A 57,671-nucleotide genomic window follows, 5' to 3' on the forward strand; every position below is an offset into this window, starting at 1 on the left:
AAGGCTTATATGCAGCGTTATTGATTTTGACAAGGGAATGACCATTCTCTTCAATCAATGCCTTGCCTCTAAGCCTTTTAATTCTCGCTGAGTGGGAAAGAACTTAATCAACTTGGTATTACTCAAATAACCAAAAGTAGCTATAAGCAACGATTAATGCAGGAATTGATGAATAAACAGTAGCAAACAATGCTACTTTTGGTGATAAGGCAATAGCAGGAAACAAAGCATCGCCATCGTTACTAATGGCATTTCCTATTTGGGTAGATAGTGGTATTGCACCAGATAAATACAATGAAGTTGTAATTATTTGAGGGCCGCAGCCAGGAATCATTCCAATTAGTACACCGATGAGTGGTGATATTGTACTAAAGTTTTTAAAAAGGTCTCTTACTTGTAAATCACCATATAGCAAAACTAATTCGAAAATTAAAAACGCCACCACTACCCAACTAACAACAAAATTAGTATCTATAGCAACTTTTTGAAAAACTTTGTTATGTCTTGATTTTTTATCTTCCGCTACTATTGACTCAAAGTTTGTTACCTCAAGCGTTACAGCCCATAATACAATTAATCCAAAACTTAACAGCGCACCTATTATTTGCAATGCTATATCGCTCATGCCAAGCAATGAAGTAACATCAACTTGAGCGGCCAATAAAAAACTAATAATCACACAAGGTATTAGCAACCATTTCCAAAGCATACCTTGTACTTTTAAAGGTTTAGGAAGTTCTATTAAAGTGGGAACAATTATTTTTTTATCATCTGCCTTTTTCACTGAAGAGCGTAAAAAATTAGGTTCGTGTATCATACTAACGATAATACCTGACATAATACCCACACATAAACATACCGTAGCAACAAAAAAACCAGTCAAAGGTTTAGTTGCAAAAAGTAAAAATGCAGCGTCACCCATTGTTGCCGTTAGCACAGCGACAACAGATCCAAACCCAGCTTGACCGCTTACAAATTGCGTTATAACTATAATGGCGCCGCCACAGCCAGGTAATACTCCCATAACACTTGCAATAACTACTTCATGAAAATGCTTACGTTTACCTTGCTTATTAACATATAAACAACTTAATTTACTCGCAAATAAGTGGTAAATAACAAGAGTAAAAGCAACAAAAACACCTACTTGCCAAAATGCATCAGCCAACACTCTAAGCATAATTTCTTGAGTTTTAGCTTGAAGAAATAAGATACAAATGAATACAGGTAATAACATTCTTTTATAATTAGGCAAAGATACTTTATTGGTAAATAAATACACTTTAGCCATAACAAGGCTTATTGAAGCATTCATACTTTTTCTGTTTTAGTTTTTAACACGGTAATAACTTAAAAATCATTATAAATTTCCTTATTTTTAATGAATAACATTTTTTTGTTGTTCTAACAAAAGCTTAAGTGATGTGAATCTTTCTATACAATCATCACAAATGGGATGTTTTTTATTAAACGCTAATATCGGTTTTAACGTGAAAGAAAGCCCTTTGAAAGCAATTAATTTTACATCTTCATCATCTATCTTTGAGTTAGTTATCTCTAATAAGTACTCATGTGGAACCATTAAAAATCTTAATGCTAAACGTATATTACCCTGATGTTCATAAAGTGTTGATAAATTATGACAAGAACAAACCCACGCCATTAATGTGTCAGCACACATCGGATTATTACGATATGAAAAAGCTAATAAATCGTAGGCTTCACTATAAAAAAACTCAGCTTCATTCCAAGCTTTATCGTGAAAACAATCATTTCCAAGTTTTAACAATACTTGCCATTGTTGGCGCTCCATTTAAGCTACCTCACTTACGAACTATATAAAAATAACAATACTTTTTTAAAACGTGAATGCTCTATTATCAACTTATAGAGCCCTAACAACACAAGCAAATAGTAATCATTCTCATTTGTGTTTGCAAGTTGTATTTAAAAGTTTTTAATAAAACAAATGCTCACTTAAATTCAGGCTCAAATTGAGGTGCTATCTCTGCCCTCTGATGCTAAAGATAAAAACCAAACTTATGTCGTTGAAAAATTATTTTCCATAATTTCAGATAAATCCAAATTAAGCGAAATAATCATATTTATATATTTAACTCACAAATAAATTGATATGTTATATCATATCAATTATTATCCCCGTGTTTATTAAATTTACTCTCTTTGAGCCTATTGGCTCATTTTTTTTAATCCTATGTACTGACATTTGTTAGTCACTAATTATGTAACAATATCACTATGAATAAATTTACCTATACTTTACTCTATTTCGCTTTTGTTCCACTCTCGGCTCTTGCGCTAAGTGATGATCAAGATATTGAGGAAATTGTTGTAACCTCAAGCTCATCTGAGAAATTACTGAGCATTGCACCTGCCAGTATCAGCGTTGTTAATCCAGAAGATTTAAACCGACGTGTGGTAATGAATTTGTCAGATGCTTTACGTGGACAAACTGGCATAAACCTTACTGCCGTAGGTTTTGGCCGCAAAGGCATTGAAATTAGGGGTATGGATTCAGATCAAACTCTTATATTAGTTGACGGGCAACGCGTAGGTGGCTCAACAGATTTAATTGCTCACTCTAATTTTGATCTTAATTCAGTACCTGTGAATGATATAGAGCGAATTGAAGTAGTTCGAGGACCAATTTCAGCACTATATGGGTCTGATGCCTTAGGAGGAGTTATCAATGTTATTACCAAAAAGGTTACTAAAGAGTGGCGAAGTAGTTTAGCGATAAATGGAGGGCAACAATTATCTGATGAAGAATCGAAAAGTTATAGTGCCAATGCTTCAACATCGGGTTCAATTAATGATGACTTATCCATAAGGATATCAGCGGTACGAGAATACCAAACAGATGTTCCTAGCCGTGCAGATGTTAATCAATCAGATATTGAGGGACATAAAACTGATAATCTGCGTTTACAAATGAATTGGGCTACCACAGAAAATCAAACATTAAATGCATCTGTTGCCTTAATAAATGATAATCGTTGGCGAGACACTATTTCAAGATCTACTTACTATGTGTTCAAAGATAAAATTGATCGCTTGCAACTATCATTACAACATCAAGGTTATTGGTCATGGGGTGATTCAACTGTGCGGGTTTACCGCACAGAAGTTGATCGAGAAAACACACGTACAAATGACATATCAGTCACTAGTCCCAGTGAAATAACTGAAGATATAGCAGATATTAAATTAAGCACTACTTGGGATATGCATCATGTACAATTTGGCGGCCAATGGCTACGTCAAAATCTTAAAGATAGTGTCGTTAATGACAAAGGTGAGAATCAATCTATTCAACAATCGGCCTTTATTCAAGATGACTGGGCGATCAATGATGAACTGTCACTATTATTAGGTGGTAGATTTGATCATCACGATATTTATGGTTGGGAATCAAGTCCTCGTGCCTATCTGGTTTGGAGCCAAGGCAATTGGGTTATTAAAGGAGGCTACGGTGAAGGCTTTAAAGCACCTAGTTTAAAGCAGCTTTCAAGCGAATATGAAACCTCTGCAGCAGGTGGTTTATTCTACATTGTAGGTAATCCTGATTTACAGCCTGAAACAAATAAATCTTACGAAATATCAGCAAGGTACGGCAATAAAGACTGGCATTTAACCACAACATTATTTAAAACAAAAGCCGAAGACCTCATTGAAACTTTTTGTATATCTGGTTGTGATGGACGCGGGGCATTACGTAATTATAGAAATATAGAAAGCGCAACTTTATCTGGTACCGAAGTAAATGCATTTTGGCAAGTCTCTGATAAAATAAGCGTTTCAACCAATGCGAACTATCTTGATGCACGTAACGATACTGAAGATAAAGCATTAGAAAACAAACCTAAAATTTCAGGTTATGCTGAAGTAGTTTGGCAACCCGTTGAAAATATAGATACACAATTACGTTTAGAATATGTTGGCGAACAACACCTTGATGATGCGAAATTACCAAGTTATCAACTATTACATCTTAGCGCTAGCTACCATATAAACCCTCAATGGTTATTTCGCGCTAGTATTGAAAACTTAACAGATGTTTATTTACCCGATGAATCAAATGAATTTGAGTTTGTTGAACAAGGTCGTACACTTTATTTAGGCACACAGGTAAGTTTTTAATCATGACTAAATTTTTAACCTTATTGATGTGTTTTCTGACTAGTTCTGTCTTAGCTACTTCACCTAAAAAAGTACTTATTGTTGCATCTGATTTTGTCACCGCAGGTAAATTTCATCAATTAGCACTCATTAGTAAAGAATACGGCATTACAGTTGATTATGTTTATGCTCAAAACGTAGGCCCCTTATCTGAACAAAGAATAAATAATGCTTCATTAGTTATTCTAGACGGTCCTAGACCGTCAGACAGAGCGGCTGCCGAAGCAGCTTTACCAGAAGGCACGGCTGGGCTTAGCGTACCCTGGATTCAGGTAGGAGGTGGTAGACCAAGCTTTGGTCAACTATCTCCTAACGTTGCCCGTAGTTTAATTGGTTATTATGCCAATGGAACAACACAAAACTATCAGTCATTATTTTCAGTTATTAAAGAACTGGCTGATGGTAAAAAAAATATCACTTTACCAACGGTTGTTCAGTTAAAAAAACAAGGGGTTTACACACCAAATACGGTGTATGCTAGTTTATCTGAGTTTTTATCCAGCGATGTTTCACTAAAAGAAGCACCACTCATTGGTTTTGTAATTTCTAATAGTTTAATACGTGATATGCAAACAAAGCTGTTAGATGAGCTATATATACAGACAAAACAAGCAGGATTCACCCCTGTTTTTATGTGGTTTGAAAGTGCTGATGATAATGGACTAACTAAATTTTGGCAGGATACTAAGCCAAGTGTAATGGTTAATATGACTCACATGCAAAATGGAGAAGCACGTAAAGCTGAATTTTTACATTTAAATGTACCAATATTACAAGCATTTACTTATCGTGGTGGTAGTAAAAAAGAGTGGTTATCATCACCAGAAGGGCTTGCTGCAAGTACTGCTGCAACCTTAATGTCTGTGCCAGAAGGTTGGGGCATGACAGATCCATTAGTGATTGCAGCAATCAAAGATGGTGAAGCTCAACTGATTGAAGAACAGGTGCCATTATTACTTGGCAAATTAAACACTTTAGTTCGGTTACAAACATTACCTAACAAAGACAAAAAACTTGCTCTAATGTTTTGGAATACACCATCAGGAGAAGAAAATATATCCGCCTCTAATCTTAATATTCCAACCAGTTTAGCTTTAGTCACCAACAGCTTACTTACGGCAGGTTATCAAGTTGATACGCAAACAAAAGAAAATATAATTAGCCAAGCTAAATTATTACTTGGCGGTTTATATCATCCTGAAAAATTACTCGATCTTTGGCAGCAAGGCTTAGCTATCAGTATTTCTATTGATGACTATTTAGTCTGGTTTAACAAATTACCCAAATTTATTCAGCAGGAAGTAACAAATAAATGGGGAAAACCTGACTCACATTGGGCATTACGAAACATTAATGATCAATCAGCATTTGTTATACCTGCAGCAAATTGGGGAAATTTGTTGGTCATGCCACAGCCACCTCGTTCAGGAAAAGTCGGAGCTGATACTCATGACACCAAAGTACCTCCAGATCATTATTATTTAGCGGCTTACCTTGCATTACAATTACGCCAAACAGATGCATTAATTCACTTTGGTACACATGGCACACAAGAATGGACACCGGGTAAAGCACGAGGACTTAGCGCCTATGACTACCCCTTTTTAACTTTAGGTAATATCCCCGTAATTTACCCTTATGTTCAAGACAATGTGACTGAGGCATTACAAGCAAGACGTCGTGGTCGCGCAACAACAATTAGTCATCAAACCCCCTCATTTGCCCCTTCTGGTTTATACAAAGAACTATTAGATATTCACGGATTAATCCATGAATATGAATTACTGTCTGAAGGACAAGTAAAAAACGAAGTGCAAGCCACTTTAATAACACAAGCTAAAAATATGTCGTTAGATATTGAACTTGGTTTTAATGATAAACAAATAAACGCTGACTTTGGCAGTTTTTATCAAGCATTACACGATCATTTACATGCCCTAGCAGCCACAGTTACCCCATTAGGTTTACATACTTACGGCCAAAGTGCCGAACCAGAGCATTTACTGTTAACGCTTTTACAACAGCTAGGACCTGATTACTTAATTGCAGCAGGTGAAAATGCTGAAGAGTTTTTAGCGACAGGCATTGATAATATAAAACAAAGTCGGGCAATGAACTTGTTAAGAAAAGCTGTGATTGACAGCGAATTACCTAAAGATAATGATTCACTCATAAAACTATTGAAAACAGCACAAGTGAACTACGAACACCTCAAAAACAATCAAGAAATACCCGCATTACTAAATGCGCTTAACGGCAAATTTATTACTGCAGGTTTAGGTGGTGATCCAGTGCGTATGCCTGAAACAACAAACGGCACTAATCTTTATGGGTTTGATCCACTTAAAATACCAACACCGTCAGCATACAAAGCCAGTGAAAAAATGTTTGAGCAGCTTATTAAAGGTTATAAAACAGAGCATAAAGAATACCCCGATAAGCTCGCATTTTCATTATGGTCTGGTGAAGCTCAACGTCATATGGGCGTGGTTGAAGGGCAAGTACTACGTGCATTAGGATTAAAACCTGTATGGGCACGTAATGGTAGAGTTAGCCATTTTGATATTATTCCACAAGAACAACTTGCTCATCCCCGTATTGATGTAGTGATTCAAGTAACCAGTGTTTATCGTGATCAGTTTGATGGCTTTATGGGCTTACTAGCAGATGCTATAGCACGCTTAATTGCACTTGATGATGGCAATATCATTGCTCTTAATAGCCAAACTACTGAAACTGAGTTAATTAGCAAAGGCATTAGCCAAGCAGAAGCTAAAACACTAGCCGAACTCAGAATTTTTAGTAACCAACCTGGAGATTACGGAACAGGCGTTACCAGCTTAGCCATGGATTCAACCTCTTGGGAAGGCGATGGAGCATTAGCCAAGCAATACCTAGCACGATTGCAATATGGCTACGGACGTAGTGGTTGGGGAATTAGTGTTGGTCAAGGCATTAACTTATTTGGACAACAGCTTAAAGGCGTTGATGCCGCAATTATGTCTCGTTCAAGTAACCTTCATGGCATGTTATCAACTGACCACCCGTTTGAATTTTTAGGGGGAATGGCTGCGGCTGTGCGCTCAATTAACGGAGAATCACCCGCGTTATACGTGAGCGATTTACGTCAAACAACAGGACGAATTGTTAGCGCTGCAGACTTTATTAGTGAAGAAATGCGAGCACGATATCTTAACCCTACTTGGATAACGGCGATGCAAGGAGAAGGTTATGCTGGCGCACTAGAGATTTTAGATACAGTCAATAACGTATTTGGATGGCAAGCAACAGCACCAGATGTTATTCGTAATGATCAGTGGGAAGCAATTAGCCAAGTATATATAGAAGACAAATATAAGTTAGGCCTTAATGAGTGGTTTGATGAACAACAACCTGTTGCACAAATGCAAATTATTGAACGTATGGCAGAGGCTATTCGCAAAGATTACTGGCAAGCAAGTGAACAAGCTAAAGCAGCATTAGCAATAAGATACGAACAGTTATTAGAAGAAAATCCACAACATCAAGTTGCCGCTAAAACAGCTAAATTTTTATCTGACTTAGTTGGTGGATATGGCCTTAATGCAGGCCAAGGCAGTGGTAGCAAAGCAGTGAAAGGACAAACACTACAACAAGTGACAGAAGAACCAATGCAAACATCATCAAATATTATTCGTATACTTATAGCCTTAGCCATGCTTGGATTAATTATTACTGGCGCAATAAGACAACAACAAACAAATCACAATAGAATTAAAATGATAGGAACTAAAAAATGAGCGAATTTGAAAGTGTATTATACGATTTAACACGATTTTTCTTATTTCCAGTCATGTCATTAATATTAATTTCTCTAGCCTACTCATTGCTAGCATTAGGAGCATTTATTACTGAATTTTGGCAACGAAAACATAACACTTACGCCTCTGAACTAGCAAACTTTAGTCACACACTTACCGAATTTAAGAGTGATGATTTAGAGTTATGGATATTAAAACGTTTAGAAAGATTACGTATCGTTACTCGTACTTCTCCAATGCTAGGCTTGGTAGCAACTATGATCTCTATTGGCCCTGCTCTGCTGGCACTAGGCGAAGGGGAAGTAAGTGAAGTATCAAGTAATATGGTTGTCGCATTTTCTGCCGTAATATTGTCTTTAGTTGCTGCGAGTATTACCTTTGCCGTGCTAACAGTAAAACGTCGATTTTTGTTAGAAGAACTTCGTGAGCTTGAAAAAGCGTGTGACAAGAAGGAGCAAGAAAATGCGCTTTCTTGATAGTGATGAAGCAGACGACCCCATCTTATCAGTAGTTAATTTAGTTGATTTATTTCTTGTAATTATTGGTATTCTACTTGCTGTTATTGCCGCTAATCCCTTAAATCCTTTTAACAATAAGGATGTTGTTGTTATTGAAAACCCAGGGAAAGCTGATATGAAGATAACAGTTAAAGAAGGAGAAAAACTTACCCGCTATGAGTCAAATGGTGAAATAGGTGAAGGACAAGGTACTAAAGCTGGAGAAACTTACCAAATGGAAGATGGCAGCCTAATTTATGTGCCAAGTAAAGATACAACGAGATAATATTACAGCCGCACCGTAACACCAATAGTTAAATTTTTATTGATGAGTAGTGAAAATCACAACATCGTTAAAAAGAACCTACTTGTAATGACTGATTATTTGTTCTCTGTAAAGCTATAAATACCATCAAAACAAATAATAAACCCGCAGCTAACAAATACGGTAGCTGTGGCTTAATTTCATAAGCCAAAGTACAAACTAAAGGCGTGATAACCATACTAAAACCTTGAACCGCCGCAACAGAGCCTGCTGCAATACCCTGCTCTTCATCACTCACCATATTAGCAGCTAGTGCTTGAACAGAGGGAAATATTAATGCCATACCAAATGCTGATAAAGCATAACAACTAATAAGGCTAAGTTCCCCTGGTAATATAGTAACTAAACCAAAACCTAAACTACCGATTGTCGCGCCGGTAGCAATGCACCATTTAGGGTTAATATCTTTCATTTTAGATAACATAATTTGAACCACAATCAATACAAGACCAACCGTAGTCATGGCTAAGCCAGCAACACGAGCCGCATTTTTAGCTTCTAAATGAATGACATCCATAGCGTAAAAACCAACAATCATTTGTGCTGTAAGCACACTGCTCATCGCTAAAAACATTGCAAATAAAGGCAATCGCAAGCGTTTATCTTTTAATGCTAAAGGAAGTGTCGTAACAGCAACATGATCTTTATCATTAGGCACTTTTTTGACTAACCATATAACGGCTAAGATAGGTAGCAAAATTGCGACATACAATGGCAACGTTAAACTATCTTTAGCTAGTAAACCTCCAATAGCTGGGCCTACAACCATCCCAACGGCATTGGCTGCACCAAGCTTTGCCATAGCAGACGGTCGTCTATCAGGTACAGTAATATCAGCTATTCTAGCTGCACTAACACTGGGTAATGCAGCATAAAAAGCCCCTACTAATCCACGGGATAATAGTAAAAAGGTTAAAGTAATCCATAACGCTGGTGGCTCCTTAAGCATTACCTCTAATACAATGGCCATCATTAAAAAACTTAACGTATACCCTATAGCGGCCCTGAATAATACTTTTCTTCGGCCCAAACGATCACTTAAACGTCCCCAATAGCGTGCCATTAACATCCATAATACGCCTGCTACAGTGAGTACTAAACCACTATGCCACTCTGACATGTGTAGCTCTCGCACTATAGGACCAATGACTGGAATAAAAGTCATCATAGCGGTTAAACATAGCATGTTAAATATCATTAGCGCATTAGTTTCGCTTTGTTTTAAATCACTCATATACCCATCACATAAATACAATAGAGAATCATTATCATCCATTTCATAAGAGAATACTATTGATATTTTCAGGTTTTATACTGCACATCTAAATAGTCTATGCAGAAAAGCTTAAGCGCATAAATGATAATGATTTCTATTTGCAAAAATATAAAGGTGCTGATATATTTGGCTATACAAGATTAGCATTAGCAGAAAAAAAGCGATTCTGTAAAGAAAGAATCATCATTCTCCCTCAAGCTATGCTTTATTTTATTAGTTGCAAAACAAAATGGCATAATAAAATTTGCCATAACTATACATTTTGTGGTGACCTTTATGATGCATGATAATAACTTGAAAACACTACTGAAAATAGCAATAAGATCGGCGTTTTTTATAACGTTGGCTTTAATGACCTTAATGAGCAATCCCGTTTTAGCGCAAGATGGTCATTGGGTAGATAATCTTTTGCCATATATTTTATTTGATATCGCTTTTGCTGTCGCTTTGTGGGTTGTTATTGCATTAGTGAAGATCACTACAAAACTACTTACTATAAGACCTCAATAATCAGATTATAGTTAGCAGCGAAGTTTTAGCTTGAGAGCGAGGGCGCAAAGTGGCTGTATATAATTCCTGATGATTTATTCACAATAAAATGCCAGTCACTGTTAGTGAATGGCATTTTATAAACATTGGGTAAATTGGGATTAAATAATAGACGAAGGTAATTCAGACACAAACCAACCCACAACAGTTAGTGCGCCAGAGTACATTAATATTCCAGCATAGTTAGCCATTATGATAAGCGGAATAATTGGCAATAATAAGCTCCATGCTAGGATTTTTCTAGTAAAAGGTCGCATTGTAAATTTCGTATTACCTTTAATATCTGCTTTATTAACTATCTGCCTGCGTCTAGGGTCTGTATAAGCGAGTAACAAAATTATTATTAAGCTAAAAAGAATAAAAGGTAATGTCATAATCAGATGGTTCATTGAACTACCTCCTGCGATGAAAGCGATGGACTTTCAGTAATATCTGCATTATTTTTTACCTGTAATGTTCTGTACAGGCTATAAAAACACAAAGCAGAACAGGCTAATAATATAAACTCAATGAAAATCATAGCAACCATGTTATATTGTAATGCTTGCAACCAACTTACCCCTGAGCTAGTAAATCGAAGAATGGGTAATAATAAACAAAACAGCCCACTTCCCACCAATAATACCTTTTTAAGCAAACTAATATTTTTTATTGCTAGTGTTAGTATACTTATTATAGCTGCTGCAATAACGAAGGTTAGCGGTGTCCAAAAACTTTGATTAAGTCCCAAACTGCCACTAATAAAGAAACCAAATGCACTACTTAAAGAGCAAAGTGGCAAGCCCCAAAATCCCCAAACACACATTCGACTAAACCAACGACTAGAATTAGCTTTTTCATTCCTGTGCGCATAAAGTTGTAATCCAGTAATGGTGACATAACATGCTGCAATGCCTAAGGCTACCCATATTATTTTAGAAAATAAACCTGCAAAGGTTCCAAAGTGAATAGGATAAATTAACGACAATATAACACTACCAGCAGAAGGTACGGTACCAACTAACGGTTTATGTTCTATAAAATCGCCATTAGTTGCATTATAAACTAACTGCTCAAACCCAACCTTTCCCTCGTTAGGCATAAAAAAAGCAAGTAAACTAGCAGATTCAGTGCCAAAATGAGAAATAGATACAAAAGAAGGTATTGATGATTGACGTTTTACTGCATCTGACAACATAAGGTTTACGTTAGATGAGTCCATCGGTACTTCACTTTTATTTTGTTGCTCACCAACGAGTGTGTACATTAATGCTTCTTGATCACCACCAAAAGCAACAATACCCATTGCAGGTAAGCCAAAAGAAGCAGAAAAACTAAAAAAACTGCCAGTAAATGCAAGTAAAATAGCAAATGGAATACTCCAAGTTCCTGCAACGGTATGTGAATCTCGTTTTAAAGATTTACCATCACGCTGTTTTCGGATAGCGAACATATCAGTAAACAAATGACGATGCATCATAAAGCCTGATACGGAAGCAATTAACATTGCTAGCCCTAAAATTCCTGTAAGTATTAACCCCCAAGGTGAAGGAATATGTAACTCAGTATGAATAGAAACTAAAAAACGACTTAACGCATAAGTGTCTTCTTGTTCAAATAAATCGCTGCCAAAGCCCTCTTGTTGGCTTATTGTTTCCCCGTTAGCATTTATTTTATATTGAATACCAAACTCATCCATATCTCCACTGGGATTTTGTTTATGAGTATGAAAAAAATACACCAGCTGTTGACGATCATTTTCATATACAGAAATTTCATCAAGATATTCTTGAGGAGTATTTTCTGCAAGGCGGTTCACCGTTTCATTCACATCTGTTTTAATTAATAACTTTTGCGGATAATTACTGTTTGACCATTCACCAATCTCGTCTGCAACAACGGCAACAGTACCTGTGAATATTACCGCATAAAGTAACATGCCTAATACAATGCCAGACCAAGAATGTAGACTAAGTAAAGCTTTAGCTTTAGAGCGAATAGTAGACGTTTGTTCATTCATAAAGATTAATCCCAAAATTGATAGGCAAGAATAATACTATTAATTATAAAAAGTATTACAAGTAACCATTGGGCTTTACGCATGTCAGCCGTTAGGTAAGTATAAAAAAATAAAAAAGCCCAAATTAATGGCAGCATAACAAGAGGCATCATTATATTATTAACCTTGCCCACACCAGGTGGAAACCACACGGCCATAGCAAACATAATAAATAAAGACACTAACAGTGTTGCTGGCCCGCTAAGCCAAAAACGTCTGTTTTTCAAAAACTGCATATATGATGCATTCATAAACTGGTCCAGTGATAATAAAACTTATCAAGTCGATTAAAAATATGGAAAAGCACAAACCTAACCATTACTGTGATACCGCTACTTAAAATTAAAGACTCCAACGTAAAGTTAAACGGTAATCTGTTGGCGCGCCATAAAAAGCTTGGTCTGTTCTAACAGAACTAAGATACTTTTCATTTGTTATGTTATCTAAGTTTAAACTCAGTGAAACTTGATCGTTCACATTGTATTGAACATAACCACCAACGAGAGCGTAGCTATCTTGAGTAATACGTCCATAACTTGTTTCATAGTACATATCACTTTGCCAACGAAGAGAAATACCAACATTTAGTTTTTCTTCCCATTTGGGTGAATAATCAGCAAGTAATTTTAATGTTTTACGTGGAATAAAAGTACGCGCTTCATTGCCATCTTCATCATCCATAGTTAAGGCGGTAAAACCACCTTGCATTACCCATTCTTCTGATATTTTACCTGAAACTTCTAGTTCAAAACCATTAGAGTCAACAGTTACCCCTCTGTATAATGAATAATTAAAGTCATCTGAGTAATCATCATCATCAATGTCATCACCGTCGCCATATTTAATAAACTCATACAAGTTTTCTTGCTCAGTTCTAAATACGGCAAAACTTACTAACATATTATCTTTGAAACGTTTCTTAATCCCTAGTTCATATCCGCGACCTTCAGCAGAACCCAATGCTTCAAGATCTTCATTCAAATAGTATTGTGGTTGGTAAATATCGCTGTAACTTCCGTAAATATTTAGATCATCTAACACTTCCCAAGTAAAACCTATGTATGGGCTAGAACCATCTTCAGTAGTTGATGTTGACGCCCCCCATGATTCTCCTTCATTTTCATAATCAACAAAACTTGCCCCTAATACTAAGTCAAAATGTTGAGTAACCGCTAATTGTATTGAACCATAAAAACGATTTAAGGAAACATCAGTAAAACCAGCCTTGTACGGAGCATCCCAGTTGGGTCTTGTTACCTCTTTTCCTGACCAGCCTGGAAATGATGGCATATCATCAAAACCACTTAACGCCGTATAATCAAGATCAAGAGTTTCAGATTCTGCTATGCTCACACCAAGATTAAACGAATGCTCTAACCCCCATGCCTGAAATGTTCCTTGTAATGTGTTATCCCATATTAAGGTCTTATCTTCTGCATCAAACTTACCTGGATATCCTAACAAACCTAAACCCGTTTCTTGCACTACCCCTGTATTAGAATAAGCATAGAAAAGCTCCGAATGGTCTTCATATTTTGTATAATTTAGTTTACTGGTAAAAATAATATCATCGGTAATATACCAACCCAATTCAGCAAAAGCATTCTCATTTAATGTATCCCAATAAGTCCAGTCCATTGCAGGAGTAGCAGAGACAGAAAAGTCTGTTTGAGTACCATTAGAATATATAAGTGGTGCAGCCCCCCAAGTAACCCCTTCACTGTTGTTATCTTGATAGGTATAGCCAAAAGTAAGCGTGACATCATCATTAAGTTGTCCGTCAACAACACCATATAATACGGTTCTTTTGTTACCATAAAGATCTAACCAACTCTCTTTATCTTGATGTACAACTACTGCCCGAGCCGCCCAACTGCCAGAGTCTGTCAGTGGTGTAGATACATCAACAACAGCACGAAAATTTGACCATCGACCGAAAGTTAATGCTGCGCTCGCTTGTGTATCATTACTAGGGCGTTTTCTTACGTAATTTACTGTTCCTGAAGGATTACCTAAGCCCGTAATGAGCCCGTTTGAACCACGAATAAATTCAACTTTTTCATAAATAGCCGTATCAAGATCACCTACAAAAATATCACCAAATGGGATACCCGCTCCGTCTACATGCATACTTGTTATATCAAAACCACGCGCATTAAAATAGGTACGGTCAGTTTCAGTTTGGTCAATATTAATGCCCGTAACCTGTTTAAATAAGCTATTTACATCACTAAAATTGTAGTTAGCAATCGTTTCTTTTTCAATGATAGAAAGCGATTGAGGTGTATCATAACTATCAAGGCCCAACCCCGTTGCACCAGAACTAATTCGTTGAGTACGGCTACCGAGGATACGAATTACTTCCATCTCTTTTTCGGTCGGGTTTAACGCTTCTTCGCTATTTAATTCTGCTGATTGTGCACTCATGCTTAGCGCTAACATAATTGGCGATAATGCGAAAATATACTTAGGCTTCATACTACTCTCTTAAAGTTGATTTGTTAAAAACCAGCATATTATAAATACTTAGCAATACGATTACAAATAATAATCATTACCGTTAGCAGCTATTGATAAGCTAAATCTAACGCTCGCTCTCTTACATGTAAATCAACAAGGTTTCGATGGCTATCTGGCAAGGCTTTAATCACCTTTTTTTAGTCGGATACTCACAAAATAATTGATATGCTAAAGTAACTGCGTCTTGAAAATATTCGTGTACAGATAAGTTTTTTCTTTCAGAAAAATAGCTCTTAGCGCACTCAAAATGTTAAACCTAACCGTTCATTCCTGTTTGATATTGTTTCATGAACTTTTATCTTCAGTTAATTGCTTTGGGTCAAGTAGTTGCATTAACTTCTCTTTAGAAAAATCAGTTTCAGCCATAGCGACTTCAATTATAGGTTTATTCTGCTGATACGCTAACTTGGCAATAACAGCTGCTTTTTCATAACCAATATACGGATTTAACGCCGTTACTAGTACAGGATTACGATTTAATGCTCTAGCTAGGTTATCTGCGTTAACGGTAAAACCAGCTATTGCTTTATCTGCCAACAATTTAATGCTATTAGTAAGTATTTCAATACTTTCTAATAAATTGCGAGCAATAACAGGTAACATTACATTCAATTCAAAATTACCAGACTGGCCACCTACCGTAATTGCTGCATCGTTACCAATAACTTGGGCTGATACCATAGCCACAGCTTCAGGTATCACAGGGTTTACTTTTCCTGGCATAATAGAAGACCCAGGTTGTAAGGTTGGTAAAGTAATTTCACCTAAACCTGCCAATGGTCCAGAGTTCATCCATCTTAAATCATTCGCTATTTTCATTAAAGAAACAGCAACCGCTTTAAGGCTGCCAGATAAACGTACGGCATTATCTTGAGCACCAATTAAGGCAAAAAAATTGTCAGCGCATTGAAAATCAATGCCAGTTTGTTTTGTTAACGCTAGATTAAATTGCACTGAAAATTCTGGATGAGCATTTACAGCCGTTCCCACTGCTGTTCCGCCTAAGGGTAACATTTGCATTTGTGCTAATATTGACTGTATAGCCAAAACATTCATTTGTAACTGACTTGACCAACCACTAATAACTTGATCCATACGAATAGGCATAGCATCCATTAAATGTGTTCTACCCGTTTTGCAATAATTTTTAAGTTCTACTTTTCGTTGTTCCATTATTTCAATTGCATGTTCAATAGCAGGAATTAACTTTTCTTTTGTTGCTAAAACAGCACTAACTTGAATTGTAGTTGGAATAACATCATTGCTGCTTTGCCCTAAATTTATATCATCATTTGGATGAAGCGATAATTTACGTTGTTGATTAGCTAAATTAGCAATTACCTCATTAGCATTCATATTTGAACTAGTACCTGAGCCTGTTTGAAAAATATCAACAGGAAAGTGCTTCATTAAATCAGGGTCTATAAGTAATGAATTACAAGCTGCATCAATTGCACTAAACTTTTCTTCACTCAATAAGCCTAATTTAGCATTAGCTTTAGCAGCAGCCTGCTTTATTTGAATCAAACTGGTAATAAATGCCTTGGGCATGGGTATATTGCTAATAGGGAAATTATTGATAGCGCGTTGAGTTTGCGCGCCATAAAGCGCATTTTTAGGAACATTAAGCTCCCCCATACTGTCTTTTTCAATACGAAATTCAGTCATGTTTCACCTATTCTAATAAATATTGAACAAGCATATTTGCTTGCCTTTGAAGTATATTCACAGATTGCTGTTCCATTTGTGTGTCAGCAAGTTTCTGCAAATGCATGATTGGAAGGTATGGATTATCTAAACATATTCTACGCCATAGGAAAATAAAACAAAATCACCACAAACAAAAACAAAAATCATTTGTATTTATGGCGATTACAATAAGTAACATCACCTCATAATGAGACTCACTGAACTTAATCAAATAAATATTAAAACCAAGCTTCAGCCTCTAAACCAATAACTCGAGGTGAATTTAATGGTGCATAATATAAACCGTCTGTACCAAATGCTAAGTTTTCAATCGCCAAACCATTGGCTATACGCTCATTGGTTAGGTTATCACCAAATAATCTAACCGCATAATCGCTTGCTTCATAACCTAACTGCAACCCGTATGTAGTTACCGCACCCTGAAATATATCACCACGAGAGCGAAGTGCAGCTTTACCAGTAAAACCAGCTTCACCACGTATATAAAACCCCGTACTAGCTTGATAACGTATTGACAACCCACCATCATATTCTGGTACAAACTGAATTGGCTGCCCACGCACATTTAACGTTTCATCAAGCTGTAAGTCACGATACTTTGCATTCACATAACCAATATGCCCATCAAACGAGAGTTCATCACTCACTTGCCAATGTCCTTCCACTTCAGCCCCTATATTACGTATTGCGGCATCAGAGCTGATATAATCAGAACTGATTGGACGGCTACGCTCATCGTAAGCAATTTGTATTTCCTGCCAATTATCAGAATTAATATAAAAAACAGCCCCCGACAAACGCATTGTCCTGTCAGATGAGCGCCACTTAAAACCAATTTCCCTACTTAATAATGTTTCACTGTCATAAGAAATAACATCATTATCTACTACTCCCTGTTGAACTGCTACTAGGTTAAAACCACCTGGAATATAACCACGGGCCACTGAGGCATGCAAAGAAAAATCATCTGTTAAGCCATAATGAAATGCTAAGCGAGGTAATAATATATCAAAAGTTTTCGTTAAGTTTGCATCAGGATAAACAACCACAGAACCATAACCTAAATCTAATTCACCAGTATTTTGTACTGTACTGCGTTTAGCTCGATCATAACGTAGCCCAGCCGTCATTTTTAATTTAGATGTTATGTATAAGTTGATTGAACCAAACAAACCAACATCTTTACTTATTTCACGCTGTGTTGGAGCTGAAATATACGAATCAATAGTACCTATGCCAAGAAATGTTGCTTTAGTGTTATCATCCACTCCATAATAGTAAGAAGCCCCTAAAATATAATCAAAGGTATCACTTTTTTCAGAAATAAAACGAGTTTCAATATTACTAAATTTTTTATCGCTAACTTCCTGTCCAGCAACTATTGGAGTAGCAGTGAGATCAAAATCAAGCCCTTTGTGAACACTTTTCACTTTACGCATAGATACTGCCATTTCAATAGCACCAAAACTTAATTGATAAATGCTGCTAAGCCCAGCAACAATCTCTTTTTCAGTTTTATATTTTGGGGCATCTTCAAAATAAGTCCATTTACCAAGCTGATTTTCATCATTAAAATCATTTGAATACAGTTCATTGTATAAGTTGATGTTCAACGGTACATATTGTTGACCAAAAATACCTGGTGCATCCATATCTAGCCAATAAGTAATAGCATTAACTGTCAAGTTATCGTTAGGTGTCCAGTGTAACCTCCCTTGTAAATATTGCTCATTAAACTTACCTGTCTCGCCAGTAGATGACCCCAAATTTTTCAAGTATGCTTCCTCGTTAGTTAACGAAAAAGCAAGTGATCCTGTTAGGGTTGGCAATAATGGTCCGCTAATAGCACCGTCGGCTTCAATACCATTACCAGAAGCAAAGTTAGTTGCGGTTAAACGCATATTTCCTTCACTTATTTCGGTTGGTTTTTTGGTTTGTACTAAGATTAAACCTGACTCTGTATTTGCTCCATATAATGTTGCCTGAGGGCCTCGTAATACTTCAATTGAGTCAATTTGATTCAATACCGCATTGCTAAGCTCCCGAAATGGGATACCATCTATATAAACTGCCGCACGATTTACAATAAAGGGATTAGATTCAACCCCCCTTACTGTAATGAAAATATTTCCATGCTGACCATCCGTACTTATCTGGACATTGGGCACTAAATCGTCAATACGTGTAAAATCTCGTAAACGTGCTTCTTGAATATCATTAATACCCAGAACAGTAACTGATGAATCACTATCTATAAAACCTACGTTACGCTTATTTGCTGTTACTACAATTTTTTCCAGTTCATCATCTTTTAATTTTTCTAACGTATCAGCTTGAACAACAAAAATACCTCCTCCCCAATTAGCAAGTATTGCAGTAGTGCAGATACCTTTAATAACGACCTTAATCATAATTTTCCTTTAATATAAAATAGTTAACAATAATTATTGCCATTATTATTAACTATAAGTTTTCCGCTACTCCGAAACAGGCAAATACTCCATTACTGGCAAAATATTATGTTATATTATATCTTTTTAAAAAATAACACTGACTGGTGGTACATGATTCAACTTGGCATTGATAACTATGGGGAACATTCTGCTCAGGTATTTACTAATAAAGATGACTCTATCTTATTAGTTCGTTCTGCATTTAAAGCTTTTGAAGGTGAAATCCCTACTAGTTCGTATATTCGTATTGGATTAAACCTCAGTGGTGGTGGGTTAGTAAAACAATGGTATAATACTAATCTTATCAAATCAGAATGGCGTCGTGGATCGATAACTGTTTGGTCTAGAGAAGCCTGTTATGCAAGTTGCCCCTGTGTTGATATGCTTGGGTTAGCATTAAATTTAGATGTTTTACGTAAATCAGGATATATTACAATATCTAATAATGATATTAGAAAAAAAACACTTCAAACCTTAAATAGTGAATTTTTATCTGCAATGCTATTGGGATTATGGCGTAGCGCTCAAATTTATGGTGTATCCACCCTATTTTTTCAACAAGGTGTACAACAGGTTCTTGAACAACTTTTAAATACTCCTACACAAGGCTCAGTAGCAACTAACCGTCGTCCTTTAACAAATAGAGCACTAACAAGGGTGCAAACGTTAATAAAAACTAATTTGCAATCAAATATTAATGTTGCAAAAATGGCTGAATTACTGCAAATGGATGAAACAAGTTTTTCAAAATCTTTTACGCGCTCCACTGGAATGACACCATTTGCCTACATAACAGCACAAAGAATGGAACAGGCTCAAATATTACTAAAACTTGACTATAGTGTCACCGATGTCGCTATTTCTGTCGGCTATGCTAACCCAAGTAAATTTTCTGCAGCATTTCGTCGCTATGTTGGCATAAAGCCAAGTGCTTGGCGAAGAAACAATAATTAAAATATATTTCAACGCAATCCCTTACCTGTCATATCGTTGTCATAAAATATCGCTAGCATTCAGCGGATTTTCATCGCTATTGAGTTAACATAAATGAATAAAGCGCTGCACAATGCCCCGTTATTTTTCATCGATTCCGATATAAAAGAATCTACAGTTAAGCCAGCACCAATGCATGCGCTCAAAGACAAACCCAAAAAATCACAAAGTATCGATGGTTTATTTCGTGAACACTGGTTTGATGTCTGTCGTTTATTACAAAAATCATACGGTTCGGGCCCTCCTGAACCCGAAGATGTCGCACAAGAAGCCTTTAGTCGTTTTTATCAAATAAACAACGCTGAAAAAATACATGACCCTAAGGCCTACATTATAAAAATAGCTATGAATATCACACTAAAATCTATTGGTCATTTATGCAAAACCCGCGAGTTTATTACAGAACAGCTACAGGCAGATGAAGCGCAAGTTGACACATTTTGTCCTGAACGTATTTTACAAAGCGAACAACGTATTGCACTTATTCAAAAAGGTACAGAGCAACTTAGTGATAAACAACGCGAAATATTAATGCGCGCTAGAATAAAAGGTCAAACATATGCTCAAATATCTGCTGATACAGGCTGGAGCCTTACAGATATTTGTCGTCAATTGAATACGGCAATGTCTATTTTGGAAAAAATTGATGATGAATCTGATAGAGATGACAAAACATTGCATAAAAATAACACAGATAAATCATTTACTAACGCCCTACCTGACGAGTAAACATCATGATAGATAAACACAATAAACCCCAAGTGAGTTATGCCAATCAAGAAACTGAAAAAACTTCAAGCATGAAGTCAACAAAAGTACAAGCTAGAGAGTGGCTTATCTATTTTAATAGTGGGCAAACGACAAAAGAACAACGTGATAACTTTGTACTATGGTTTAATGAAAACAACGCTAATAAAAAAGCATTCAAACAATCTTATAAGGTTTGGCAAACTATAGGTGTTACAGATTCTGCCGTTGAATGGTTACAACAATATGCCAACCAAAACTCAGTTACATTACCTACAAAAAAATCTAAGAACACATTCGCCAAATCAGCATTATGGTTAACAGGTATAGCAGCAAGTGTATTGTTTATCGTAGTTAACAATACATTTAAGGCAACTAACACATTAGAGGTTACTGCACCTGAAATTGTCTTTACATCTCCCGTTGGTGAAAACCGCTCAATAACACTAAGTGACGGAACAAGTGTAACCCTTGCAGGAAATTCTAGTATTTCGGTCAATATCAATCAACACGAAAGGCACATATTGCTACATAAAGGCAGTGCTTATTTTGATGTTATTCACGATTCAGAACGTGTTTTTTCGGTATCAGCCCAACAAACTGAGGTGCGCGTTAGAGGCACCGCATTTGAAGTTAAACATAGCACCGACAGCGAATTGAAAATTTCGGTAAAACGTGGCCTAGTTGACGTGGCCGATTTGCCTGAGCAAGGTAATAAAGATGAAAACATCGTTCAATTACATCCTAACGAACAATTACGTACTAACAAAAATGGTGCATTTATAAACGAGGTTACTCATTTCAATCCTGAAACTGAATTTGCTTGGCTAAATGCGAGATTAATTTACGATAATGTACCACTTGAAAATGTGATCTTAGATATTAATCGCTACATTAAAAAACCAGTAATTGTTTTAGATGAAAGCATTAATAAACTCCCAATCACAGCATCATTCACTTTTGATCAAATTGAACCTGTTTTAACAGGGTTAGTTGCCGCTTATTCTATTACGCTAACAGAAGAAGACAACCGTACAGTGTTGACAAAAAATTAATCTATAACCCTTAATCTAGCAGTATTTAGGACATTATCGATAATATTTATTATATGAAGTTTTTGTTAAATATAATGATTTACTGAAAAAAATTTACTCATGATGACTCTTGTAACGAACCTATATTAATTAACAGGAATAAACATCATGAAAACATTACTCAAACGTTCTATCAAGTTCGCACTTTTTAGCGGAGCGCTTACTTCTTTTGCACCTCAATATGTATTTGCAAAACAAACTGAAATAAATATTGCTGTTCAACCCCTTGGTCAAGCACTTAACCAGCTTGCTCAGCAAACAGGTACAGTAATTATAGCGCCAAGTCGGCTAGTAAGTGACAAGCAAGCCGTTGCAGCTATAGGGAAACTATCAGTGATTAAAGCGGTAGAACAATTATTAATAGGCAGTGGACTCATAGCTCAAGAGCAAGCAAGTGGCGCCATTATAATTAAAAAAGCTGACTTAACCCCTAACTCAACCAATAAACGTGCTTCTAACTATCAAGCCCCTATGGATGAAATTGTCGTTACAGGCCTTAAGCGTGAAAGTAGCTTACAAGACACTCCTATAGCAATTTCAGTGTTAGGTGGAGATGAATTAAAAGATCAAGGTGTAACAGACTTTACAAACTTAATTGATAGCCTCTCTGGTATATCAATCAATTCAGCCTTTGGTGGCCCTGAAAATAGTTTTATTACTATTCGTGGCATTGGTGGAGCAGATGACTACAAACCTAATGGTAACCCGTCAGTCGCACTGCATATAGATGGTATTTATCAAACGTCAAATGCCTATTTGAGTATGCCTCTTTTTGATTTAGAGCGTATTGAAGTACTTAAAGGCCCACAAGGTACGTTATATGGCCGTAATACTACCGCAGGAACAATTAATGCAATCACTCGTGCCCCTGGTGATACATTAAACGGTTATGCTGATATAGAATACGGCTCATATGATTTTGTTTCTGGCAGCGCTGCAATTGGCGGCCCAGTATCAGATAATTTAGGTGTTCGTGTTGCTGTATTAATGAAACAAGGTGGCGGTTTCATGGACGGTAAAGGTGCAGGTAACTTTGCTGGATTTGTACCTGAAGGTACTGAAGGTATTTTGCCTCAAATTGCTGATCCAGGTGAACGTGATGGCTTCGGTGATGCCGATTTATTTGCTTTTCGAGGCACCGCTGAGTATAAATTTGATGACATAACATCACTCACTTTACATTATTTTGTGAGCCAAGATCGCGGTGATACACGTCAATATGATCGTATAGCATTTAACGATGATACCTCTACCCTCAATGCAGGGGAAAATGACGATCCCTTTGAGTTTTATACCAGTGAATATTATTCTCACGAAATTGACGTAAGTGGTTTTTCAGCTGACTTTAGTCGCCAATTAAATTCAAACTTAAATGTAGATGTACTATTTGGTTTGCAAAATAGCGAACGCAATGTCAGTGGCAACGGTGATGGTACCTCTTTCCCACGCTACCAATACAATTTTGACGATAGTTTAAACCAAACATCATTAGAGATTCGCCTAAGCGATACAACTGGCGGAACATTCGATTGGATTGTTGGGGCATTTTTTATTAACGACTCTGTAGATTTTACTAGTAACTGGACTAGTTATGCTGTGTTATCTCAGTACAGTTCACCTTATAACCAGCGCCGTAACAGTGCTGCTACTTTTGGTAATATAGATTGGAATGTATCAAATGATTTAGTCATTAGTGCAGGACTTCGCTACACCAAAGATAGCGCTAAATTTCGTGGTGAAAATATAGACGCCGATCCTTGGGGACTTTCTAAATTTGAAGATACATTCAAAACTGACGCAAACTTCTCATGGGATAAAGAATTTGACGACAGCAACGTATCAGGAAAATTAGCTGTTCAATATTTTGTGAACAACAACATCAATGTGTTTGCCTCTGTTAGTACCGCTTATCGTGGCGGCGGATTTGATGGCACCTCAATTTTCTCAGAAGAAGAAACCCACCCCTTTGAATCAGAAGAGGTACTCGCCTATGAAGCAGGTGCCCGCTATGTTAGTGATAATGTCAACTTAACCTTTGATGTGTTTTCTTATGACTTTGAAGAGCTACAAGCAACCGCTCGTTTGTCAAATGATACTAACGGTAGAACAAACGTAGGTAAAGCAACAGTTCGCGGTGCTGAAGCATCGATTGCTGTAACCTTATATGAAGCAAAAAACCACCGAATTACATTTAATACTGCTGGCACCTATTTAGACACTGAAATTACAGAATTCAGCTCAAATAGAGTTAACGATGTTATCAGTACTATTGGCGATCCGCTCCCTGGTTCACCAAAGTGGAGCCAAACTGCTGCGCTTAATTATGAAACATCATTCACTAACAATACTCAGTTAAATGCGCGTATTAATTATAGTTATCATGGTGAAGAGTCTAATCGCTTAAATGCTGGTGATGGTAACACGACACCATCATATAGCTTGCTCGGGCTACGAGCCGATGTAACCTTTAATAATGGCCTAAATATTTATGCTTACGCACGTAACATTACTGACGAAGTTTATTTTCTTGAACTAAACAGTGGTTCTCGTTTAGTAGGAGCGCCAGCAACCTTTGGTGGCGGTGTTAGTTACGCATTTTAATCAACCTATAAATTAACGTATACATTTCACGCGCACCAAAAACTGGTGCGCTTTACTATCAATTATTACAACGTTTAGGTGCCCATCATGTCTTCATTAATGTGGTTTTTCAACTTAGTACTACTATTACTTATTTCAAACACAGCCTACAGTAATTCTCAACCAACTAAAGCAGAAACACCTTATCCACCTGCTTCTTCTTGGCCAGATCGTATTATTGCAACAGCAACACAAAATCCTTCTAACAGTATTTCACTTACTTGGAGAACAAACCAAGATGTTAAAACAGCTTACGGACAACTTGTTAAAGCCAATTCAAATGCCCGATATGACATCAATGTAAGTACAATTGAAGCTAGCACAAGTATTGTTTCTTTAAAGCAAGGTAAAAATAACTTTGGCGTATTTAATTATCCTGCTAATGTTGAACTATCTGGGGTGAATTATCATTCAATTACCTTTACAGGTTTAACGCCCAATACACTATACAACTACCGTGTTAGCGGGGCTAAAGACAAGTGGTCTTCTTGGCAACAAATTAAAACATCACCTAAGCAAAATAATCATGATATTGAATTTCTCTATTTTGGCGATGCACAAAATGGTATTCATTCTCACTGGCCAATGGTATTAAGACGCGCATGGAAACATGCAACAAATGCCGAATTTGCCATTTACGCAGGTGATTTAGTAAATGAAGGTGCGAACGATAAACAATGGTCAAACTGGCTAAATGCTGGGCGTTTTATTCATGGCATGCTACCCGCCGTGCTAGTAGCAGGAAACCACGAATATGATTGGCAAGTAAAATCTAACACGCAAAAAAAATGGGCACTTTCAACACTATGGCAAGACCAGTTCACACTACCATTAACCCCTGAACTTCCTAAAGAATTACAAGAAACCGTTTACGTATCACAATACCCTGATTTAGATATTTTTGTACTTAACTCAGAAGCTCAAGGGAGTATTGCCTTATTACAAGCTCAGGCTAAATGGTTAGACAATAAATTACAAAACAGCGCCGCCCAGTGGCGAATAGTAACAATGCATCATCCAATATTTTCATCTTGTGGTATGCCATTAAATACCCTAGGTCAAGACGAACCAGAAATTAGAGCCGCTTTTTTACCTGTATTCTTAAAACATAATGTTGACCTAGTGCTACAAGGCCATGATCACACTTATGCTCGAGGTAGCATTGGTATCGAAAAAAGCATATCAAAATTATCTAATACTAGTGCCCCAAAAAAAATTAAATCAGTCTTTGTAACATCCGTTGCTGGCCCTAAAACTTACCCTCAAAAGCCATCGCGTTGGAAAGAGTACAGCAACTATGGTGTAACTCTTGAACGAATGGGAGAGAACACACCGACATATCAAATCATCAAAAAAACCGATAATAAGCTTATATATCAATCATTTACTACAAATGGAAAATTATATGATGGATTTACTTTAGAAAAATCAATAAACGGTCAAAAAACTTTACGAGAAATAAATAATTTACCTGAGCAGCGCACTTTTAAAAACACAGCAGCTTATAAAAGTCATCATGACTTAGCAGAATAGTTTTCCATATAGAGTTTATTCTCTGGTAGGCATAACCCCCCTATTCTATTTTATGGATAAGTTAAAATGGAGAAACTAAACCAAACAACTTATCCTAGAGATAACCTCTCAAAAATTTTTAAAAGCTATACGTTGCTTTAATGCTACCGTTAGTTGGAGCAGCGTAGAAACCAACATATTGTAAACCAGTGATATATTTTTCATCAGTAATATTATTAATGTTTGCTTGTATTGAAAGGCTATTTGATATATTCCAACGGGCAAAGGCATTTAATAATACATATGCGTCTTGCTTTACCACACCTGATAAATCTTCGGTTTTTGATTGCCATCTACCACCCAACCCAACAACCAGTTCAGGTACTGCAGGCAATGTATAGTCTAGTAAGAACTTCACTGCATTTTTAGGTTCCCATGCACTTGTATCGTCACCAGCTTCATCTTCTATATCCATGAATGTATAAGCAAAAGTGGTATTAAGGTTTTCAGTCAGTCGGCCAATAACTTCTATCTCAACCCCTTCTGATGTCATAGAGGTTCCTTCATAATAAGCCTTACCTTCGTCATTTGTTCCAGCTCTTACGGCAATATTATCTTGTTCGGCACTGAAAAGAGCAAAACTAGTAAGTATGGTATTATCTAACCATTGGGTCTTTATGCCAATTTCATAATTAACACCTTTACTAGGGGCTAAAAAATGATAATAGTAGTCATATCGGTCTTGTGGTTCATAAATATCTGAATAACTGATATATGCATTGGTATTTTCAGTTATTGAATAGGTTGCTGCAAGATAAGGGCTGATCTCATTTTCTTCATTCTTAACTGTACCACCTGAATTATATCCTTCCCGGGTATAGTCAATGGCATTGAAACCTGCGATAACAAATAACTCATCGTTAAGGTTTATTTTAGTTGAACCAAAATAACGTGTTAGGGTGATATCTAAATTTGCTGTTTCAACTTGTTCTTCCCACACTGGCTCAGGCGTTAAGTCTAGCGGATAAGGAAAAATAGGCGTAATACCATAAGCAGGAGTTGTGGTTTTGTCGTATGGGTTATTAAAACTAAGACTGGTACTTTTTGATATGCTTGTGCCAAACATTAACTCATGTGTTTGATTAAATAAATGATATTCACCTTTAGCTGTTAAATCAAACAAATCAGCACTAAAATCACCAGCATATCTACCCGTAGAACTTCTTGATACTCGATTCGTTTCACTATTTTCTAAGCCAGCGACAAAAAACAATTTACTTTGATCGTTTGATTCTTGTCTGTTGTAAGTTGTTTTTATTTCCCAATCATTATCAAAAATATAAGAATATTCAACAAAAGCGCTTATATTTTCGGTGTCCCACATAGTCCAATCTTGAGTTGGACTCGTGCTTACATCAAAATCGGCCTGTGTGCCATCAGCATAAGCTAAAGGTAAACCGCCCCACATATTACCATCAGTATTTGCGTCTTGGTATGAAGCTCCAAATGTCACTGTTGAATTGTCTGTAACTTGACCATCAACAACCACTGATAAATAAGTATGATCATCTTCTAAACCAACAAGATATGATTCAGAGTCTTCTAAAACAGCAACAACTCGCGCAGCCCAACTACCACTTTCTGTTAGAAATAAGGAATAATCGGCTTCTAAACGTTTAAGCGCATCTGAACCGAGTACTACAGCAACCTCCCCTTCATTTTCGTTTGTTGGGCGTTTACGAACATAATTAATGGTACCCCCAGCATTACCTATACCAGTTAATTGGCCATTAGCGCCGCGAATAATTTCTACTTCTTCGTATCCATAGCTTTCCATTACACCCGTAATAAGACCCCAACTATTAGGTAAACCAATACCATCAAGTTGAGTGCTTTTAATATCAAAACCGCGAGATGTATAACGAGTTCGGTTAGTTTCACCTTGCTGAACTGTGATACCTGTTGCCATTTGCATAACGTCATTAATACTATTAGCAGCAAAACTTTTAATTTGCTCAGAGCTTATAACGCTAATTGATTGTGGTGTTTCGTTAATCTCTAGTGTTAAGCCAGTAGCCCCTTTACTTACACGATCTTGGCGTACACCTACAATTGAAATGATCTCTACTTGCTTATCATTTTTTTCAATGTTTTCGGCTTGTGATGATTCTTGCCCATAGGCAGGAAAACCCATAGCTAACACTAACGAAGAAAGTACAAAATGGCGCTTAAATTTCATGATTACCCCTAAATGTATATTTTTACGACTTAAAATAATTTGCGATATTATACAGACAGATAACTTAAACACAAATGATAATCATTAACTTTTGAGAGATTTGTACACGGCAAGATCATTATAAATTGAGCCTTTAGAACAAGTGGCGATCAGATCAAGGCATAATAATCACCTTTGTCACTTAATATTAACACTACCTTTCTGAAACATTTTAACTCAGAACGTGAAGGTTTCACCAAGCGCAATTGTGATGAGTATACCGAAATAAGCTCAGGGCATGGGCGTATTGAAACAAGGACTTGTCAGCAGATACGAATACCACAGAAACACGCTGGTATATCAACTCACTAGATTTACACTCAATGCGGTACGCAGCCATTGGCAGGTTGAAAGCATGCATTGGATGTTGGATATGAACTTTAGAGAAGATGAGTCGAGAATACGTAAAAAGCAGGGACCACTTGTGTTTAATGTAATGCGAAAGATAGTGATATCACTCTTTAAACAAGGTACAACCAAGTCAGCATGTATAGAGAGGAAAAAGAAAATGGCAGGGTTAGACGATGATTATCGCTCAACCCTGTTGGAATCTAGGATTAAAATGCGCTAGCAGTGGAAGACTCAGCAAGATAACAATAATATTAACTTACTGAGCCTTTTAGTTTGATAAATAACTGATTAAAGCTATTTTGGCGTATGCGCAGACAAAGGTTAGGAAAACTATTATATTAAATTAACCACTTGTTTTTATATCAAAAATTAGTGGTTTATCGGAATTTTTAGTAGTTGTTGGCCACTTTATCATCGTTTAACGATGATGGATTATGTAACTTCAATACAACACGACGATCATAAAAACTAACTTCGCGTTCATTATTTGCCACAACAGGCGAATTTTCACCAAAGGCAAACGTAGCTATTTGCTCTTCATTAACTCCCATCGCCATTAATAAGTTTTTTACTGTCTCTACTCTGGCTTTTGATAAAGTTTGATTCAATGCAGCCTCCCCTGTTAAATCGGTGTAGCCTGACAAATCAATTTTCATTTTTGGTGAACGGTTAAGTATTTGTGCAAGAGCTTCAACTTGCTCTTGGTAATGGGCGGCTATATCACTTGAACCAGTAGAAAACTGCAAACTCATTAATAAATTATTTGCTTGTAGTTGCCCAGTAGTTTGTTGTTGATTTTCAAGGGCTAATAACTGTTGCTGATAAGTATTTTGCAAACGTTGTAATTTGGCCTGATACTGCTTTTCAGTTTGCTCTTTATTCAAATCGTATAGTTTTTTTTCTTCTAATAAAGTGGTATTTAATGTTTCGTTATCATCTTTAACATTAATAAATTTTGCAATCATAGTGCCCCCTATACCCGCAACCATTGCACCTAAAGGTCCTGCTATTACCCCACCAATTAATGCCCCTGTACCAAAGCCAATATTTTCATTATTAGTTTTTTCTTGATGTCTTTCAGCCACTGTTAGTTTTTTATCCAAAGTGCTGTTATAAGCAGATGCCGATGTGCTCATCATTACAGTTGCAAACATTGTGGCTAATAAAATTGTTTTTGAACAATTGCCTTTACTATTGGAGGCTAAGTTAATTTTATTTTGAGTGTTAATTGCTTTCATAATATTCCTCTTTTATGTTGTCTGTGTTTTCAAAATATTGCTAATATCTTTTTTGTTGAACACAGCTATTAAACCCCAATATAAAGGCAAGGATATGGAGAAAAAAAGCCAAACTGCTGAGCAATTATGGCAACAATATGGCAATTTCAAAAATAAGGCGCACTAAAGTAAAAATTTAGATATAGTCGAAGACAAGCTACCAATTAGAAGTATTACTATGACCAAACGAATTGCTATTGTTGAAGATGAAACGGCCATACGCGAGAATTATGCCGATGTACTACGATCACAAGGCTACCAAGTACAAACCTATGCCAACAGAGAAACAGCCACACAAGCATTTAATTTACGTTTGCCACACTTAGTTATTTTAGATATTGGTTTGAATGAAGAATACGATGGCGGATTTGTGCTGTGCCAGTATTTACGCGCTAAATCAGCTAGTTTACCTATTATCTTTTTAACTGCCCGAGATAATGACTTTGATACGGTTTCAGGGCTTAGAATAGGCGCAGATGACTATTTAACTAAAGACATTAGCTTACCTCATTTAACTGCACGTATATCAGCATTATTTCGTCGTCAAGAAGCCCTTAAACAGCCTATAAACAATGATCATATTACCCAAACGGGTTCATTAACTATTGACAGCCAACGTATGACAATTACATGGCAAAATAAACCTATTGATTTAACTATTACTGAATTTTGGTTAGTTCATGCCTTAGCTAAACATCCTGGTCATGTTAAAAACCGTACTCAATTAATGACTGATTCAAAAATTTATGTTGATGACAGCACAATCACTTCTCATATTAAACGCATTCGTAAAAAATTTGCCAACGCCGATGAGCAATTTGATTGTATAGAAACCGTTTATGGCATGGGCTATCGTTGGTTAAGTGAAATGAATAACACACGTATTGATGGCTAATAGTAAAGTGGTTAATAAAATTGTGGCTAATAAAAAACCTTTACAATTTCGTTTTGGCTTAAGAACAAAATTATTACTGTTGTCTAGCTTTCTGTTTGTTATTCCCTGGTTTGGCTATCAATATGTATGGGAAATGGAGAAATATTTACGCTTTGGACAAGAGCAAACCTTGGTTGGTACAGCAAGAGCATTAGCAACTGCTTTACACGAACGTGAAAATTTATTTAATAACCAAGCCAGTTTTTTACCCAGTGTTGAACAAGGCAAAGATTTATACGGATATCAGTTAACTGAAGCTATTCAACTTGACGGATTACATAACGATTGGCCTAATTTTTCTCAACAGGCTCATTTTTATCATCAACAGCAACAACTGTTTGCCAACGAAGCGCTAAGTCTTAACTTTAAAGCCAGTGTTGGTAAATACGACAAATACCTTTATTTGTTTTTTCAAGTAGTTGATAACCAAGTTGTATTCCGAGGTAAAAATAACCGAAGCATTACTAACAATGACCATTTAGCCCTATCTTTTACCGATCAGAATAACAATTTAAACCGTTTTATTGTCAGTAATAAACAAGCGGGTTGGATATCTGCTTTCAGCATTACCAACAATATCGATGACATCCCAAAACCCGCAGCACATATTCAAGGGCATTGGTTAGTTACTCCCCAAGGTTATAATATTGAACTGAGAGTGCCACTAAAGACCCTTGGTGATAAAATTGCTTTTGCTTTTTTTGATATAGATAAACCCGCTGGTAACGCTGTTTCAGCCATTGGCTCAGCCGACCCAAGCAAACTTGACAGTTTAGGAACAATCCTCGTTCCATCTCCTGAAATTGAACGTATTGTTAAAGGAATGCGTTACACTAATTCAAGTATCTGGGTTGTCGATCAACATCACAGAGTATTAGCCAGTGCAGGCTCATTGAAATCTGCCAATGGTGTTTGGCATGACACAAAAAAAATAGTACGTGCGAGTGATAAACAAAGCCTGTGGTATCAATTTGAACAGCATATATTATTGCCCTTGTATTACAAAATTCTAACCAAGCCTCCTACTGATTTTATTGATCAACTTTACGATGCAGGTCATTTAAGCGGTGAACATATTGTTAGCGCTTTATCAGGCTTGGCTAAATCTCAATGGCGATTAACTACAGATAAACAAGCGTTAGTCTTGTCTGCCGCATACCCTATTTTTATTAATGATCAAGTACAAGGAGCGGTTATTGTTGAAGAAACAACTAATGGCATTCGCACGTTAAGAAATCGCGCTTTAGAAAAACTCTTTACTGTTATTTTAGCTATCATGGTGCTGGGTGCATTAACTTTTATTACTTTTGCTACCCGTATTTCATCACGTATCCGACACTTATCTAATCAAGCAGAATTAGCCATTGATCCGCAAGGGCGGATTATAGGCACTATTTCCCCCTCTACTAGCCGTGATGAAATTGGTGATTTATCACGTAGCTTTACCACCGCAGTTAACCGATTAAGTGAATACAACCATTATTTAGAAAGTATGTCTTCTCGACTTTCTCATGAATTAAGAACGCCTATTGCTGTGGTTAAAACATCTCTTGAAAATTTAGCATTACAAGCCCAGCACACTAATTTTCCACAAGTTAATAATTCATCCCAAGCTAATAACGACAAAAATGCCTATATTGAACGCGCACAAACAGGTATTAATACTTTAAACTTAATTTTAACTAACATGAGCGAAGCAACTCGTCTTGAACAAATGTTGTCAAGCACTGAAAAAATAGATTTTGATTTACATACTGTTGTTTCAGGCTGTATTGCTGGTTATCGACAAGTTTATAGTGATTTTACTTTTCTGTTAGATACTTCCCACTTAAATAAAAAAATAGCAAACCTAACGCTACACGGTTCGCCTGAGCATATAGTGCAATTATTAGACAAAGTAATTCATAATGCCGTTGAATTCAGTCAAGACAAGGTAATAACCATTGAGTTACATCACCAAAATAATCAAGCTGAATTATTAATTCACAACAATGGTATTTTATTACCTAAATTACTTAGTGAGAATTTGTTTGATTCTATGGTTTCATTACGTAACCATGTATCAATAAATAAAAAAGAGCATGAACAACCGCATTTGGGCTTAGGCTTATATATTGCGAGGCTAATATGTCAATTTCATCAGGGTAAAATCAGTGCAAAAAACCACTCTTCGCCTGATGGAGTTACCATACGCATAATACTGCCAACCAAACTTTAGTAGCACCAAGGTCTAATAACACCCAATTATTTTTGTGCTTACACTGAATACTAAAATAATTAAATATAATTATTTCTAAACTTAGCACGCCTAAAAGCGTTTTATAAAACGAAAAAAGGAAGTATATATGTCCAATAACGAAAAAGAACAATCTTATGTATTAAGCCATATTAAAAACCACGTGCTTTGGTTGTCAATGAACCGGCCAGCAGAAAGAAACCCTTTATCATCAACTATGTTACAAACTTTACATCGGCATATTAAAGAAGCGAATGACAATGATGATGTTCGTGTTATCGTGATAAAAGGTGAAGGCAAGGTTTTTTCCGCAGGCCACGATCTAAAAGAAATGTCAGGAAAAAAACCGAACTGTGAGCCCAATAATGAAAAACGCGTTAAGGGCATTTTAGATGATTGCACACAATTTATGATGTCGTTAATTAAATCACCTAAAGCTATTATTGCCTGTGTTCAAGGAACAGCAAGTGCCGCAGGCTGCCAATTAGTATCAATGTGTGATTTAGCTATTGCACAAGAACAAGCATTATTTTGCGCTCCAGGAGTAAATATAGGTACATTTTGCACTACACCGCTTGTTGGCATAGGTAGAAATATGCATCGTAAACATGCAATGGAATTAGCCTTAACGGGCGATCTATTTTCTGCTGAAGATGCCATGCGATTTGGCCTACTTAATAAAGTTGTCAGTAAAGAAGCTCTACTTGAAGAAACTGAAAAACTAGCAGATAAAATTGCAAAAAAATCAGCCGTGGGTATTTATTCAGGTAAACTTGCCTATTACCAACAAATTGAAGAATCAATTGAACAAGCTTATCACACAGCCAGTTATGCAATGCTACACGCTATGCTTTCAGAGGAATGTGAAGAAGGCATTTCAGCATTTTTTGACAAAAGACCTCCTGTTTGGAAAGGGTTAGAATAATGAGTACAGAGATAAACACAGCCTCTCGAGATGCAAAAATCTCTCATATTTTGAAAAACACCCAAACCATCGCATTAATTGGTGCAAGCGCCAAACCTGATCGTGACAGCTATAAAGTGATGGCATTTCTCATTGAACAAGGATACCAAGTGTTCCCTGTAAATCCTAAACTAACAGGACAAAAAATACAGGGTCGCGAGGTGTATAACTGTTTAAATGATATTCCAGTGGCTATTGACATGATTGATGTTTTCCGCCAATCAAAATACCTTTACGATATCGTTGATGCAGCAAAACAATATCATGTTAAATTTATTTGGGCGCAACAAGGTGTAAGTGATACACAAGCTGAATTATTAGCCCTTAAACATAATATACCTATGATAGTAAATAGTTGCCCTGCAATTGAAATACCTCGTTTAATGCTGTAACTGAACTTAGCCATGTGCTCTTAATAAACCAACTATTTCAAGAACACTACTCTGCTTTATCGCTCAGTTTTATCGCATAACTATAATTGCTTCATAACAGCAAACAAACACATCATCTTTGATATAGAACAACAGCTTAAGATATTATCAAATATTTCTAGACATAAAGGAAATTTTAATTACAATCCCCCTTCTTATCAATTTTGATAGATTAAAGCCTTAATAATTACCGTCCTGGAGAAATAAAATGAATGTTGACCAACATATCAAAGTAGCACAATGGCACTTAGAGCAAGCTCGTTTACATAACATTAGTGATCATACTTGTGGTTGCCCTGCAAACAAACATGACCAACGCGCTATCGACGCTGTTGAAGCAGGTTTAATCATTGAAGAAAAAGCATGTACATTAGAAGCTAAAGAAGCGCGTGCTTAAGTAATACAATTAACTAACAATTAAACGTTAGCGATATTTATATGAAGTGATGACATTTACTCTGTTATCACTTTTTTAACAAATATGGTGTATCACAAGAGCGTATTCGACAGATTGAAAAAAAAAGCATTACAAAAAATGAAACACGTTATGCTCGAACTAAAAACTTGAACTTAAACTTGAACTTAAACTAAAATAGAGCCTCTTATAGGGTGTATTCAGATAAAATCACACTATTCAACTTAGTGTAGACCATATAAAGTGGTCACTTTACTTGATTAGTGTAGTTTATTAATCCGAGATATGTAAAGATATGTAAAGGCGCATGTGTAAACGGAACTTACCCAATACAATACTCTTTATCCACATGCCAAAACAGCAATTTAATTAACCTAATGATCTGCTTAAAATTTTAAATATCAGCAATAAATTTAAGACTTTTATTCGCCTTAAATTTGCAAGTAGTTAATAGTGATACTTACTAAAAGGAAAAAAAATGACTCTCAGAAGCTTTCAAAACTCTAGCTACAAACGTTTTATCCCATTGTGGTTTAGCTTGATTTTTTCATTAACTTTATATGGCTGTGGGGGTAGTAGTGATTCAGACACTGGATATATTCAGTTATACAACCTTTCTCCAAATGCACCTGGAATTTATTTAACTGTAGACCAATATGACGATGATGATTATAGCGAAAAAACATATTCAGCCATCTCTTTCACCAAAGTTGGCAGTCGTTTCTCTTACGACCCTGACACCTATGATATTGAGTTAGCTTGGCAAAATGAATACAACAATCAATATGATTTAGAAACTATTTATGAAGAACCACTAAGAATAAATAGTGATGCCACTCAGTTTATTGTTATCGCTGGTGATATTAAAGAACCAAGTATCATGGTTTATGAAATTCCAGTAAGAGATGATGATGAAATTGATGACGATAACGTCGACGATTTATTTAACGTTAGAGTACTTAACATGCATGATTTATCTGCAGGAATAGATATTTATTACTCTGAATCAGATGAAACATTCAATGAAGCTAAATTATTAAACCAAGCTAATTATAGTGTTATGTCTGACAATCAAAAGTTAGACCAAGACGAGTACATCTTTTACATTACCTCTGCTGGTAGTACTGACGTTTTATATACCTCACCTGATATCACTTTTCCTTATGCTGCGGAATATATCATCGTTGTTAGAGCTAATACTGGCGTAGGCTCATCTCCATTTATGATAGATATTGTATCAACCTCAGCAGTACAAGCTTATTCAGACACTAATTCTGAAGCCAGTTACCGTGTATATAATGGTATTGTAGAGCACCCACTACTACCACAATATACAAGCTCATTTGATTTTTACATCAATACCATTGATGACTCACCTGAAGTGTCAGCACTCAACTATGGTGAATATAGCCCAACAACACTAATCAGCTCTGGCGATTATAGTATGAGTTTGGTAACACCAAATGAGCAAAGTGTTATTATCAATAATCATTTATTACCATTAAATGAAAATACTGATAAAACAATCTTTTTCTATCTTTTAGAAGAAGCTGTAGATGAAGATGAAGATGGCGACATTGACGAAGATGGTGATGGCCGTATCGACGAAATAGAAATAACGCTAAATTCACTGGTTGTTGAAAACAGTAAAACTGAAAGTATTTATAGTCATCAAATGACAGTAGTAAACTTAATCGACCAAGATGAAATTGTTGACGACTTTACTAATATTAAAGTGTACTTTGTACGCAATGATGAAATTATAGAAACGGCTGATCAGTATTTAACAGCAATATTTGCTACGCCAAGTACCGTTGGGTTACTTAATAACACATACACTGTTTACGTGATTGGTACATTAGACAGCAGTAATATTGTACTTGCAACAAGCCAATTAACACTTAACGAAGACAGTAAAAATCAGTTTGTTCTTTTAGAAAAAGACGCGAGTTCTGCAACGGGTTACAAAATGACTTTTACTAATCAAAGTGATGATTAGTAAGTAAAACATCAATCAAACAGGCTTTAATAAGCCTTATGCAAAAGAAAAAAATAGGTGTCTGCTATGCAACACCTATTTTTTTATGAATATGCTTTAACAACCCAACGTTATATATTCAATAGTAGGTAATTATCCTACATCTGCACCTTGGTGGTAAGTCAAATAACAATTAGTAGCCACTATCGGTACCCCTTTGGCTGGCTAATTTCATTTTTTATTTGCAATTTTGATATTTATACCTCTTTTTGTCATGGTCATTCACCATAACTATCAAGCTGACCAAATTCATTACTCAATTAACTTTATACTGGATTCTCATTGAAACGTTTGACCATAAAATCTATTAGCAAGCGTAACCTAAATGGTATATTGTCACGATCTCGATAGAGCATTTGGCACCCACGAGGCTGGTTGCTCCACTCAGGTAAAATTTGTTTAAGCACCCCTGAATCAATCAATGGTTGCGCGTGATAGTCAGGGATAAATCCAATACCAATGCCATCTTGTATCGCGCGAGTGAGTAAACTAATGTCGTCTACTTTTAGCCGAATGTTTTGAGTTGGCTTATGTATTTTTCTCTCTTTAGATGTATTGTGTTGTAGCTTCCACGTAGACATAGGTGCACACAATACAGTGGCAAAGCCTTCCAAATCGCATGGTGATTTTAGGTTAGGTATATTTAATTTTTCTGAGCCGCAAATAACAAAACGAATATTAGTTAAATGCCGACCAATCCAGTGGCCTGTATTATGATCACCAATACGAAATGCTATGTCGATAGCTTCCCCTTCAAGATCAATATTTTGATTTGAAAGGCGTAAATCTAAATAAATATCAGGATAATGAACTAAAAAAGCATTAAAATGCTGGGCTAAAACATGCATACCAAAATTCACTGGTGCAGTAATTCTAATGATGCCTTTTGCTTGTGTTTTGTCTTGTAAAAGACATAGCGCCACATCATTTAATTCTTCAAAAAGGGAGAAGCTCCTTTCATAATACCTTTGTCCTGAGTGGGTTAATTGAACCCGATGAGCATCACGATTTAGCAGTCTTATCCCTAAATCTTCTTCTAACTTAGCGACTCGTCGGCTTAATGTTGAAAGAGGAAGCTCTAATATTTCTGAAGCCTTTTTAAAACTACTATGCTGGGCAACAGCACAAAAGTAACGCATGTCATCAAGAGAATAATTAAATTTCATATTTGGAATGTTACATCTCATTTTTATCTATTTATACCACATTTAAAACATATACACTGTCACTCACATTTTCTCAAGTTTTCTTTCTATGGAAATAAATATGAATCGTTCAACAAATACGAATGCCATTTTATTATTACTACTGTGTGCATTTTTCTGGGGCGCATGTTTTCCTGTTGGTAAACATGCGTTGGCACAAGTACACGCGCTAACCTTAGTTATTTGGCGTTTTGCCATCGCTGCTATTTGCTTATTCATTTACACAAAATGGAAAAAGATCTCTATGCCTAATCTAACGCCAAAACAATGGACTTGGGCGATTAGTGTTTCTATCGTTGGCGTGGGTGGGTTGAACTTAGGTTTATTTAGTGGCCTAGCGCAAACGGATGCTAACAATGGGGCTTTGATTATGGCACTAAGCCCATTAGCAACATCTTTACTTGGTAGTTTGCTGCAACGTAAACTTCCTGCTCGCAGTACAGTTTTTAGCTTGGTAGTTTGCTTGTCTGGCGTGTTATTAGTGTTAACCAATGGTGAGTTAAAACGCTTGCTAGGGGTTCAATTCAATCACGGTGATCAAATGATATTTCTGGGCATGTTATGTTGGAGCCTTTACACCTATTTAACACAAGGAATAAGCCATTCGATGCCAATGATTCCTTATACCTTACTCGGCATGTTATCAGGTTTAGGGGTAATTTCATTAGTCACAGTATTTAATGCTGATGTTCATCCGCTACAAGAAAGCTTAGTAATAAGCGGTACTACTTTAGCTGATTTAATGTTTATTGGTATATTTGGTACAGTAGGTGGTTATTTATTATGGATTTCTGGCGTGAAACAACTGGGAGCTACCAACGCATCTTTATTTTTCAACTTTGTTCCCGTTTTTGCTGCATTAACTGCATTTACTTACGGCCAAAATGTCACTGAGTTGCAGTTATTGGGAGTAGTAATTGTGATTACTGGTTTAATACTACCCAGAATCATGAAGTGGCAGCAGCAACGTCTGGCTACCGAGTCGGTTAGTTAAGCTTGTTTAGTCCCTGTGTGTATTTATCATTTTTAACAAAACAGGCTGTTAATACTCTGTTCTTCGCAATATGGAAAATTGACATTAAATTAACGTTTATTTTGGTAAAATAACAAACTTTACTTTATCTTGGCTATATCATCTCGTTTAACTCTTTTACAAAGAGTTATTTTTATCACTTTAGGTATATAGTCAGTCTGTTAATTTTAAGTAATTCATAATAAACTTAAATGATGTTTTCAAACTAAATGAGAGTTTTTTATTCAATACAGTGAATTGTATATCAAATATATAACAACAAGGATGAACCAAATGAAGTTACTACTACCCATTTTTATGCTGATTATAGCATTACCTTCTCTACATACTAACGCTCAGTCTATTAATTACCTAACATGTGATGATTGTTCCTATGCAGAACAAAAATCATTAGCTGTTTTATCAGGCCGAAATGGAAAAGTGAATGTTATTGATTTTAAAACCATCGAAGCTAACAGCTTTTACGTATTTAATGAACCTGGACAGCACTCAGCGGTGGAAGCTACCCCTTCTGTAGACTTGACATCTGGTATAGAAGAATTAAGAGCATTTAAACACCAATTTGATCGTTTAATTAAAGGCAATATTTCAATCAGTGCGATCAGTCCTTATATGTTTGATAGCTCAAGCTTTAATGTCGTGGATCTTGTCAGAAGCCCATCTATGCAAGCAGATGTTGCTCAAGCTATTGGTAGATATTATGAAAATAACATTATAGCTAGTGTTAGGACAATTTCAGGGGCATTTGGCTCTACCGCTCTGAATACCGTTATTACAGCGCAATATGTTGTTACAGTGCAATTTGGTACTAACGGTGATACCTTTCAGTTTAAATATACAAGTTTGAATATTTACCCTGATGGCAGTGTGGGGTATGAATTTACAGCTAAAACTGATTCTGGGCGTAGCGAGGGGGTTATGATAATAGCGACAGGAAATGGTGCATTTCAGGTTAGAGGAGCAGCTGCAAATGTAGAAGCTTTTATCAACAAAATGGGCTTTACCGTAAGTGGTAGTTTCGGTGGACGAGGTAGTGTTTCTATAGGATGTGAAGGTACAATAGGACATCCTTGTTTATTAAGTAATTAATCTAGGGCGTTATGTTGTTTGTTTTTAGACTGGGCAAGCTTATTGATTGTTACGGTCTAAAAGTTCCTAGAAATATGCATTTCCTATACATTTCATTTCTTATACATTTAAAGTTAGCCTATATTCTTTAGGAATAGAACTCTATCGATAAAGGTTTAGTAAAATAAAACGAGTAAAACGGTAAGGACTACATAAAAAAGCACCCCGACTAAATAGGCTTGCGATGGTGTACGAATTTTTGATTTTTTTCTATTGCTATAGCTACGAAGCGAATAAAGTTCTACCCTACTTTTCCCTAAAGAAACCATTCTAACGATAGTTGCTCCTGTGATATAAAACACATACCCGAAAAATACCTCAAAAAATAACCAAAGGATTAAATCACCCATACTCCATCACTCGCTTTATCATTTATGTACTTAACTCTATTACATCAGGTTATTTAATTTCATTCATCAATGTTGGCATAAGTAAAAACTTAAACGTTGGGCTTGAAATAGTCAACGTTATTATTACGATATATCCACCAGAATCCAGCAAACAGAACAAACCAAACAAAGGTTCGTAAAGACATAGCACGAAGGCTGTCAACCGCAATAGCAACACCTTGCTTGTACATTAAAAAGATTATCGTTAAAACAACGATATTCAGCAAAAAAATAACAGCCGCCATCTGCATGCCTTGTTTAATATTACGCCATGCAGTGATACCAGCAACAACATATACTATACCCATCACTGCGTTATATATTAGTAAAGGTAAAAAAACGATGTAGCCTGGATTTGTCCCCAGAAGAATGCGAGTACCTGCAACAATAGTGACAAGACCAAACAATATAGCTATGGTTACGAATATATTATGGATAATTTTCATTTGTCAATTTCCCTAGCCATTTCTACCATTTAGGCGTTTAACGTGCCTGTAGAATAACTCATTTTTATCTTATTGGTTAATCAAAATACACTAACTTAATTCTTAATTATTGTTTTTAATCATTAATAACATAACTCGATAAATTATTCTTGGCATTACCTCTGTTAGCTTGCAAAGCAGGATTAAAAATAGCTAATACTCTCGCATTAGCGGAATAGAAACAGTTGCCGTTTTTTGCCTGTTAAAATTAAACGGAATTGTTTGTAATAATAAACAAAGTGAGACTAACCCCATACCAACCCAACCAATGATTTTAAAGCTTTCGCCAACAATATAGATAGCCAGAAGCGTAGCCACTAACGGCTCTATTAAAGTAATTAAAGTTGCTCTACTGGCGTCAATTGACTTTAAACCAAAGCCAAAAAGTAAATATCCCAAAAACATTGGCGCAAATGCCATATATATAACCACAGAAGTATTCGTTATGGTTGAGAAAATATTTTCGCCTGTAAACCATAAGGATGGCAATAAAAACAAAGCCGCAATACCAAATTGCACCGCCACTGATGATTGTGAATGTACCCCCTTTTCTATCAAATGCTTTGCAGCCCATGAATAACCAGCATAAGTGAGCCCAGCAAGCAAACCTAAAAGCACCCCCATATTTTGTAATAAATGATTATTTAAAGACGAGTTTTCGTGGCTTTTGCCCATGACTAAAAATACAATACCAACCGCTCCAATAATAAAACTAATGACCCAATATAGCGATATATATTTTTTACTGATCAGACGCTCCAATAACACAGAAAAAAATGGCGCACTCGCGATAGAGATAACGGTTCCAATGGCTACACCTGAAAAGCGCATCGAGTTATAAAATGCTAACGGGTAAATAGCTACACAGGCACTACCCATTAATATTAACATGGGTTGAGCAAGCAAACGTTTATAGTCTAGTTGTATTCTTCTGTGTGCAACAAGTGCCAATAGAAGGCCACCAACACCAGTTGAAAAAGCGCCAATACCTAATGAGCTAACATTATGAGCATAACTTGCCGCCGTGCCTGTGGTTCCCCATAGAAAACTAGCAATTACAATTGCTATAACGCCTTTAAAAATGTGGCCTTGATTCATCATATTAATCTGTATCTCATCAGGTAAGTAAGCAAAAAAACTATACCCTGTTATTCACTATTAAACTTGACGATTAAGACGTTTATATTGACAAATAAGACGAATGTTATTTTTTGAATTTTGTGGGTGAAATACCGCAATACTGAGAAAATTTACGACTAAACATTGACAGTTCACTGTACCCTACTTTTTCACCTATCAGTTGTAATCGGTAGTCTGTATGCGTAAGTAGTGCTTGCGCTTTTTCCATGCGAAGCATAGTGACATACTTCATTACTGAATACCCGGTTTGCTCTTTAAAGAGTTTTTTAAACTGTGTTTCGCTTAAAAAAGCTATTTTTGCCAAACGGTTAATTTGTAATTTATCCGCAAGATTATTTTCAATAAAGCTGATAGCAGCACCAATTCGGTAGTCTATTGTTGGTAACAAGGGTTGTTCTATTAGTAGTAAACAAAAGGTATTATACATTGCACGTTCAAGCGCTATATTTACTTGATGCTCTAACTGTTTCTCGATAAAAGCTAAATAACTAACAAGCGATGAGTTGATCGAAAAAACAACACGTTCAGAAGATAAAATATTCTCTGGTAGTACCTGCATATCAGCAACAACAAACCTCGCTTCAGTATTTGCGGTAAAAAGATGTACTTCACCACACTTTACTACGACACATTCACCTGGTGCTACTTTACCATTAAAATTACCGACACTTATCTGAATTACGCCTTTTAACGGTAACACCAACTGGTTAAACGAATGGCTATGGCTCGTTGGTTTTGTACTGTATGAACGAATAGACAAATTATTTGGCATAAACACTCTCGGTTAACTTATTCAATCAGATTCAGTCAATCAACTATTCAACACTTCACCATACTACAAGGTATAAAACTTAATTGGATTATTACACCAAATAAGTTAATAACACAGCCCAAAAAATTAACCAATACAGCTATTTTTATAGCGACTGAAGCCAGTGTTGTTAAACAATTAAAAGCTTATCTTAACGAGCACTGCCAATATAACAATAAATTGTTATATTGGCAGTGCTTATTGGAATCAAAAAAGATAAACAGTTTTTTACCTCATGATTTATATTTTTTCTAGCGTAACGGGTATTGATTTAGAGGTTGGTGTGCCGCAATCATCTGCTACGCTTTCTAAGGGCACTAAAGGGTTAGTTTCAGGATAGTAAGCAGCAATGCATCCTGGCGGAATAGCATATTCCATCACTTTAAAGTCTGTTACTGAACGCGCTACACTATCATCTGAAACAGTCGTTATTTTAACAAAATCACCATTAACTAAAGGTATTTTAGCCATGTCTTCGGCATTGATAAAGATAACTTTTCGTTCGCCATAAACACCGCGGTAACGATCATCTAATCCGTAAATACTGGTATTATATTGATCATGAGAGCGTAACGTTTGCAAGGTAAACACAAGGTTTTCTGTTTTATCTTTGGCAATTTCATGCGCGAGTTGTTCGGGTAATTTAGTCGCTGAAAACATCGCTTTTTTCTCAGGCGTTTTCCATTGACGTTGAGCTGCTAAATTTTGTAAATAAAAACCTCTGCCTGTTTTTATCTTTTCATTATAATTATCGAAATTGGGAATAACAGCACTTATTTCATCTCGAATAAAAGCATAATCATTAGAAAATTTTAGCCAATCAACTAGCTTATTTCCTACCGAAGCCATTGCCATACTCGCAATAATAGACGTTTCTGAACGTAAGTTTGGCGAAGCAGGTTCATTTTGACCTTTCGAACTATGTACCATGCTCATAGAGTCTTCAACTGTAATACATTGTTCACCACTTGCTTGGCGATCAATTTCAGTTCGTCCTAAGCAGGGAAGAATTAAAGCATTTTTTCCTGTCATTAAATGGCTACGATTAAGTTTAGTACTGATTTGCACAGTTAAATCGCATTTTTGTAATGCTTGATAGGTTCTTTGTGTGTCAGGTGTAGCGGCGGCAAAATTTCCACCCAGCGCTATAAATACTTTGGCTTTTTCTGTTAACATGGCTGCAATTGACTCAACCGTGTTATACCCTGCATCACGCGGTACACTGAAGGCATATTGCTTTTCTAACGAATCAAGAAACTCCATCGGTGGCTTTTCATTAATGCCAACAGTGCGATTGCCCTGTACATTTGAATGACCACGAACAGGACAAGCGCCAGCACCTTTTTTACCTATGTTGCCTCTTAACATCAATACATTAACAAGTTCTCTTACCGTAGCTACTGAGTGACGATGTTGAGTGATTCCCATGGCCCATGTAAAAATTACATTTTCGCTACTTGTGTATATATCAGCTAGCTTTTCAATATCAGCTCTATTTAAACTGCACTGGTTAATTATTTTATCCCAAGTCGTTAATTCAACACTGCGTTTGTATGCTTCAAAACCACGGCAATGTTCATTAATAAACTCAATATCAAGCACTGATTTATCTTGTTCAAATCGTTCAAATAAACACTTAGCAACACCACGTAATAACGCCATGTCACCACCTAATCGGGGGGTAAAGTAGTAACCACTAATTTTAGTACCTGTGAAAAGGATCATTTCTTTTGCACTTTGTGGATCGGTAAACTTTTGTAATCCACGTTCTTTCAGGTTATTAATAGAAACAATAGTTGCACCGCGTTTACTGGCCTTTCGTAACGTACCCAACATACGTGGATGATTAGTGCCAGGGTTTTGACCAAAAACAAAAATAGCATCGGCATGGTCAAAATCATCCATAGTTACTGTGCCCTTCCCTGTACCTAAACTACGCGTCATACCAACGCCAGAGGCTTCATGGCACATATTAGAGCAATCTGGAAAATTGTTTGTACCCAAAACCCGACCAAATAACTGATATAAATAGGCTACTTCATTACTCGCTCGACCAGATGTATACAGCAAAGCTTCATTAGGCGAAGCAAGCGCTTTAAGCTGTTCAGCAATAACACTAAAAGCCTTGTTCCAACTAATAGGTTGGTAATGATCATGCTTACCGTCGTAGTACATAGGTTCTGTTAAACGGCCACTTTTTTCAAGTGAGTGATCATCCCAACGTTTTAATTCTGTAATGGAATACTGCTTGAAAAAATTGGCATCAACACGTTTACTGGTTGCTTCCCATGCAATAGCCTTTACACCATTTTCACAAAAATCGATTTTCCCTGCTTTTTCTGAATCTCCCCAAGCACAGCCCGGACAGTCAAAACCACCAGGTTGATTCGCTCTTAATAAAGCTTTGACTCCTTTTATTGAGTTTTCACTCTGCATAAGGTGTTTAGCTGAGCTTTTTAGCGCTCCCCAGCCACCCGCAGGAGGTGAATATTTAGGAGTATCATTATTTTGTTGATTTTTAGAGCTAAGTGACTTGTTTGGTTTAGACATATATTTCTCTTAAGCAAAACGTTTAAGTTGGCCATACTGAAAGCAAAAAAGGGCTATGCCTGCTTTACGTGCGGAATTTACAGCTAAATCAGTGGGTTGTGCTAAGGTTACTAAAGTAAATAAATTTAAACGGGCTATTTTGGCAATTAAATCATGACTACAGCGGCTAGTTAACAGAACAAAACCCTCAGTAATAGGTTGTGCTCCCTTTGACAAACAGCCCAACAGTTTATCCAATGCAGAATGACGCCCTACATCTTCTCTACTCGCAATAACCTTTGCAGATAAATCAAAATATGCTGCTACATGATTACCTCGAATGCCACCTGATTGTTTTACTATCATAGGTAAGGCATCTTTAGCTTTAATAATGGTTGCTTCGCAGGGTAATACCTTGTTTTTATTAAGCTCTATATTTGACGAATAGCTTAATTCCATCGCAGCTTCAAGAGAGTCTATCCCACAAAGGCCACAACCAATTGGCCCTGTCATTTTTCTACGACGTTGTTTCAAACGGTTTTGGCTACTGGCAAGTATTTGAATATCTACTTGCCAACCATAATCATGAGAATGAACAACAGTATCTAACACTTCTTTAACCGAACCAATTAAACCTTCACTTAAAGCAAAGCCCAGAGCAAAGTCTTTCAAATGAGCAGGCGATGCCATCATTACCACATGGCTTATACCATTGAAACTAATCACAATAGCCGCTTCTGAAAGCTTAGCTTGTTGTAATGTATTGTCAGGTAATATTGTTAATGTGTTAGCAGGAGGCGTGATATTTTTCACTTGTGTCATGGTTAGATATAGTCAACTTGATTAATGGTATATTTGTGATGTAAATACTGAGTTTTTAATCCCTCTTTTGAGTGTTCTACCATTTTATCAACTTTTTCAAGTGAAGTCCTGATGAAAGCATTAAATAACACGTTGTTAACACGCAATTATAAAAAATATTTCCGTTAACGCACACCTTAACTCTTAGTTTTTCTAATGCTGGTTTGGTAATTTAGTGCTTATTAATTAAAAACAAACACTAGGGTCTGTTGATCTTTCGCGGTTAAATTTTGTTCGAGATAAAAACGTTTTAATCGCGGCGAGTAGTGTGTAGCCTAGTCATTCTAAGCAAATACTACTCAACAAAGAGTAAAACGTTTTTAGCCGAATCCTTCGGACAGCGTTTGTTGGTCATTTTTACAGCGTTATCGCCTTTTTATGTGGAACAACCACATTACAAAGGCTCAGCCTTGTATAAATACCCAACAAAATGCTGCAAAAACAATCTCGAAAGATCAACAGCCCCTAAATTACTGTTATTATTAATACGCGCTTATTTCTGACAACATTAAGTTATGATGAGCAAAAACATCACCTTTTATATCCTTAATTTTCAAGGATATTTTAGGATCACTGTCATCCCAATCAATTAATATTTCACCATAATTCACCTCACTAGTGTACGAGCCAACCCGATGCTTATTCGGGCTAACCTGCTTCCATTCTTCTGTTAATCCTGAGCTTGTCACTTCCCATAAAGGGTAATCAGTTGCAAGTGAAACTTTAGATACTTCTCCCCAATGGGTATCACCACTAATGATCAAAACGCCATTTACCTTGTGTTTTTTAATCAAAGCAAATAATCTTTTTCGGTCTTCTGGAAAGTTAGCCCATGATTCCCACCCAGTAAATTCAGGTAATAGTTGTAAGCTTGAGCCTATAATTTTAATGGCTGAAGGCTTTTTCAGTTCTTCCTCTAACCATAACCATTGCTTTTCGCCAAGCATAGAGGCATTTTTTACGGTGCTTGGTGAGTATGGCCCCATATTATTTGGTTTTCGGTCAAGGATATACGCTTGTTTAGAAACATGGTTTAGTGTGTCTCTATTCCAGCGTAAATCAGGTAATATTACATGAACCTTCTGTTCACCTTTCCCATACATATAAGCAGTATAAATACCGCTATCGCGAGAATAACGCATAGAGTTTTTAGGCTCTTGCCAAAAATCTAACATCAGCTTTCGTGATGCTTCTTTTTCAGGATATTGAGCGCCAGCATCGTTTTCACCATAATCATGATCATCCCAAATAGCAATGGTTTCGGTATTTTCACGTAATGTTTTAATGCCTGGTATATTGCCTAAGCGTTTATATTTATTGGCAAGATCTGCCATATTTTTAGTATCACCATAAATGTTATCACCTAAAAATATAAATAAATCAGCATTTTCAGCATTAATCGCATCCAAAATAGGCATACTTTTATCTTGATGGCTACAAGAGCCAAAGAGTATTTTTTGTACTTTTGCTTGCACTGAAAAAGCACTAAGCGCGAAACCAATAATACAAAACATTACCAACGTTAAAGCTTTCATTAAAAAATCTCCTTAATTTTAGACCCTACATTAGGATTAAAATCTTTAGGCTCTTTTCCAAGTAAGGTTAATGCGGTAGCAGCTATTTGCTTTTGCTTAACTTCACCTTGAGTAATAACCTGCCCTTTGGCTTTTATACCTGCACCAATGGCCGCAAACCAAATGTTTTCAGAGCCAACAATACCATTAGGGAACGTATTTAAATTTTTCATATATTCTTTAACTGCATCTGCTGACGCATGGTGTTGCCAATCTTCGGCATTGCTACCACGCCCATGATCGGTAGTAATCAATAATACGGTTTTGTTTTTATACTCAGGCGTTGATTGGATCGTGTGCCATAAGTCTTCAATAAACTTATCCGTTTGATGTGCTGAGCTTAAATAACTATCATAATGTCCATCATGAGCAAAATCGTCCGTTTCTCCAAATGAAATAGCCATTACTTTAGGTTTTTGCTGCAGTAAATAATCTTTAGCATAACGATAAGTAAAGCTGTCTAACCTTACATTGTGCCAAGGGCTAGGAATTTCTTTTTGCAGTGAATTGAGTAATGTCATCTCGTTAGATAATGGGTAACCCTGTGCAGGCATAAACCCAGCATTAACATGCATTTTATTACGCTCTACATTAAAAATAGCAGGAAACACATCCCAGCTCGCAAAAGCCGCTAATTTATGTTCAAAAGATGCTTGATTATTTAGCCATTCAATGAATGACATATGTGGATTGGGTACTTTTTTATTGCTATTGAGTTTTGGGTCAGCAATACCCGTAAAGATTTCACTGTAGCCAGGATAAGAAAAATGCCAATTATTAGCAACAGACATTGTTGAGCCAATGTTTCGGTTTCCAATAAGAACACCTTCTTTAGCAATAGTATTCCAAAAAAAGGGCATTAATAACGCACGGCTTTTTGCTGGATTTTTGTCCCAAAAATGTGCTTTTGTGTGTCTGTTTGGGCGTACAAACTTATCATTGTTAAGTAAGTTTTCGTCAGCACCACTAAACAGTTCTTGCCAACGTAAACCATCAATAGTAATCAAAATTAAGTTTTCAGCAACCACTGCTGTTGCATGGTCAGACTTTGTGGTGTTTTCTGCTTTGCTAGCCATACTAACGCTAAAACAGAGTATTGCGATAATTAAGTATTTAGACATTTAAATAACCAATAAATAATGAGTTTAAATAGAAATAACCAAGCAATAAATATCGCTTGGTTATCATTTAGGTATTACAATTTTTAGTTGGATTTTTAGAATTAAAAACTAACCGTTACCGTCATTGAGGCAGTACGTGGAGCACCGATAAAGAACGATGTGCCATTGCCTGTTCCCGTTGATAAGTAACTTTCATCAGTAAGATTATTCACAACAAAAGCAACATCAAATGATTTAAATATGTTGTTATTAAGCGTGCTGTTATACCCAGCATTGAAGTCTAATACAGAGTATGAATCAGCCACACCTCGCTCACCAGTATACTTAGCAGAAAGACCAGCACGGAACTTTTCAAAAGTGTAGTTAGTTGAAAAAACAAACATGTCATCAACCGAATCAACCACTTTAGTGCCTGCTTCAAAGCCTGGTGCATTACCAACATAAGTTGAATCGTTGTTAGTGTATGATGTGTAAATATCCCAATTGTCATTAAATCGGTAGCTTGCACTTAATTCAAAGCCCTCTGACTCAATACCGCCTACGTTAAGGTAAGTTCCATTAGTACCTATTGTGTAGTCAATACCTGATGTGTCGCTGCCGGGTGCTATAAAAGTAATGCGGTTATCAAACGTTATTGAATAAAAAGTAGCTGATAAATCTAAATTGGCATTGTTATAACGAAAGCCAACATCAATATTTTCAGCAGTTTCAGGCTCTATTTCATCTAATGTTGATGAACCTCGCTCTAAAACACCGTCTTTAATTGCTGAAAAGTTTTCACTGTAACCTGCAAATAGTTCTAAATTAGCATTCACTTGATAAATAACACCTGTACTAAATAAGGTATCTGAATCGCTATTTACTTTGGCTGTTACAGCTTTTGCAAAGTTGTCATATTTTTCTAAATCAACAAAATACTGTTGAACACCAAGATTAACGGTGAAATCACCAAAATCAAGGGTGTCTTGAACATACAGTTTCAACGTATCTGTTTGAAAGCTATTGCTGTATTGTGTCCAATACGGTGTTTCATCAAAGTGATGATATACACGAGCATCTATAACTTTATGCCAATCACGAGATTCATCACGATCATTAGTTTCAGCCCATAAGCCAAAAGCAATATCATTGATTCCAACCGACCATTCAAAGTTAGCCGTTAAACCTAAGCGGTCTTTTTGATAATGAGTATGACGATAAGACATAACAGGCACCGCATTTCGGTCGTAACAAGAAGGTGCTAAACCTGAACCTGAATCCCACGGCCAAGATAAATTATCAGTGCAATCTGCCGCGGGTGTTAATGGGTTACCCAACTGGTCGGTAAAACCGTATGAGCCAGCGATAGAGCCCCCTTCATTTGTAGGGTTTCCTTCCGCATCAACAGCCGCTACTAAGTAAGGAGGTATCCAATCACCTCTACCTTCGTTTTTATGCATATAAGGCGTTATTTGAAAATGCATATTAGTTGAAATATCGTATTCAAATTTCACGTAACCTAAGGTGTTTTCACGTAAGGTAGACCAGCCTTCTGCAAACATTTGATCAAAGTGAGGTATACCTGTCCAATTCCACGTTAGTTGGTCCCAATCAGGTGTTTGCTCAAACTGTTCTTTACTTACTGAATTGTAATTATCTTCATCAGCATCATCGTAAGACAATCGTCCTGTAATATTAAGTTTACCTAAGTCGGTGACAAATTTTAATTCTGCATGCTCTCTTGTCATGCCACCATTAGAACCCTCACCCACCCAACGGCTAGTAGAGGTTGTAGAATAACTAGCATAAGCATAGGTATTATCAAAAAGTAAACCTGTGTCGTGACGAACATAATATCTAGACGCATCATGATCGCCCGTTGTTAGTGCAAATTTGGTTGCTTTTTCAAACTCAGGCATAGCACTAACAAAATTAAAGGTTCCGCCTAATGCCTCTAATGACGCAGACGAAATATCTGAAGTCCCTTGCGACACTTCAATCGTTTCCATATTTTCTGAATCAAGATACCGATTAGCTTTTGCACCACCACCGTAGTTAGAACCACCATTTGGAATACCATCAACAGTCATCCCTAATTGTTGTTGATTACCATCAATACTAAAGCCACGCATAGTAATTGACGTAGACCAGTCATCGCCACCAAACGCATCCCCTTCATTTATACTTATACCGGGTAAATTATCCATTACCGCTAATACACTAGAAATATTAGACTGCTGTTGAGTCATTTTTACATCTATTTCATGATTAGCATGCGAGAGCTTTTTAGCAACTACGGTAACTTCTTCAATTAGATCATTTTCCTTGTTTACTTTTTCAGCTAATACATTCGTTGTTAACGTGGATGAAATAGCTAAAGCGATCAATGTTTTTTTATATAAATTGTGCATGATTTCCCTTAAAAACAAATAGTTAAATAATAATAATTGCGGGGAAATATACGATAGAAATATGACAAAAAATGGGGAGAAAAGTGACATAATTATTAATTTAAGGTGTCACTTTTATTAATCATCATAGGTGCAGCCATTTACACGAAAAGTAAATATGATAAGGATCAATGCACCTGAAACCTGACGAAGGTTGCATTTTATAGACAAACACCTATGATAAGTTCTGCTAAACCTTTCATTCATCGACTAAAAAGGGAACGCGTATATGGAAACCAACAAGCCCAACGAGATAAACCAAAGCATCGCCAATTTTGCTGCCATCAAAACCACTATAGCCAATAACGAAGAACAACGACTTAAAGAATTACTGGCAGGTCAATCGATGCTGGCGCTTGAAAAAAGCTACCTCATTGACCTAGCCAAACTAGGCAACAACCAAGTAATTTTGAAAATATTGAATGACATTCCAGTGACAGAATAAATCTGATCTTTTGCTGTGATCTAATAAATCTTATCCAGCAAAAGTAAATTTATGTCTTATAAACTATTACAGATAAAAATGTTCCTTGAAACTATTTAATAAATATTAATTAAAGACTCCCTAGTTAAATCTTTGAGTGTATTTGCACCACATAATGTCATTGCAACACGCATTTCTTGTTCATAAAGCTCAATAAGATTTTCAACACCAGCTTGTCCTTTTGCTGCTAATGCATAAATATATGAACGACCTAACATTGTACAGTCTGCCCCCAAGGCTAACATTCTAACAACGTCTAACCCTGAACGAATACCTGAATCAACCACTATTTTTAAATCACCTTTTACTGCGTCTGCAATGCTTGGTAATGCTTTAGTAGATGATAAAACACCATCTAACTGTCGACCACCATGATTTGAAACGATAATACCATCAGCACCAAACTTTACTGCATCTTTCGCATCGTTTGGATCTAAAATACCTTTAATAAGCATTGGACCATCCCAAAATTCTCGAATCCATTCCAAGTCTTTCCATGAAATTGATGGATCAAAATTATTACTTAACCAACCAATATAATCTTCTAATTTTGTGACTTCTCCGCGATAAGCAGAAATATTACCTAAATCATGAGGTTTACCAAATACACCTACATCAAATGCCCATTCAGGGTGACACATAGCTTGCAGCACACGACGTATAGCTGCGTTTTTACCACTCATGCCTGAATGCATATCACGATAACGAGCGCCAGGAACAGGCATATCTACAGTAAAAATTAACGTATTAACACCAGCGGCTTTAGCTCGTTCTAATGCATTTTTCATGAATCCACGATCTTTAAGTACATAAAGTTGAAACCACATAGGACGCTGAATTGTAGGAGCTACTTCTTCAATAGGACATACAGAAACAGTAGATAAAGTAAACGGTACTCCTTTTTTATCTGCTGCCTTAGCTGCTTGAACTTCACCACGACGTGCGTACATGCCTGTTAAACCAACAGGGGCTAAAATTACAGGTAAATCTAATTTTTCACCAAATAATTCAGTACTTAAGTCAAGTTTAGACATATCGTTCAAAACTCTTTGTTTTAACGCAATATTAGCTAAATCTTCAGTGTTTTTACGAAGTGTGTGTTCATTATAAGCACCACCATCTATGTAATGAAATAAAAATGGAGGAAGTTTAGCTTTTGCCGCTTTACGATAGTCTGATGGAGATGAAATGATCACAAATTAAATCCTTATTAATATATACCTAGTTGATCTTAGGTTAATTTATTCTAATAAAATTAAACCTAAAATGATAATGACAGAAGTATACGTTTTTATTTTTAACGAATAAATGTTAACAATGAAAAATACTATTTCCTAAAACGTCTTAAATCAAAATAAGATTATTTGGTGCAGAAGGATCCACACAAGTTTTTATGGTAAAAATTGTAGCAGTTTTAGTTGACTCGAAGGATGAGCGCCACGGATGGTTGTAGCACTCAGGCTTGGTAAGTATTGAACTTGCTTTGGTAAGGTGTGATAATTTCATCGATTACCCATCTTTGCTCATATAATAATTACGCTAATTCTTTCTAACAAATAAATGTAATACTTAAGTTATATAAATATGACGGTTTCATTTCACGCAGCAGAATAAAATCTGCAAGTCATCATAAAAATGCAACATCCATCTATTACAGTGCCTGTGTTATCTATAATGATGTATGGGGTGTTTAAAATATGACTTTTCTTGAAAAAGAACTAAGTTGGCTATCGTTTAACCACAGAGTTCTACAAGAAGCTCAAGATGAGACAGTTCCGTTGCTGGAACGTTTACGCTTTTTGGGGATTTACTCAAGTAATATGGACGAATTTTATCGTGTGAGAGTTGCCAATGTACGAAGAAAAGTATTACTTTCAAATTCCACAGCACATAAAGAAGAATCCATTTTATTATTTGAAAAAATTCAACAAAAAGTAATAGCACTCCAAGACGTTTTCGATGAAACCTATATACTGCTATTGCAAAAATTGAAAACAAAACACATTTATCTTATTAACGAAATACAACTTACTGACGAACACAGTTTATGGTTAAAGCAATATTTTAAAAATAAACTTCGACGTCATATCTTTCCATTAATTTTGACCAAAACGACTAATTTAGCCGATCATATAAGTGATGATGCAACCTACTTAATGGTATCTATGTCTAAAAATAAGCTAAAGCAATATGCTTTTGTGCGGGTTCCTAGTAGTAGTGTGCCACGTTTTATTATTTTACCAAATAAAGCAGGTGAAAATAACATCAGCATTATTTTGCTTGATAATGCAATTCGCCATTGTTTAATTGAAATTTTTAGTGGTTTTTTTGAATTTGATTCCATCAATGCTTACTCAATGAAACTAACAAGGGATGCTGAATTCGACTTGAGCAATGAATTTAATCAGAGCCTTTTAGAGCAAATGTCGTCGAGTTTAAAAAAACGTATTAAAGCCGAGCCTGTCAGGTTGGTTTATGATAGAAAAATGCCAAGTGACATGTTGGTAACGCTAAAAGAACGTTTAAATATAACGTCGAATCAAGGATTGATTTCTGGCGGACGTTATCATAGTTTTAAAGACTTTATTGAATTTCCAAGCCTTAATGATAAAAGCTTGGAACATGACAAACTTCCTGCTTTAGATAACCGTTACTTTACTCAATTTAATAATGCCTTTTTGGCCATTAAAGTGCATGATATTTTGTTACATTACCCTTACCATAAGTTTTCATATTTTACTGAGTGGCTACGTCAAGCAGCATATGACCCTAAGGTAGAAAAAATTCAGATTTCACTGTATCGTGTAGCCAAAAAATCTCGTGTTGTTGACTCTTTAATTGAAGCCGTGAAAAATGGCAAAAAGGTCTTTGTTAATGTTGAGTTAAGGGCAAGATTTGATGAAGAAGCAAATCTTCACTGGGCAGAAACCTTATCAAATGCTGGAGCTCAAGTCTCATTTGGTATTTCTAATTTAAAGGTGCATGCTAAAATTTGTTTAATTAGCCGCCGTGAACAAAATGAATTAGTACATTATGTACATGTTGGTACAGGAAATTTTCATGAGAAAAACGCTAAAATTTACACAGATTTTAGCTTATTTACGTGTAACACAGACATCACCAATGAAGTTGAAAAGGTGTTCGAGTTTATCAAAGCCCCTTACCTTAAGTTCAAGTTTAATCATTTAATTGTGTCACCTTTGAATACCCGAAATAAGTTTGAAACGCTTATTGATAATGAAATCAATGCCGCTAGACAACAAAGAACAAGTGGTATTACATTAAAAATTAATAACTTAGTAGACACGGGATTAATTAGAAAACTATATCAAGCAAGCAACGCAGGTGTAAAAATTAAATTAATTGTTCGCGGTGTTTGTTCCTTATTACCAGGTATTCCCAACCAGAGTGAAAATATTACCGCCATTAGCATTGTGGATAGATTTTTAGAGCATCCGCGAGTGGCAATATTTGAGAATAATGGAGAACCCTCTGTTTATATTTCTTCGGCAGATTGGATGCACCGAAATATTGATGAACGAGTTGAAGTGGGGTGTCCAATTTATTGTCCCAAAATAAAACAAAACATAATTGATATTATTACCATTCAATTAAATGATAACTGTAAAGCAAGAATCATTAATTCTTCTCAAAATAATGACTATCAAAATAAAACATCTAACATGAGTGTTCGTTCTCAAATTGAAATATACCATTATTTAAAAGAGCAACAAATGTCTAAAGTTGTCTCTTTTAATTCAAATGTAAATAAGCGTGTTATAGACCATGCCTAGTAACGTCACTGAATTAAAGAGTGTTAGTGAAAGTAACCATATAAAAAATGATGAGAAATTACATCAAATTAAAAACCATCTTGTCGCTATTGATTTAGGCTCAAATAGTTTTCATCTTATTATTGCTCAAGAAAGTGCTGGCTGTTTGCAAGTATTGTTTCGTCAAAAAAAAGCAGTAGGATTAGCCGCGGGTTTAGATAATGATAATATGCTCAATGTAGAAGCAATTAAAAGAGCAATGATATGTTTGAGAGAATTTAACCTGTCTTTAAATCATTTATCAGGCAATGCAATTCGAATCGTCGCTACTCATGCTTTACGTAAAGCTAAAAATGTTCAAACATTTCTGGATGAAGCTAAAAAAGTGTTTCCTTACCCTATTGAAATTATTTCAGGAAAACATGAAGCTGAATTAATTTATAAAGGCGTTGCTCATACACAAAACTTGTATGGAAAAACGTTAATTATAGATATTGGCGGTGGTAGTACTGAATTTGTTTTAGGTAGAGGTTTTAACCATAAAATAGCTGATAGTATAGAGATGGGATGCGTTACTTTTAAGCAAAAATTCTTTACCGATGGGGAAATAACACAATGCAATATGGCGCAAGCTAAACAATTTGCACTAGAGCAATTAACTTCTTTAGCCCAAAAGTTTCATAAACATAAATGGGGGGCAGTTTTAGGAACGTCTGGTTCTGTAAAAGCAATTTCTCAAACCATGTTAGAGCTTTTTGACGATTTAGTGATTAATCAAAAACGTTTAAGGCAATTGTCAGAACAATTAATTGAATGGCAACACTGTGACAATATTAGGTTCAGATCTCTAGATCCTCACAGACGCCCGATACTGGCAAGCGCAGTTGCGATACTTTCAAGTTGTCTTGAATATTTAAATATTGATGAAATCAATTTTAGTACAGGTGGTGTTCGCGAAGGCGTTTTATATAGCTTAAGTAACTCTCGTACAGATATTGATACTCGAGAACGAACGATCCAAAACTTAATTAATCTACATCATATTGATCATGTATTTAGTAAACGTATTATTCATCAAATTAACACCTTTAAAAATAACTTAAAGCACTCGCCCGTACATTTATCTAATGACGATTTACAATTATTGTATTGGACAGCGAGGTTGCATGAAATAGGTATTGCAATTAATTCCAAAAAACATCAGGTTCATGGAGCCTATATTATTAAAAATAGTGACATGCCAGGTTTTAGCTTGGATGAACAACAATCTGTAGCTCTTTTAATTCGTAATCATAAAGGGAAATTTAAACCCGAAATAAAGAATGATTTACCATCACATACCAATCCACGTTTACTGTTTTTATTGCAACTATTTCGTTTGTCTATATTGTTAACCGAAGGACGTCAAAAACAAACAAAAAACTCTGGTAC

The 57,671-nt window shown here is 36.1% G+C and carries 43 protein-coding genes and 1 pseudogene (1 of these 44 running past the window's edge); 23 read left to right on the top strand and 21 right to left on the bottom strand.

The features are described 5' to 3' along the window. Positions 1 to 118: 118 nt before the first annotated feature. Positions 119 to 1,315 carry a putative manganese transporter gene (locus ACE1OF_RS07975; RefSeq protein WP_448893756.1) on the bottom strand — a complete coding sequence of 399 codons (1,197 nt, stop codon included), beginning with the start codon at positions 1,313 to 1,315 and terminating at the stop codon, positions 119 to 121. Between the two features lie 63 nt (positions 1,316 to 1,378). Beyond that, positions 1,379 to 1,813 (bottom strand): hypothetical protein, encoded by a 435-nt coding sequence (locus tag ACE1OF_RS07980; protein WP_448893757.1) that lies wholly within the window; start codon positions 1,811 to 1,813, stop codon positions 1,379 to 1,381. A 446-nt stretch (positions 1,814 to 2,259) separates the two neighbouring features. On the opposite strand from ACE1OF_RS07980, the gene ACE1OF_RS07985 reads away from it, so the two are divergent. Genes ACE1OF_RS07985 through ACE1OF_RS08000 form a run of 4 tightly spaced genes read left to right on the top strand, consistent with a single transcriptional unit; the run spans position 2,260 to position 8,783 of the window. Further along, entirely contained in the window at positions 2,260 to 4,161 is a 1,902-nt protein-coding gene (locus tag ACE1OF_RS07985) for a TonB-dependent receptor domain-containing protein (RefSeq protein WP_448893758.1), read from the top strand. A gap of 2 nt (positions 4,162 to 4,163) precedes the next feature. Then, the gene (gene cobN, locus ACE1OF_RS07990; RefSeq protein ID WP_448893759.1) at positions 4,164 to 7,979 is read left to right on the top strand and encodes a cobaltochelatase subunit CobN; all 3,816 of its coding nucleotides are present in this window, start codon (positions 4,164 to 4,166) and stop codon (positions 7,977 to 7,979) included. Further along, entirely contained in the window at positions 7,976 to 8,476 is a 501-nt protein-coding gene (locus ACE1OF_RS07995; protein ID WP_448893760.1) for a MotA/TolQ/ExbB proton channel family protein, read from the top strand. Before cobN ends, ACE1OF_RS07995 begins: the two co-directional genes overlap by 4 nt. Then, a complete protein-coding gene (locus ACE1OF_RS08000) occupies positions 8,463 to 8,783 on the top strand; it encodes a DUF2149 domain-containing protein (protein WP_448893761.1) in 321 nt (106 codons plus the stop codon). Before ACE1OF_RS07995 ends, ACE1OF_RS08000 begins: the two co-directional genes overlap by 14 nt. 67 nt (positions 8,784 to 8,850) lie before the next feature. Here ACE1OF_RS08000 and ACE1OF_RS08005 read toward each other — a convergent pair whose 3' ends face one another. Next, positions 8,851 to 10,056: an MFS transporter gene (locus tag ACE1OF_RS08005; protein ID WP_448893762.1), complete on the bottom strand. Its 1,206-nt coding sequence runs from the start codon at positions 10,054 to 10,056 to the stop codon at positions 8,851 to 8,853. Between the two features lie 318 nt (positions 10,057 to 10,374). On the opposite strand from ACE1OF_RS08005, the gene ACE1OF_RS08010 reads away from it, so the two are divergent. Beyond that, the gene (locus ACE1OF_RS08010) at positions 10,375 to 10,608 is read left to right on the top strand and encodes a hypothetical protein (protein ID WP_448893763.1); all 234 of its coding nucleotides are present in this window, start codon (positions 10,375 to 10,377) and stop codon (positions 10,606 to 10,608) included. A gap of 140 nt (positions 10,609 to 10,748) precedes the next feature. On the opposite strand, the gene ACE1OF_RS08015 is transcribed toward ACE1OF_RS08010, so the two are convergent. From ACE1OF_RS08015 to ACE1OF_RS08040, 6 genes are all read right to left on the bottom strand, one after another. Continuing rightward, positions 10,749 to 11,036 carry a hypothetical protein gene (locus ACE1OF_RS08015; RefSeq protein ID WP_448893764.1) on the bottom strand — a complete coding sequence of 96 codons (288 nt, stop codon included), beginning with the start codon at positions 11,034 to 11,036 and terminating at the stop codon, positions 10,749 to 10,751. Continuing rightward, positions 11,033 to 12,646 carry a PepSY-associated TM helix domain-containing protein gene (locus ACE1OF_RS08020; RefSeq protein ID WP_448893765.1) on the bottom strand — a complete coding sequence of 538 codons (1,614 nt, stop codon included), beginning with the start codon at positions 12,644 to 12,646 and terminating at the stop codon, positions 11,033 to 11,035. Before ACE1OF_RS08020 ends, ACE1OF_RS08015 begins: the two co-directional genes overlap by 4 nt. Positions 12,647 to 12,651: 5 nt before the next feature. Continuing rightward, positions 12,652 to 12,936, bottom strand: a complete 285-nt coding sequence (locus ACE1OF_RS08025) for a hypothetical protein (protein WP_448893766.1) — start codon at positions 12,934 to 12,936, stop codon at positions 12,652 to 12,654. Between the two features lie 91 nt (positions 12,937 to 13,027). Next, complete coding sequence (locus ACE1OF_RS08030; protein ID WP_448893767.1) at positions 13,028 to 15,163, bottom strand: TonB-dependent siderophore receptor; 2,136 nt, start codon at positions 15,161 to 15,163, stop codon at positions 13,028 to 13,030. A 327-nt stretch (positions 15,164 to 15,490) separates the two neighbouring features. Beyond that, the gene (locus ACE1OF_RS08035) at positions 15,491 to 16,873 is read right to left on the bottom strand and encodes a class II fumarate hydratase (RefSeq protein ID WP_448893768.1); all 1,383 of its coding nucleotides are present in this window, start codon (positions 16,871 to 16,873) and stop codon (positions 15,491 to 15,493) included. A 260-nt stretch (positions 16,874 to 17,133) separates the two neighbouring features. Continuing rightward, positions 17,134 to 19,326: a TonB-dependent receptor gene (locus ACE1OF_RS08040; protein WP_448893769.1), complete on the bottom strand. Its 2,193-nt coding sequence runs from the start codon at positions 19,324 to 19,326 to the stop codon at positions 17,134 to 17,136. A gap of 108 nt (positions 19,327 to 19,434) precedes the next feature. Between ACE1OF_RS08040 and ACE1OF_RS08045 the strand changes: the two genes are divergently transcribed. The 5 genes from ACE1OF_RS08045 to ACE1OF_RS08065 all read left to right on the top strand — a co-directional run bounded on the left by ACE1OF_RS08045 (position 19,435) and on the right by ACE1OF_RS08065 (position 26,375). Then, on the top strand, positions 19,435 to 20,322 hold the full coding sequence (locus ACE1OF_RS08045) for a helix-turn-helix domain-containing protein (RefSeq protein WP_448893770.1): 888 nt from the start codon (positions 19,435 to 19,437) through the stop codon (positions 20,320 to 20,322). Positions 20,323 to 20,415: 93 nt separating this feature from the next. Then, positions 20,416 to 21,090 (top strand): RNA polymerase sigma factor, encoded by a 675-nt coding sequence (locus ACE1OF_RS08050; RefSeq protein ID WP_448893771.1) that lies wholly within the window; start codon positions 20,416 to 20,418, stop codon positions 21,088 to 21,090. Between the two features lie 5 nt (positions 21,091 to 21,095). Beyond that, positions 21,096 to 22,163: a FecR family protein gene (locus ACE1OF_RS08055; protein ID WP_448893772.1), complete on the top strand. Its 1,068-nt coding sequence runs from the start codon at positions 21,096 to 21,098 to the stop codon at positions 22,161 to 22,163. Positions 22,164 to 22,310: 147 nt separating this feature from the next. After that, positions 22,311 to 24,803, top strand: a complete 2,493-nt coding sequence (locus tag ACE1OF_RS08060) for a TonB-dependent receptor domain-containing protein (RefSeq protein ID WP_448893773.1) — start codon at positions 22,311 to 22,313, stop codon at positions 24,801 to 24,803. An 87-nt stretch (positions 24,804 to 24,890) separates the two neighbouring features. Further along, positions 24,891 to 26,375, top strand: coding sequence for a fibronectin type III domain-containing protein (locus ACE1OF_RS08065; RefSeq protein ID WP_448893774.1), 1,485 nt, complete (start codon positions 24,891 to 24,893; stop codon positions 26,373 to 26,375). A 118-nt stretch (positions 26,376 to 26,493) separates the two neighbouring features. Here ACE1OF_RS08065 and ACE1OF_RS08070 read toward each other — a convergent pair whose 3' ends face one another. Next, positions 26,494 to 28,593, bottom strand: a complete 2,100-nt coding sequence (locus ACE1OF_RS08070) for a TonB-dependent siderophore receptor (RefSeq protein WP_448893775.1) — start codon at positions 28,591 to 28,593, stop codon at positions 26,494 to 26,496. Positions 28,594 to 28,913: 320 nt separating this feature from the next. Here ACE1OF_RS08070 and ACE1OF_RS08075 point away from each other — a divergent pair. Continuing rightward, positions 28,914 to 29,203: pseudogene (locus ACE1OF_RS08075) on the top strand (transposase); the annotation flags it as partial. 169 nt (positions 29,204 to 29,372) lie between these two features. Here the strand turns inward: ACE1OF_RS08075 and pdsO are convergent. Beyond that, entirely contained in the window at positions 29,373 to 30,221 is an 849-nt protein-coding gene (pdsO, locus tag ACE1OF_RS08080) for a sortase-associated OmpA-like protein PdsO (protein WP_448893776.1), read from the bottom strand. A 217-nt stretch (positions 30,222 to 30,438) separates the two neighbouring features. Between pdsO and pdsR the strand changes: the two genes are divergently transcribed. The 6 genes from pdsR (at position 30,439) to ACE1OF_RS08110 (ending at position 37,239) form a co-directional block, all read left to right on the top strand. Further along, positions 30,439 to 31,155 carry a proteobacterial dedicated sortase system response regulator gene (gene pdsR, locus ACE1OF_RS08085; protein WP_448893777.1) on the top strand — a complete coding sequence of 239 codons (717 nt, stop codon included), beginning with the start codon at positions 30,439 to 30,441 and terminating at the stop codon, positions 31,153 to 31,155. Then, positions 31,148 to 33,412, top strand: coding sequence for a proteobacterial dedicated sortase system histidine kinase (gene pdsS / locus ACE1OF_RS08090; protein WP_448893778.1), 2,265 nt, complete (start codon positions 31,148 to 31,150; stop codon positions 33,410 to 33,412). The genes pdsR and pdsS overlap by 8 nt, the downstream gene beginning before the upstream one ends. A 127-nt stretch (positions 33,413 to 33,539) precedes the next feature. Beyond that, positions 33,540 to 34,355: an enoyl-CoA hydratase gene (locus ACE1OF_RS08095; RefSeq protein ID WP_448893779.1), complete on the top strand. Its 816-nt coding sequence runs from the start codon at positions 33,540 to 33,542 to the stop codon at positions 34,353 to 34,355. Beyond that, on the top strand, positions 34,355 to 34,786 hold the full coding sequence (locus ACE1OF_RS08100) for a CoA-binding protein (protein WP_448893780.1): 432 nt from the start codon (positions 34,355 to 34,357) through the stop codon (positions 34,784 to 34,786). The genes ACE1OF_RS08095 and ACE1OF_RS08100 overlap by 1 nt, the downstream gene beginning before the upstream one ends. Before the next feature lie 247 nt (positions 34,787 to 35,033). Beyond that, positions 35,034 to 35,222 (top strand): hypothetical protein, encoded by a 189-nt coding sequence (locus tag ACE1OF_RS08105; protein WP_448893781.1) that lies wholly within the window; start codon positions 35,034 to 35,036, stop codon positions 35,220 to 35,222. 496 nt (positions 35,223 to 35,718) lie between these two features. After that, the gene (locus ACE1OF_RS08110; RefSeq protein ID WP_448893782.1) at positions 35,719 to 37,239 is read left to right on the top strand and encodes a hypothetical protein; all 1,521 of its coding nucleotides are present in this window, start codon (positions 35,719 to 35,721) and stop codon (positions 37,237 to 37,239) included. Positions 37,240 to 37,544: 305 nt separating this feature from the next. Here the strand turns inward: ACE1OF_RS08110 and ACE1OF_RS08115 are convergent, their stop codons facing one another. Next, positions 37,545 to 38,444 carry a LysR family transcriptional regulator gene (locus ACE1OF_RS08115; RefSeq protein ID WP_448893783.1) on the bottom strand — a complete coding sequence of 300 codons (900 nt, stop codon included), beginning with the start codon at positions 38,442 to 38,444 and terminating at the stop codon, positions 37,545 to 37,547. A 100-nt stretch (positions 38,445 to 38,544) separates the two neighbouring features. Here ACE1OF_RS08115 and ACE1OF_RS08120 point away from each other — a divergent pair, with 100 nt between their 5' ends. Beyond that, entirely contained in the window at positions 38,545 to 39,477 is a 933-nt protein-coding gene (locus ACE1OF_RS08120; RefSeq protein WP_448893784.1) for a DMT family transporter, read from the top strand. A 312-nt stretch (positions 39,478 to 39,789) separates the two neighbouring features. Continuing rightward, complete coding sequence (locus ACE1OF_RS08125) at positions 39,790 to 40,605, top strand: hypothetical protein (protein WP_448893785.1); 816 nt, start codon at positions 39,790 to 39,792, stop codon at positions 40,603 to 40,605. A 478-nt stretch (positions 40,606 to 41,083) separates the two neighbouring features. Here ACE1OF_RS08125 and ACE1OF_RS08130 read toward each other — a convergent pair whose 3' ends face one another. From ACE1OF_RS08130 to fdhD, 5 genes are all read right to left on the bottom strand, one after another. Continuing rightward, positions 41,084 to 41,479: a hypothetical protein gene (locus ACE1OF_RS08130; protein ID WP_448893786.1), complete on the bottom strand. Its 396-nt coding sequence runs from the start codon at positions 41,477 to 41,479 to the stop codon at positions 41,084 to 41,086. A 192-nt stretch (positions 41,480 to 41,671) separates the two neighbouring features. Further along, entirely contained in the window at positions 41,672 to 42,619 is a 948-nt protein-coding gene (locus tag ACE1OF_RS08135; protein ID WP_448893787.1) for a DMT family transporter, read from the bottom strand. Positions 42,620 to 42,722: 103 nt separating this feature from the next. Further along, positions 42,723 to 43,430, bottom strand: a complete 708-nt coding sequence (locus ACE1OF_RS08140) for an AraC family transcriptional regulator (RefSeq protein WP_448893788.1) — start codon at positions 43,428 to 43,430, stop codon at positions 42,723 to 42,725. A gap of 279 nt (positions 43,431 to 43,709) precedes the next feature. Further along, positions 43,710 to 46,019, bottom strand: coding sequence for an FdhF/YdeP family oxidoreductase (locus ACE1OF_RS08145; protein WP_448893789.1), 2,310 nt, complete (start codon positions 46,017 to 46,019; stop codon positions 43,710 to 43,712). 9 nt (positions 46,020 to 46,028) lie between these two features. Next, positions 46,029 to 46,820: a formate dehydrogenase accessory sulfurtransferase FdhD gene (fdhD, locus tag ACE1OF_RS08150; protein ID WP_448893790.1), complete on the bottom strand. Its 792-nt coding sequence runs from the start codon at positions 46,818 to 46,820 to the stop codon at positions 46,029 to 46,031. A 305-nt stretch (positions 46,821 to 47,125) separates the two neighbouring features. Between fdhD and ACE1OF_RS08155 the strand changes: the two genes are divergently transcribed. Further along, on the top strand, positions 47,126 to 47,362 hold the full coding sequence (locus ACE1OF_RS08155; RefSeq protein WP_448893791.1) for a hypothetical protein: 237 nt from the start codon (positions 47,126 to 47,128) through the stop codon (positions 47,360 to 47,362). Here ACE1OF_RS08155 and ACE1OF_RS08160 read toward each other — a convergent pair. The 3 genes from ACE1OF_RS08160 to ACE1OF_RS08170 all read right to left on the bottom strand — a co-directional run bounded on the left by ACE1OF_RS08160 (position 47,342) and on the right by ACE1OF_RS08170 (position 51,944). Next, positions 47,342 to 48,394, bottom strand: a complete 1,053-nt coding sequence (locus tag ACE1OF_RS08160; protein ID WP_448893792.1) for an alkaline phosphatase D family protein — start codon at positions 48,392 to 48,394, stop codon at positions 47,342 to 47,344. The genes ACE1OF_RS08155 and ACE1OF_RS08160 overlap by 21 nt on opposite strands. Then, positions 48,394 to 49,554, bottom strand: a complete 1,161-nt coding sequence (locus ACE1OF_RS08165; RefSeq protein WP_448893793.1) for an alkaline phosphatase family protein — start codon at positions 49,552 to 49,554, stop codon at positions 48,394 to 48,396. Before ACE1OF_RS08165 ends, ACE1OF_RS08160 begins: the two co-directional genes overlap by 1 nt. Positions 49,555 to 49,655: 101 nt before the next feature. Beyond that, a complete protein-coding gene (locus ACE1OF_RS08170) occupies positions 49,656 to 51,944 on the bottom strand; it encodes a TonB-dependent receptor domain-containing protein (protein WP_448893794.1) in 2,289 nt (762 codons plus the stop codon). Between the two features lie 268 nt (positions 51,945 to 52,212). Here ACE1OF_RS08170 and ACE1OF_RS08175 point away from each other — a divergent pair, with 268 nt between their 5' ends. Further along, positions 52,213 to 52,428: a hypothetical protein gene (locus tag ACE1OF_RS08175; RefSeq protein WP_448893795.1), complete on the top strand. Its 216-nt coding sequence runs from the start codon at positions 52,213 to 52,215 to the stop codon at positions 52,426 to 52,428. Positions 52,429 to 52,523: 95 nt separating this feature from the next. Here the strand turns inward: ACE1OF_RS08175 and lldD are convergent, their stop codons facing one another. Next, positions 52,524 to 53,663: an FMN-dependent L-lactate dehydrogenase LldD gene (gene lldD, locus ACE1OF_RS08180; RefSeq protein ID WP_448893796.1), complete on the bottom strand. Its 1,140-nt coding sequence runs from the start codon at positions 53,661 to 53,663 to the stop codon at positions 52,524 to 52,526. Positions 53,664 to 54,164: 501 nt separating this feature from the next. On the opposite strand from lldD, the gene ppk1 reads away from it, so the two are divergent. Next, positions 54,165 to 56,261, top strand: a complete 2,097-nt coding sequence (gene ppk1, locus ACE1OF_RS08185; protein WP_448893797.1) for a polyphosphate kinase 1 — start codon at positions 54,165 to 54,167, stop codon at positions 56,259 to 56,261. Beyond that, positions 56,254 to 57,671, top strand: partial view of a Ppx/GppA phosphatase family protein gene (locus ACE1OF_RS08190; protein ID WP_448893798.1) — the 5' portion only. It continues 145 nt past the right edge of the window; 1,418 of the gene's 1,563 nt are visible here — the first part of the coding sequence; it begins with the start codon at positions 56,254 to 56,256; its stop codon lies beyond the right edge, outside the window. Before ppk1 ends, ACE1OF_RS08190 begins: the two co-directional genes overlap by 8 nt.

The organism is Colwellia sp. E150_009 (assembly GCF_053543955.1).

What these genes read in the sequence shown, in the direction of transcription:
- ACE1OF_RS08050 (WP_448893771.1), top strand. Translation starts at nt 20,416, where the DNA reads ATGAATAAAGCGCTGCACAATGCCCCGTTATTTTTCATCGATTCCGAT.
- ppk1 (WP_448893797.1), top strand. Translation starts at nt 54,165, where the DNA reads ATGACTTTTCTTGAAAAAGAACTAAGTTGGCTATCGTTTAACCACAGA.
- ACE1OF_RS07985 (WP_448893758.1), top strand. Translation starts at nt 2,260, where the DNA reads ATGAATAAATTTACCTATACTTTACTCTATTTCGCTTTTGTTCCACTC.
- ACE1OF_RS08160 (WP_448893792.1), bottom strand. Translation starts at nt 48,394, where the DNA reads ATGAAAGCTTTAACGTTGGTAATGTTTTGTATTATTGGTTTCGCGCTT.
- ACE1OF_RS07995 (WP_448893760.1), top strand. Translation starts at nt 7,976, where the DNA reads ATGAGCGAATTTGAAAGTGTATTATACGATTTAACACGATTTTTCTTA.
- ACE1OF_RS08105 (WP_448893781.1), top strand. Translation starts at nt 35,034, where the DNA reads ATGAATGTTGACCAACATATCAAAGTAGCACAATGGCACTTAGAGCAA.
- fdhD (WP_448893790.1), bottom strand. Translation starts at nt 46,820, where the DNA reads ATGACACAAGTGAAAAATATCACGCCTCCTGCTAACACATTAACAATA.
- ACE1OF_RS08005 (WP_448893762.1), bottom strand. Translation starts at nt 10,056, where the DNA reads ATGAGTGATTTAAAACAAAGCGAAACTAATGCGCTAATGATATTTAAC.
- pdsS (WP_448893778.1), top strand. Translation starts at nt 31,148, where the DNA reads ATGGCTAATAGTAAAGTGGTTAATAAAATTGTGGCTAATAAAAAACCT.
- ACE1OF_RS08115 (WP_448893783.1), bottom strand. Translation starts at nt 38,444, where the DNA reads ATGAAATTTAATTATTCTCTTGATGACATGCGTTACTTTTGTGCTGTT.
- pdsO (WP_448893776.1), bottom strand. Translation starts at nt 30,221, where the DNA reads ATGAAAGCAATTAACACTCAAAATAAAATTAACTTAGCCTCCAATAGT.
- ACE1OF_RS08100 (WP_448893780.1), top strand. Translation starts at nt 34,355, where the DNA reads ATGAGTACAGAGATAAACACAGCCTCTCGAGATGCAAAAATCTCTCAT.
- ACE1OF_RS08035 (WP_448893768.1), bottom strand. Translation starts at nt 16,873, where the DNA reads ATGACTGAATTTCGTATTGAAAAAGACAGTATGGGGGAGCTTAATGTT.
- ACE1OF_RS08010 (WP_448893763.1), top strand. Translation starts at nt 10,375, where the DNA reads ATGATGCATGATAATAACTTGAAAACACTACTGAAAATAGCAATAAGA.
- ACE1OF_RS08070 (WP_448893775.1), bottom strand. Translation starts at nt 28,593, where the DNA reads ATGAAATTTAAGCGCCATTTTGTACTTTCTTCGTTAGTGTTAGCTATG.
- ACE1OF_RS08065 (WP_448893774.1), top strand. Translation starts at nt 24,891, where the DNA reads ATGTCTTCATTAATGTGGTTTTTCAACTTAGTACTACTATTACTTATT.
- ACE1OF_RS08030 (WP_448893767.1), bottom strand. Translation starts at nt 15,163, where the DNA reads ATGAAGCCTAAGTATATTTTCGCATTATCGCCAATTATGTTAGCGCTA.
- ACE1OF_RS08120 (WP_448893784.1), top strand. Translation starts at nt 38,545, where the DNA reads ATGAATCGTTCAACAAATACGAATGCCATTTTATTATTACTACTGTGT.
- ACE1OF_RS08055 (WP_448893772.1), top strand. Translation starts at nt 21,096, where the DNA reads ATGATAGATAAACACAATAAACCCCAAGTGAGTTATGCCAATCAAGAA.
- ACE1OF_RS08095 (WP_448893779.1), top strand. Translation starts at nt 33,540, where the DNA reads ATGTCCAATAACGAAAAAGAACAATCTTATGTATTAAGCCATATTAAA.
- ACE1OF_RS08130 (WP_448893786.1), bottom strand. Translation starts at nt 41,479, where the DNA reads ATGAAAATTATCCATAATATATTCGTAACCATAGCTATATTGTTTGGT.
- cobN (WP_448893759.1), top strand. Translation starts at nt 4,164, where the DNA reads ATGACTAAATTTTTAACCTTATTGATGTGTTTTCTGACTAGTTCTGTC.
- ACE1OF_RS08025 (WP_448893766.1), bottom strand. Translation starts at nt 12,936, where the DNA reads ATGAATGCATCATATATGCAGTTTTTGAAAAACAGACGTTTTTGGCTT.
- ACE1OF_RS08175 (WP_448893795.1), top strand. Translation starts at nt 52,213, where the DNA reads ATGGAAACCAACAAGCCCAACGAGATAAACCAAAGCATCGCCAATTTT.
- ACE1OF_RS08145 (WP_448893789.1), bottom strand. Translation starts at nt 46,019, where the DNA reads ATGTCTAAACCAAACAAGTCACTTAGCTCTAAAAATCAACAAAATAAT.
- ACE1OF_RS08015 (WP_448893764.1), bottom strand. Translation starts at nt 11,036, where the DNA reads ATGAACCATCTGATTATGACATTACCTTTTATTCTTTTTAGCTTAATA.
- ACE1OF_RS08125 (WP_448893785.1), top strand. Translation starts at nt 39,790, where the DNA reads ATGAAGTTACTACTACCCATTTTTATGCTGATTATAGCATTACCTTCT.
- ACE1OF_RS08110 (WP_448893782.1), top strand. Translation starts at nt 35,719, where the DNA reads ATGACTCTCAGAAGCTTTCAAAACTCTAGCTACAAACGTTTTATCCCA.
- ACE1OF_RS08040 (WP_448893769.1), bottom strand. Translation starts at nt 19,326, where the DNA reads ATGATTAAGGTCGTTATTAAAGGTATCTGCACTACTGCAATACTTGCT.
- ACE1OF_RS08020 (WP_448893765.1), bottom strand. Translation starts at nt 12,646, where the DNA reads ATGAATGAACAAACGTCTACTATTCGCTCTAAAGCTAAAGCTTTACTT.
- ACE1OF_RS08140 (WP_448893788.1), bottom strand. Translation starts at nt 43,430, where the DNA reads ATGCCAAATAATTTGTCTATTCGTTCATACAGTACAAAACCAACGAGC.
- pdsR (WP_448893777.1), top strand. Translation starts at nt 30,439, where the DNA reads ATGACCAAACGAATTGCTATTGTTGAAGATGAAACGGCCATACGCGAG.
- ACE1OF_RS08170 (WP_448893794.1), bottom strand. Translation starts at nt 51,944, where the DNA reads ATGCACAATTTATATAAAAAAACATTGATCGCTTTAGCTATTTCATCC.
- ACE1OF_RS08135 (WP_448893787.1), bottom strand. Translation starts at nt 42,619, where the DNA reads ATGATGAATCAAGGCCACATTTTTAAAGGCGTTATAGCAATTGTAATT.
- ACE1OF_RS08165 (WP_448893793.1), bottom strand. Translation starts at nt 49,554, where the DNA reads ATGTCTAAATACTTAATTATCGCAATACTCTGTTTTAGCGTTAGTATG.
- ACE1OF_RS07980 (WP_448893757.1), bottom strand. Translation starts at nt 1,813, where the DNA reads ATGGAGCGCCAACAATGGCAAGTATTGTTAAAACTTGGAAATGATTGT.
- ACE1OF_RS08045 (WP_448893770.1), top strand. Translation starts at nt 19,435, where the DNA reads ATGTTATATTATATCTTTTTAAAAAATAACACTGACTGGTGGTACATG.
- ACE1OF_RS07975 (WP_448893756.1), bottom strand. Translation starts at nt 1,315, where the DNA reads ATGAATGCTTCAATAAGCCTTGTTATGGCTAAAGTGTATTTATTTACC.
- ACE1OF_RS08060 (WP_448893773.1), top strand. Translation starts at nt 22,311, where the DNA reads ATGAAAACATTACTCAAACGTTCTATCAAGTTCGCACTTTTTAGCGGA.
- ACE1OF_RS08000 (WP_448893761.1), top strand. Translation starts at nt 8,463, where the DNA reads ATGCGCTTTCTTGATAGTGATGAAGCAGACGACCCCATCTTATCAGTA.